The organism is Curtobacterium sp. A7_M15, assembly GCF_030705415.1.
Taxonomy (GTDB): domain Bacteria; phylum Actinomycetota; class Actinomycetes; order Actinomycetales; family Microbacteriaceae; genus Curtobacterium.
This window is the reverse complement of sequence record NZ_JAUZED010000020.1, coordinates 1-41905: the sequence shown is the minus strand read 5'-3', so window position 1 is coordinate 41905 and position 41905 is coordinate 1. Positions and strand designations below refer to the sequence as shown.

Sequence of the window (41905 nt, the reverse complement as noted above, 5' to 3'; positions counted from 1 at the left end):
ACCGTGCCTCCCGTCCGACAGTGGTGGCGACCACTGCGTCAGGCGGGACTGCCCGCCCGCTCGCCTTCCCCGGTCCACGAGCGGGTGCCGCCGTCGTGGACGGCGAGTCGCGTCCGGTGGCCGGCCGCCGTGCCGCGCGCACGCGCGATCGCGTCCGCGGCGGACACGAGCGTGAGGTGCGACAGCGCCTGCGGGGTGTTCCCGATGTGGTGCCCGGTGGCGACGTCGATCTCCTCGGAGAGCATCCCGACGTCGTTCGCGTAGCCGACGAGCACGTCCATCAGCCGCTCGGCGTCCTCGACGCGCCCGGATGCGGCGTACTGCTCGACGAGCCAGAACGAGCACGCGAGGAACGGGTGCTCGCTGCCGGAGAGGCCGTCGAAGCCCGACGAGGTGCGGTACCGGAGCACGAGCCCGTCGTCGCCGGTCCGGAGGTCCTGCTCGATCGCGGCGACGGTCCCCGTCATCCGCGGGTCATCGGGCTTCACGTACCCGATCTGCGGCAGGACGAGCAGGCTGGCGTCCACCTCGTCGGTGTCGTAGTGCTGGCGGTAGCTGCCCCGCTCCGCGTTCCATCCGTGCTCCTCGATCTCGGCGCGCACCTCGTCGCGGAGCCGCCGCCAGCGGTCGACGGGGCCCTCGAGACCGAACTCCTCGACGGCGGCGACACCCCGGTCGAAGGCTGCCCAGATCATGGCGCGTGAGTGCGTGAAGTGCCGCCGGGGGCCGCGCATCTCCCAGATGCCATTGTCCGGCTCCTGCCAGTGCTCCTCGACGTAGCCGAGCAGGGCGCGTTGGAGCGCCCAGGAGTCCGCGTTCTCCTCGACCCCGAGCTCCCGTGCGTCGTGGAGCGCCGCGAGGACCTCACCGAACACGTCCCCCTGGTACTGCGTGTAGGCGCCGTTGCCGACGCGCACCGGGGTCGAGTGCGCGTACCCCGGCAGGTTCTCGAGCGTGCGCTCCGGGAGCTCCCGCTCGCCGGCGACGCCGTACATGATCTGGACGTCCGCCGGGTCACCCGCGATCGCCCGCAGGAGCCAGCCGCGCCAGTGCGTCGCCTCGTCGCGGTACCCGTGGGCGATGAGCGATGCCAGCGCGAGCGAGGCGTCACGGAGCCAGACGTACCGGTAGTCCCAGTTCCGTTCCCCGCCCGGGTCCTCGGGCAGGCTCGTGGTCGCGGCGGCGACCACTCCGCCCGTCTCCGCGTGGGTCATCGCGCGGAGCAGGAGGAGCGAGCGTCGGGTGGCGTCGACGTACCGGCCGTGGGTGCGCACCGGCGCCATCCAGTCCTCCCACCACCGTGTCGTGCGGCGCAGGGCCTCGGTGACGTCCAACGGCGTCGGCGGTTCCCGGTGCGAGGGGTACCAGGTCAGGACGGTGTCGACCACCTCACCGTCGCGGACGGTCGTCGTCGCGGTGTGGCTGTGGCCGCGGGCGTGGAAGCGGGGTCCGCGGACGATCACCGAGCCGGGGCCCGCCGTGGCCAGCAGCGCCGGGTCCTCGTCACCACCGATCTGCCGGACCCAGGGGAGCGCGCGAGCGTAGTCGAACCGGACGGTGAGGACCTGCTCCACCTCGACGGAGCCACGGAGGCCCCGGACGCGCCGGACGATGGACGCCCGATGGGCACCGATCGGCATGAAGTCGGTGACCTCGACCACGCCCGTGCTCGTCGTCCAGACCGTCGAGAGCACGAGGGAGTCACCGACGTACCGACGGTGCGACGTCGCGTCGGGGTCGGACGGACGCAGTGACCAGCCGCCGTGCTCCGCCGACCCGAGCAGGGCGGCGAACGTGGACGGGCTGTCGAAGCGGGGCAGGCACGCCCAGTCGACGGTGCCGTCGCGCCCGACGAGCGCGGCGGTGTAGGTGTCGCCGATCAGCGCGTGGTCCTCGATGCGGTTGGTCGGTGTGTCAGCCGGGCTCATGGGCTGATCCAACCACCGCCTGCTCGGGAGCAGGGGGTGGTCGCTGAGGGATGGCTCAGGCCGGGTCGTCCGGGTCGGCACGGGTGATGCCGACCCGCGCCAGCTCGGACCACATGCCGGCGCCGTCCGGTGCGTAGACCCAGGGCGCGGAGGACTCGCGCGAGCGCTCCTGGGCACGGGAGCGTCCACCGGCGAGGACCGCCTCGCTGGTGGAGAGCTGTCGGATGGCGACGCCGGCGACGTTCTCGGGGTGGGCACGGGCGAACTCGCCGTAGAGCGACTCGTCGTGCTGCCCGTCGTCGCCGACGAGGAGCCACTGCACGTCCGGGAAGTCCTGGGCGAGCCGTTCGAGGTTCTGCTGCTTGTGCAGCTGGCCGCTCCGGAAGAACCGGTCGTGCGTGGGACCCCAGTCGGTGAGCAGCAGGGTGCCGGAGGGGTAGAGGTTCCGGCTGAGGAAGCGCTGCAGTGTCGGCGCGACGTTCCAGGCGCCCGTGGAGAGGTAGACCGTCGGGGCGCCGGGGTGCTGCGCGAGGACCCGCTCGTAGAGCACGGACATGCCCGGGACGGGCCGGCGTGCGTGCTCCGTGAGCACGAACGAGTTCCACGCGGCGAGCATCGGGCGGGGGAGCGAGGTCACCATCACGGTGTCGTCGATGTCCGACAGCAACCCGAACCGGGTGTCCGGGTGCACGATGAAGACGTCCGCCTCGACGTCACGCATGCCCCCGGCGGACAGCTTGATCGTCCGCCACCCGGGCTCGAGGTCGATCGGCACGATGGTGTCGACCACACCGCCCCGGTCGGACTGCACCACGTGTGAGGTGCCGCCCGCGGTGATCGTGACCTCGGCGTCGTCGACCGCGACGCTCGTGAAGCTCCGCCAGCCGCGGACTCCGTAGAAGGAGGCGTCGGAGGCGAGTCCGCGACGCGTGAGGAGGACCCGGCAGAGGACCCGGACCCATCCGGGCGCGCCGTAGCCGGTGTACGGGATGACGGTGGGCACCAGACCGCGGCGGCGCGCCCGCTGCTCACGGAACTCCTGGACGGCGTCCTCGATGCGGGCCGCCCGGTGCAGGATCGGCTCGGCCAACGACGGCTCGTGGGGCGTCGGGTCGGGCATCGTTCCATCATTCCACGTCGCACCCGGCACACGTACGCACTCACACGTGTCCTGGGAGAGTCGCAGCGATATTCCAGCCGGTCTCTGCGACAGTTGGTCCGTCACACCCACATGACCGCGCTGTCGGCGCAAGAGGAGAACACGTGCTCGTCACCGAGGTATCGAACGCACTGCCGGGGGGATCATCACTGCTCAGGAACGAGCCGGTCCAAGCCCGCAGTTCGGCGCGCCTCGCCGGCCTCCTCGACGCCGCCGCCGCGGTGATCGACGAGATCGGGTTCGAGCGCCTGACCACCGCGATGGTGGCCGAGCGGGCCGGGGCCTCCATCGGCACCGTCTACCGCTACTTCCCGGACCGGATAGCCGTGGTCGAGGCGCTGGCGATCCGCAGCACCCAGCGCCTGGCCGAGCGGTTCGTCACCGCGCTCGACACGAGCGGCGCGACGACCTGGCAGGCCGCCTGCGACGCGCTCATCGACGTCACCGCCGAGATGTACCGCACCGAGCCGGGCTTCCGGGCGATCCGCTTCGGCGACGCGGCGGACACCGGCACCGGGGACGCCGAAGACCGGATGGCCGCGCTGGGGAGCGCTGTGGCCCAGATCATGCACGAGCGGTACGGGGTGCCGACGGGGGAGCGCATCGAGCGCACGTGGGTCGTCCTCGCCGAGTCCGCGCACGCCGTCCTCGCCCGGGCGCACCGCGACCCCGCGAACCCCGACTCCGCGTTGATCGAGGAGTACCGGACGATGAGCCGGGCGCACCTCGAAGCGGTGATCGCCGCCTCCTGACACGCCGAGCGGCAATCCGACGACGCCCGTCCTCCGAACAGGAGAGACGGGCGTCGTGGCGTCCGGACGCTGCGCGCGCTGTCCGAGCCCGCGCTGTCCGGGACACGACACACGTCGTCACGGCCGAACGGGTGTCGTACCCGACGGGTACTCTCACTCGGAGTCGGGCTACCTCCGAACAGAAGGGCACCCATGATCGAGTTCCGCTCGGTGCGCAAGACCTACCCGGACGGCACCAACGCGGTCGACGACTTCAGCCTCGTCATCCCCTCGAGGACCACGACGGTCTTCGTCGGGTCGAGCGGCTGCGGCAAGACCACACTGCTCCGGATGATCAACCGCATGGTCGACCCCAGCGCCGGTGCCGTCGAGATCGACGGGGAGGACGTCGCGGGCGTCGACCCGGTCAAGCTCCGCCGGAGCATCGGCTACGTGATGCAGAACGCCGGGCTGCTGCCGCACCGCAGGGTCGCCGACAACATCGCGACCGTGCCGCTGCTGACGGGCGTCCCGAGGGCGGACGCACGCCGACGCGCCCTCGAACTCATGGACACGGTCGGCCTCGACCGTTCGCTCGCGAACCGGTACCCCTCGCAGCTCTCCGGTGGCCAGCAGCAGCGTGTCGGCGTCGCCCGCGGACTCGCGGTCGACCCGAACATCCTCCTCATGGACGAGCCCTTCGGTGCGGTCGACCCCCTCGTGCGGAACGACCTGCAGGACGAGCTCATCCGGCTGCAGCGCGAGCTCGGCAAGACCGTGGTGTTCGTCACGCACGACATCGACGAGGCCTTCAAGCTCGGCGACCAGGTCGTGATCCTCAAGAAGGGCGGCGAGATCGCCCAGCTCGGCACCCCGGCCGAGATCCTCGCCGAGCCGGCCGACGACTTCGTCGCGAACTTCATCGGCGCCGGCCGCGGCCGTCGTGCGCTCCGCGTCGAGCAGACCCCCACCGGGCCGATCGTCGTCGACGGCGAGGGACGGGCCGCCGGCGTGCTCACCGGCCCCGTGCAGGTCGTGGACGCGGCCGAGGCCGTTCCGCAGGAGCGACGGGGCGACGCGTGAACTGGGTCCTCGGCAACACGGACACGATCAGCGACAACCTGATCGCGCACGTCTGGCTGGCGATCCCGCCGATCGTGATCAGCTTCCTGTTGTCCGTCCCGATCGGCCTGCTCGTGTCGCGCCTGCGGAAGCGGAGCGGCGCGGCCCGGGGGACCGCCTCGACGATCGTCGTCGTCGCGAGCCTGCTGTACACGATCCCCGCCCTGCCCCTCTTCCTGGTGCTCCCCGCGATCATCGGCACGAGCACCCTCGACCCGGTGAACGTCGTGATCGCGATGACCATCTTCGGCGTGGCCCTGATGGCCCGGTCCGCCGCCGACGCCATCGACGCGGTCGACCAGGACGTGGTCGGCGCATCCGAGGCGCTCGGGTACTCACCCGCGCAACGGTTCTTCCGGGTCGAGCTGCCGCTCGCCGGCCCGGTCCTGCTCGCCGGCATCCGGGTGGTGTCGGTGTCCACGATCAGCCTGATCACGGTCGGTGCGCTCATCGGCGTGCCGAACCTCGGGTTCCTGCTCACCGACGGCCTCAAGCGCGGCATCAGCGCCGAGATCGTCACCGGCATCGTCCTGACCATCGTCCTCGCGCTCGTGTTCGACGCGCTGCTCGTCGCGGCCGGTCGTCTCGCGATGCCGTGGACACGGGGGAGCGGTCGGAACGCCCGCGCCGTCCGTCGCCGCGCCGCCGACGACGTCCGAGCGAACGAGGTGTCCGCATGAACCTCTTCGCCCAGGGCATCGCCTGGATCTTCGACCCGGCCAACAACACGGGGTCGAACGCCATCGGCATCCGGTTGTGGGAGCACGTCTGGATCACGCTGCTCGCCGTCGCGATCGCGGTCGCGATCGCCGTGCCGGTCGGGCTGCTGATCGGGCACACCGGCAAGGGGCGCTCGATCGCGGTGGGCGTCTCGGGCGGCATCCGAGCCCTGCCGACGCTCGGCGTCCTGACGCTGCTCGCGCTCTCGATCGGGCTGGGTCTCGGTGCGCCGCTCATCGCCCTCGTCATCCTCGCGATCCCGTCGGTCCTCGCCGGTGCCTACTCCGGCGTCGAGGCGATCGACCGCGTCGTGGTCGACGCCGCCAGGGCCCAGGGGATGACCGGGTGGCAGATCCTCGGCAAGGTCGAGATCCCGCTCGCCCTGCCGCTCATCGTCGGCGGCATCCGCGCCGCCGTCCTGCAGGTCGTCGCCACCGCGACCCTGGTCGGCTACATCAACGCCGGCGGGCTCGGCGGCTACGCCTTCTCCGGCATCGCCAACTCGGACTACGCGGAGGTGCTCGGCGGTTCCCTCCTGGTGATCGCCCTCGCCATCGCGTTCGAGATCGTCTTCGCCGCGCTGCAGCGGCTCGCCGTCCCCGCGGGTGTCTCCGCCGGGGCAGCGCGTCTGTCGCGTCGGAGCACCCGCAGCTCAGCACCACGAGCATCAACCCCTGTGGAAGGAACCCACCCGTGATCACAGCAACGACCCGGCGTCTCGCCGCGACCATCGCCGTCGCGTCCGCGGCCGCCATCGCCCTCGCGGGCTGCTCGTCGAGCGACCCGCTCTCGTCCGGCTCCGGCGGCGGGGACTCCAAGACCATCGTCGTCGGCTCGCAGGCGTACCCGTCGAACGAGATCATCGCGGAGCTCTACGCGCAGGAGCTCGAGCACGAGGGCTTCACCGTCACGAAGAAGCTCAACATCGGTCAGCGCAAGGCGTACTGGCCCGAGGTCGCGAAGGGGAGCATCAACGTCTTCCCGGAGTACAACGGCAACCTGCTGAACTTCCTCCTGCAGGAGGACGGCAAGTCCACCACGACCGAGACCACCACGGACGGCATCAACAACGCGCTGGACTCGGCGCTGCCGTCGGACGTCAAGGCGCTGCCGTCGGCCGACGCCTCGGACGCCGACACCTACACGGTGACGCAGGCGACCGCGGACAAGTACGGCCTGAAGTCGATCGCCGACCTCTCGAAGATCGGCGGGACGATCTCGATCGCCGCCAACCCCGAGTTCGCGACGGCCGCGTACGGTCCGAAGGGGCTCAAGGAGAAGTACGGCATCACCGGCGAGGTCAACCAGCAGAACGACTCCGGTGGCCCCCTGACGATCAAGGCCATCCAGGACGGTGACTCGCAGGTCGCGGACATCTACTCCGCCAGCGCCTCGATCAAGACCGAGAAGCTGGTCACGCTCGAGGACCCCAAGCACCTCGTGCCGGCGAACAACGTGACCCCGATCGTGTCGAAGGACCTCGACTCGAAGGCGGCCGACGCCATCGAGAAGGTGAACAAGCTCCTCACGACCGACGCGCTCATCGAGCTCAACCGTCAGAACTCGGTCGACCAGAAGTCGGCGGCCTCGGTCGCGAAGGCGTTCCTGCAGGACAACGACCTGCTGTAACGGCCGATCAGCACAAAACGACAGGTGTCGGGCAACAGCCCGGCACCTGTCGTCGTTTCCAGCGCTGCAGTCCGCGCTGCCGTGCGCACCGTTGTTCCGCACGGTTGTGCCGTGCAGTTCTCCTGCACATTCGTGCACTGAGGGTTCTACAACTTGTCGAACCGTGTGTCCGGGAGGTAACGTGATGGTGTCCCAACGGCCAGTGACAGCAGAAGTTCCCCTCCACAGGAAGCAACTGACGTGCACCAACAGCGCGCGGCGAACCGGCTCGGAAACGCCGCATGAACGACATCCTCGATCCGCTCCTCCTGTCGCGGTGGCAGTTCGGTCTGACGACGATCTACCACTTCCTCTTCGTCCCGTTGACGATCGGCATGGCCGTCGTCGTGGCCGTGTTCCAGACGACCTGGTACCGGACGGGGCGCGCGCACTACCTCCAGCTGACCCGGTTCTTCGGGCGCATCTTCCTCATCAACTTCGCGATGGGCGTCGTGACGGGGATCGTGCAGGAGTTCCAGTTCGGCATGAACTGGTCGAACTACTCCCGGTTCGTCGGTGACGTGTTCGGTGCCCCGCTCGCGCTCGAGGGCATCCTCGCGTTCTTCTTCGAGGCGGCGTTCATCGGCATCTGGATCTTCGGGTGGGACCGCCTGCCGAAGGGCCTGCACCTCGCGAGCATCTGGTGCGTCAGCGCCGGCACGATCATGTCGGCGTACTTCATCATCGCCGCGAACGCGTTCATGCAGCACCCGGTGGGCTTCTCCATGAACGAGGCCAAGGGGCGCGCGGAGCTCACGGACATCTGGGCCGTGCTCGGCAACAAGGTCGCGCTGGCCGCCTTCCCGCACACCCTCTTCGCGTGCTTCATGGTCGCCGCCGCGGTGATCATCTCGGTCGCCGCCTACCACCTGGCGCGCAACCAGAACCTCGAGACGATGATGCCGGCGCTCAAGTTCGGCATGTGGACGATGCTGGCCGCGGGGGCGCTCACGGTGCTCACCGGCGACCAGCTCGGCCTCACGATGGTCGATACCCAGCCGATGAAGATGGCCGCTGCCGAGGCGCTGTACAACACCGCCACGGGCAAGGACGCCTCGTTCTCGATCTTCACGCTCGGCACCCCGGACGGTGTGCACGAACTCTTCTCCATCCGCGTGCCCTACCTGCTCTCGTTCCTCTCCACGCACACCTTCAACGGCACGGTCGAGGGCATCAACGACCTGCAGGCCGAGTACTCGCAGGTCTACGGGCCCGGCGACTACAAGCCGATCATCTGGGTGACCTACTGGTCGTTCCGCTGGATGATCGCCCTCGGGGTCGGCGCGGTGATGGTCTCGCTCGCCGGGCTCTGGCTGACCCGCAAGGGCCGGTTCCCGACCAAGCGGTGGGTGTGGCGCATCGCCACCTGGACGGTCCCGCTGCCGATGGCCGCGATGATCGTCGGCTGGATCTTCACCGAGATGGGCCGCCAGCCGTGGCTCGTGTTCGGGCTGCTCAAGACGAGCGACGGCGTCTCGCCGAACGTCACCGGGGTCGAGGTCCTCATCTCGCTCATCGTGTTCACGCTCATCTACGGCTCCCTGGCGGTGGTCGAGTTCCGGCTCATCAAGAAGGTCGCGCAAGAGGGCCCCGCCGCCCCGGCGGAGGTCGACGAGGAGACCGGCGAGGTCAAGCACGAAGTGACGGTGTACTAGGAATGGACGCAGTCTGATGGATCTCCCCGTTCTCTGGTTCGCGATCGTCGGCGTCTTCTTCGTCGGCTACTTCGTCCTCGACGGATTCGACTTCGGCGTCGGCATGTCCCTGCCGTTCCTCGGCAAGGACGACACCGACCGTCGGGTCCTGATCAACACGATCGGCCCGGTGTGGGACCTCAACGAGACCTGGGTCATCGTGGCGGGCGCCTGCCTGTTCGCGGCGTTCCCGGAGTGGTACGCCACGATGTTCTCCGGCTTCTACCTGGCGCTGCTGCTCATCCTCGCGGCGCTCATCGCCCGCGGCGTCTCGTTCGAGTACCGGCACCAGAACAAGCACCTCGAGTGGAAGCGCCGTTTCGACCTCATGATCATCGTCGGCAGCGCCGTGCCGTCGTTCCTCTGGGGCGTCGCGTTCGGCAACGTGGTCCGGGGCATCCCCATGGACGCCGGCCACAACTACACCGGCACGCTGTTCGACCTGCTCAACCCCTTCGCGCTGCTCACCGGCGTGGCGACGCTCCTGGTCTTCTTCACGCACGGTGTCGTCTTCGTGGCGCTCAAGACCGAGGGTGAGATCCGAGCGAGGGCGAAGCGCCTCGCGACCCGGGCCGGCGTCCTGACGATCGTCGTCGGTGCCGCGTTCCTGGTCTGGATGGCGTTCGTGCGGTCGACCCCGACGTCGATCGTCCTGTCGGTGGTCGCCGCACTCGCCCTCGTCCTCGCGGTGCTCTGCAACGCGTGGGGCAAGGAGGGCCGGGCCTTCACGCTCATGGCGGTCACCATCGCGTCGATCGTCCTCGCGATGTTCACCGCGATCTTCCCGGACGTGATGCCGGCGACGAACGACCCGGCGAACAGCCTGAACGTGTACAACGCCTCGAGCGGCTCGTACACGCTGTCGGTGATGAGCTGGGTGGCGCTGATCTTCGTGCCCCTGGTGTTCGCCTACCAGGCGTGGACGTACTGGATCTTCCGCAAGCGCGTGTCCCGGGCCCACGTGACCCAGGCAGCGCACTAGGCGGTGCGACGGTGAAGCCGCTCGACCCGCGCCTGCTGCGGCTGTCGCGGACGGCTCGCGGCTTCATCGTCGCGGCCGCCGGCACCGGCCTCCTCCGCACGCTCGCCACCATCGCGATCGCGTGGGGGATCGCCGCCGCGGTCACCCTCGGCGTGGACGCCGTCCGTGACGGCAGCGTCCCGGACGCCCTCACCCCGACGCTCGCGCTCCTCGGTGCGGCGTTCGTCGTCCGGGCCGTGGCCGCCTGGGCCACCGACGACCTCGCCGCACGTGCGGCGGCGACGGTGAAGAGCGAGCTGCGGGCGACGGTCCTGGCCCGCGCTGCCGAACGCGGACCCTCGTGGCTCGCGGAGCGCTCGAGCGCGGCCTTCGCGACCACGCTCGGACCCGGGCTCGACGCCCTCGACGCCTACTTCGGCCGGTACCTGCCGCAACTCGCACTCACCGCCGTCGCGACGCCGGTGCTGCTCGTCGCGATCGGGCTCGGCGACCTGACCAGCGGCCTCATCGTGCTCTGCGCGCTGCCGGTGATCCCGGTGTTCATGATCCTGATCGGCCTCGCGACCCAGGCTCTCCAGCGGAAGCAGTCGGACGCCCTCGCGCGGCTCGGCGGTGCGTTCACCGAGGCCGTCGAGGGTCTCGCGACGCTCAAGGTCTTCGGCCGCGCACGGCGTCAGGTCGGTCGCATCGCCACGGTCACCGACGAGTACCGCCGGGGCACCGTCGGGGTGCTGCGCCTGTCGTTCGTGAGCGGGTTCGCGCTCGAGCTCGCCGCGAGCCTGTCCGTCGCGCTGGTCGCGGTGTCGATCGGCATCCGGCTGGTGGACGGCTCGCTCGGGCTCGGCGCCGCGATGTTCGTGCTCGTCCTCGCGCCCGAGGCCTTCGCCCCGATCCGCCAGGTCGGCGCCGACTTCCACGCGGCACAGGACGGCGTCGAGGCCTCGACCGCCGTGCTCGACGTCCTGGACGACACGACGGCACCGGTGCACGAGCCGGACGCCGTCCCCGCCGCCGACCACCTGGTGCTCGACGGGGTCACGGTCCGCCGCCCGGACGTCGTGATCGGACCGCTCGACCTCACCGCCGGACCGGGCACGGTCGTCGTCCTCGCCGGCCCCAGCGGCTCCGGCAAGTCCAGCCTCATCGCCGCGATCCGCGGCGAGCTGCCCCACGACGGTGCCGTGACCGTACCGGGCCACGCCAGCACGGTCGCCGAGCGCACGACCTGGGCCGACCAGCGCCCCCGTCTCGTCCGCGGCACGATCGCCGAGAACGTCGCGCTCAGCGCGACCCCCGACGAACCGGCGGTCCGCGCCGCCCTCGGCGAGGCGGGGCTGGGACTCGACCCGCGCCTCCAGGTCGGTTCCGGCGGCAGCGGCCTGTCCGGCGGCCAGGCGCAGCGCGTCGCGGTGGCGCGGGCGCTGTACCGGGCGCGGCGCTCCGGGTCGCGGCTCGTCCTGCTCGACGAACCGACGTCCGCGCTGGACGCCGACGCCGAGGCGCACGTCGTCTCGACGCTCCGCCGGCTCGCCGACGACGGCGCCGTCGTCGTCGTCGCGAGCCACCGACCAGCGGTCGTCCGGGAGGCGGACGTCCGCGTCGACGTCCACCCGGGCGGCACGGTCACGGTCACCCAGGTGGACGGGGTGCGGGCATGACCCGGGAGGCGCGACCCGCCTCCGTCCTCCGGCTCGCGATGCCGCACGGGGCCGGTTGGGCGAAGGCGGTCGCCGCCGGTGCGCTCAGTGCGGTCTGCGCCGTCGCGCTCCTCGCCGCGAGCGGCTACCTCATCACGCGCGCTGCCGAGCACCCGCCGATCCTGTACCTGACGCTCGTGATGGTGGGCGTGCGCGCGTTCGCCCTCGGTCGCGCGGCACTGCGCTACGTCGACCGCCTCGCCGGGCACGACGCCTCGTTCCGGCAGCTCGCGGTCGTGCGCACCGAGATGTACCGCCGGCTGTCGTCGGTCGCTCCCGCCGGACTGGGGTCAACGGGTCGAGGCGACCTCCTCACGCGGCTCGTGACGGACACCGACCGGCTGCAGGACCTGCCCATCCGGGTCGTCGGCCCGCTCGTCTCGGCCGGGGTGGCCGCGCTGCTCTCGGTCGTCGCCGTCGCCCTCGTGTCGGTGCCGGCGGCCCTCGTGCTGCTCGTCGCCCTCGCCGTCGCCGCGCTGCTCGGGTCCGTCGTGACGCTCTCGATCGCACGGCGGTCCGACGCGCAGACCGCGGCCGATCGCGGCCACGTCGCCGACCTCGTGCTCGACACGGTCCGGACCCTCGACGTCTTCGCGGCGTACGGCATGCTCGACGAACGGCTCGACCACATCGCCCGGCTCGACGCCGGTGTGACCGCGGCGGTGCGGCGCCGGGGGACGGTCGAGTCGCTCGTGGGTGCCCTGGTCGGTCTCGTCGGCGGGGGCGCGGTCGTCGGGATCCTGGCCGTCGGGGCGCCCGCGGTCGTCACCGGCGCGCTCGACGGACCGCTCTGGGCCCTCGCGGTGTTCGTGCCGCTCGCCCTGTTCGAGGTCGTCGGCGGGGTCCCGCTCGCGGTACTGACGCTGCGCCGGGTCCGCGCCGCGGCCGACCGGGTGGAGCGGGTCGTCCCGGCAGGAGTGCCGGCGGGCATCGTTGCCGAGCCGGAGGCGGACGCGGATCCCGCCACGCTCGTCGTCGACGGGCCCGTCGCAGTCTCGCTCCGGGACCTGTCGGTGCGCTGGCCCGGAGCCGAGGTCGCCGCGGTCGACCGCGTGTCGCTGGACCTCCACCCCGGCGAGGTCGTCGTCCTCGAGGGCCCGAGCGGCGCGGGCAAGTCGACGCTCGTGGACGCACTCGTGCGGTTCGTCGACCACGAGGGCTCGTACACCCTCGACGGCGTCGAGGCGAAGGACATGCACCCCGATGCCGTCCGTGCCCGCGTCGGGCTGATCGAGCAGGACCCGTTCGTGTTCGACCAGTCGGTGCGGCAGAACCTGCTGTTCGCCCGGGACACCGCGACCGACGCGGACCTGCTCGCGGTGCTCGACCGGGTCGGGCTCGCGGCGTGGGTGGACCGGCGCGGTGGGCTCGACGCCGGCGTGGGGGAGCGCGGCGCGCTCGTGTCGGGCGGGCAGGCGCATCGTCTCGCGCTCGCCCGGGCACTCCTGCACGCCTTCCCGGTGCTCGTGCTCGACGAGCCGACGGCCGACATCGACCCGGACCTGGGCGACGCCGTGCTGCGCGACCTGGTCGGGGCGGCGCGACAGGACGGCAGGACGGTCGTCATCGTGTCGCACGTGCCGGTGCCGGCGGACCTCGTCGACCGGACGCTGCGGATGCGCGACGGGCGGCTCGCGGCGGTCTGAGCCAACCACCTGTCGGCAGTGGGGCCACGTCGGTGCGGTGATCCGTGCCTCCAGGCCTTATATCCTTGATGACCGGAGCGCGTCCGACGGACGTGATCCGTGCCTCCAGACTGAATGAGAGTTCCGTGACCACCGAGCCGTACCCCGAGGACCCGAACGCCTACGACTTCCGTCGTCTGCAGGAGAAGTGGCAGCCGCGCTGGGAGGAACTCGGGCTCTTCACGACCGACCTCGACGACACGCGTCCGCGGAAGTACATCCTCGAGATGTTCCCGTACCCGTCCGGCGACCTGCACATGGGGCACGCCGAGAACTGGGCGCTCGGCGACTTCGTGGCGCGGTACTGGCGGCAGCAGGGCTTCAACGTGCTGCACCCGATCGGCTGGGACTCGTTCGGGCTGCCGGCCGAGAACGCGGCGATCAAGCGCGGGGTCGACCCCAAGGACTGGACCTACGCGAACATCGAGCAGCAGAAGGCGTCGTTCAAGCGCTACGCGCCGTCGTTCGACTGGACCACCGAGATCCACACCTCGGACCCCGAGTACTACAAGTGGAACCAGTGGCTGTTCCTCAAGATGTACGAGAAGGGCCTGGCGTACCGCAAGGACAGCTGGGTCAACTGGGACCCGGTGGACCAGACCGTGCTCGCGAACGAGCAGGTGCTGCCCGACGGCACCTCGGACCGATCCGGTGCCGTCGTCGTCAAGAAGAAGCTGACGCAGTGGTACTTCAAGATCACGGAGTACGCGGACCGGCTGCTCGACGACCTCAACCAGCTCGAGGGACGGTGGCCGGCGAAGGTCATCGCGCAGCAGCGGAACTGGATCGGCCGTTCCGTCGGCGCCGACGTCGACTTCGTGATCGAGGGGCGCGACGAGCCCGTCACGGTGTTCACCACCCGTCCGGACACGATCCACGGGGTGACGTTCCTGGTCGTGGCGCCGGACTCGGACCTGGCCGCTTCGCTGGTTTCCGCTGCTCCTGATGACGTTCGTGCGGCGTTCGACGAGTACCTGGTCGCCACGCAGAAGACGTCGGAGATCGACCGGCAGAACGCCGACCGCCCGAAGACCGGCGTGCCGCTCGGCCGCTTCGCGATCCACCCGCTGACGGGGGAGCGCCTGCCGATCTGGGCCGCCGACTACGTGCTGGCCGACTACGGCCACGGCGCGGTCATGGCTGTGCCCGCGCACGACCAGCGCGACCTCGACTTCGCGCGGGCGTTCGACCTGCCCGTCCGCGTGGTCGTCGACACGAACGCCGCGGTGACCGGGGCGATCCCGGTGATCACCGAGGACACGGAACTGCCGTCACTCGATCCGTTCGCGACCGGCGAGGCGCTCACCGGCCAGGGGCGGATGATCAACTCCGGGCCGCTCGACGGGATGTCGAAGCAGCACGCGATCAGCGCCGCCATCACGCTCCTCGAGGAACGCGGCACCGGTCGCGCCGCGAAGACCTACCGCCTGCGGGACTGGCTCATCTCGCGTCAGCGGTTCTGGGGCACCCCGATCCCGATCATCCACGGCGCCGACGGCTCCGAGCACCCGGTGCCGCTGGACCAGCTGCCGGTGCGCCTGCCCGACACCGAGGGACTCGACCTCAAGCCGAAGGGCACCTCGCCGCTCGGTGGTGCCACCGACTGGGTGAACGTGCCGAACCCCGTGGACGGCACTCCCGCGCTCCGCGACACCGACACGATGGACACGTTCGTCGACTCGTCGTGGTACTTCCTGCGCTTCCTGGCGGCGAACGACGACACGCAGGCGTTCGACCCCGCGGTCGCCCGCAAGTGGGCGCCGGTCGACCAGTACATCGGCGGCATCGAGCACGCGATCCTGCACCTGCTGTACGCGCGGTTCGTGACCAAGGTGCTGTTCGACCTCGGCTACCTCGACTTCACCGAGCCCTTCTCGGCGCTGCTCAACCAGGGCATGGTGCTGTCCGGCGGCTCGAAGATGTCGAAGTCGAAGGGCGGGGTCTCGCTCGGTGACGAGCTCGACGCGAACGGTGTCGACGCCATCCGCCTGGTGATGGGCTTCGCCGGCCCGCCGGAGGACGACATCAACTGGGAGGACGTCTCGCCGTCCGCCTCGGCCCGCTTCCTCGCTCGTGCCTACCGGCTGGCGCTCGACGTCACGTCGTCGCCCGACGTCGTCTGGGCGGACGGCGACCGGGCGCTGCGCCAGGTCACCCACCGGTTCCTGGCCGATGCGCCGGGGATGATGGAGTCGTTCAAGTTCAACGTCGTGATCGCGCGGCTCATGGACCTCGTGAACGTCACCCGCAAGGCGATCGACAACGGTCCGGGCGCGGGGGACCCCGCCGTCCGTGAGGCCGTCGAGACCATCGCGCTCGGCCTGAGCGTCTTCGCGCCGTACACCGGCGAGGAAATGTGGGAGAAGCTGGGCTACGAGGCGACCGTCGCCACGTACGGTTGGCGGAAGGCCGATCCGACGCTGCTCGTGCAGGAGTCGCTCACCGCGGTCGTGCAGGTCAACGGCAAGGTCCGGGACTCGTTCGAGGTGTCGAAGTCGATCGACCCCGCGGAGCTCGAGGCGCTCGCGCGGGCTTCGGCCAACGTGCAGCGGTACATCGGGGATCGCGAGATCGTGAAGGTGATCGTGCGGGCGCCGAAGCTCGTGAACATCGCGATCAAGGGGTAGCGTTCCTCGTCGGCCGCCGCTTCGTCCTCCACAGGTGGGGACGGCGGGTGGTCGTCCACTGATCGTCGCTGCGGGGCCCGGCCGGGTGGTCGGGTTCCGTAGCGTGCGGGTATGTCGTCTGGGTCGTCTGGGTCGTCTGGGTCGTCTGGGTCTGGGTCTGGGTCTGGGTCTGGGCCGTCTTCCGCGTCGGGGCCGGAGTCGGGCGGTGCGTCCGTTCGGTCGTGGGCGCCCGGGTTCGCGTTGTCGCCGAGGGCCGCGGTCGTGTTGGCGGCGCTCGTCGTCGTGGTCGCTGTGGTCGTCGTGGCGGTCGGGTCGTGGACGGGCTCTTCCTCGTCGTCGTCCTCGTCGTCGGGCGGTGGCGGTGACCTGTCGGTGGCGGGTGGGCCGTCCGCGCCGCCGTCCCCGTCGTCGTCCCCGTCAGCAGCCACGCTCGTGGTCGTGCACGTCGTCGGGGCGGTGGGACGGCCGGGGATCGTGACGCTGCCCGGGGGAAGCCGTGTGTCCGACGCTGTCGAGCGTGCCGGGGGTCCTCGTGGCGACGCCGACCTGGCGCGGCTGAACCTCGCGCGGGTTCTGGTGGACGGCGAGCGGTTGTACGTGCCCGCGGTGGGGGAGACGGACGTCCCGGAGCCGCTCGACGGTGGTGCCGGGGTGGCAGGAGCGGCCGGGGGTGGTGGCGGGTCTGTCAGCGGTGGAACCGGTGCCGGGGGCGCGGCCGGTGGGGCCGGGTCGGCCGGTGACGCCGTCGTCGACCTCAACACAGCAGACCAGCGCCTGCTCGAGACACTCCCCGGCATCGGGCCGTCACTCGCGGGCCGGATCCTCGCGTGGCGCGACGAGCACGGACGCTTCACTGCCGTCGAGGACCTGCTCGACGTCAGCGGCATCGGTGACGTCCGGTTCGCGGAACTGCGCGACCGGGTGCGGGTCTGAGCGGGGCGGCGATGGCCGTCGACCTCGCTCCCGGCATGCGGGACCTGCGGGTGGCCGGTCCGGCGACGGCCGCGTGGGCCTGTGCCGCGGTGCTGATCGGGGTTCCCGGGAGCGCCGGGTGGGTCGTCCTCGCCGGAGCGGCCGTCACCTGCGCCGGCATCGTGTGGCTCGCGGTCGGCCGCCCACGACCGGTCTCGGGCATCGCGGCGCTCGTCGTGGCGTCGAGTGCGTTCTGCACGGTGGTGGCGGTCGCGGTGGTGGTCGGTGACGCCCGGCGGAGTCCGGTCGTGCTCGACGGGGCCGGACCGGTCACCGTCGAGATCGTGCTCGACCGCGACCTCGCGCCGGGTGACCGGTCGGTCGTCGGGACCCTGGAGCGCGCAGCGGAGACCGGGGGACTGCGCGTGCCGGTGCGGCTCGTCCCCGGCGCGGACGGGCATGCGCCGCTCGCCGCGGGGAGCCGTCTCGTCGGGGTGGCCACGCTCGAAGCCGACGACACGGGGAGTGCGACGTCGTTCGTCGCGTTCGTACGCGGAGTCGTCCGGACCGAACCGCCGACGGGACTCCTCGCGACGACCGACCGGGCCCGGCAGGCGTTCGTGTCGGTGAGCGAGTCGCTGCCGGAGCCCGGCGCCTCGCTGCTGCGCGGTCTGGCGATCGGAGACCGGAGCGGGCTCGACCCGGCGACCGAGGCGGCGATGGAGACCTCGGCGCTCACCCACCTCACCGCGGTGTCCGGCGCGAACTGCGCCGTGATCGTGGGACTCGTGGTGGTGCTGGGACGCGTCGTCGGTCTGCCACGGGCAGCACGGGCGGTGGTGGCGATCGCGCTCCTGCTGGCGTTCGTCGTGCTGGTCCGGCCGGACCCCTCGATCGTGCGGGCGACGGTGATGGCGGTGGTGGTCCTCGTGGTCCACCTCGCCGGCCGTCCGGTGCGCGGCGTCCCGCTGATCGCCCTCGCCGTGGTCGGGATGCTGGTCGTCGACCCCTGGTACGCGCGGTCGTTCGCGTTCGCCCTGTCGGTGCTCGCGACGAGTGGGATCGTGGTCCTCGGTCCGCCGCTGACCGCGCTGTTCGCGCGCCGGTTGTGGACGCCGGTGGCGGCCGCGCTCGCGGTCCCGGTCGCAGCGCAGCTCGCGTGCTGGCCGGTCACGATCCCGTTGTCGGCGACGTTCCCGACGTACGCGATCCCCGCCAACCTGCTGACCGAACCGCTCGCGCCGATCGTCACCGTCGTGGGACTCGCAGCCTGCCTGACCGCACCGGTGTGGCCGTGGGGCAGCACGGTGCTCTCCGCCGTCGCATGGGTACCCGCCAGCGCCATCGGAGGCATCGCGCACGGTACGGCTGCACTGCCGTACGCCTCGGTGCCCTGGCCCGCCGGGATCGTCGGCGTCGGCGCCGCCGCCGTCGTGAGCGGCTTGGTCGCGGTCGCCGTCTTCACGCCTCCGACGGCACGCTCACGGCTGCTGCTCGCCGCCTGCACCGTCACGGCGATCGGGATCGTGTGCGTCGCCGTACCGCGATTCGTCGTGCGCGCCGGGCTGCCGGGCGACTGGGCCGTCGCCGCGTGCGACGTGGGACAGGGGGATGCCGTGGTCCTCCGCGGCGGGAACGGTGTCGCGTTGGTCGACGTCGGCGATGCTCCGGAGCGACTCAGCGCCTGTCTGGACCTCCTCGGCATCGGCAGGATCGACCTGCTCGTGCTGACCCACTTCGACCGGGACCACGTCGGTGCGGTCGCAGCGGTCGCGGACCGCGTGACGACCGCGCTCGTCGGTCCGACTGGACGACCCGAGGACGAGCGTGTCCTCGAAGAGCTCGTCGAGGCGGGCATCGAGGTGGGGACGGCCGACGACACGACGACGGGGACGCTCGGGCCGCTGCGCTGGCGGGTGCTGTGGCCGCGAGCGGGTGCGCGGGACGCAGGCAACGATGCGAGCCTCGTCTTCCGCACGGAGCCCGGCCCGGGGTGCACGTCCTGCGTGGCCGGACTGTTCTTGGGTGACCTGGGCGAGGCCGCGCAGCGCCGATTCCGGGGTGCCCTGGCCGGGCCCGAGGCCGCGACCGGCGTCGAGGTCGTCAAGGTCGCGCACCACGGCTCGGCGGACCAGGACCCGGTCCTCTACCGCGAGACCGCTGCGGCGGTGGGCCTCATCGGTGTCGGTGCGGACAACACGTACGGCCACCCGACGAGCTCCGCCCTGGACATGCTCGAGGCCGCGGGGACCCGGGCCTACCGGACGGACCGACAGGGGACGGTCGTCGTCGGACGGGACGGACCCGACGCACTGCGGGTGTGGACCGAGCGTTCGGCGTCACCGGTCGCCCGTAGGATCGAGGCATGGCCGCCAAGAAGCCCGTCCGCGCCGCAGCGAAGATCGACCAGGTGCCCTGGTCGGGGATCCGTCCTGCGCCGGTGGTGCTGATCACGGGGCCGGAGACCTTCCTCGCCGAACGAGCGAGCAGCGTCCTGCGCGACCTGCTCGTGGGTGAAGACCCTGCGCTCGAGGTGCACGACCTCGAGGCCGACCAGTACGCGCCGGGCCTGCTCGCGACGCTGGCGAGCCCCTCCCTGTTCGGCGAGCCCAGGCTGGTCCGGGTCACCAACGTCGAGAAGTGCACCGACGCGTTCATCACCGAGACGATCTCGTACCTCGGCGCTCCGGCGGACGACGTCACGCTCGTCCTGCGCCACGGTGGGGGAGTGCGCGGCAAGAAGCTGCTCGACACGATCCGAAGCGGTGTCGGCGGGGGCGTCGAGGTGCAGTGCGACGAGCTCAAGCGCGAGACCGACCGGATCGACTTCGTCAACGCGGAGTTCCGCGCCGCTCGACGCAAGATCGCACCCTCGGCGGTGCGCACCCTCGTCGCAGCGTTCGCAGACGACCTGGCGGAGCTCGCGGCCGCGTGTCGGCAGCTCCTCGTGGACGAGGCTGCGGAGATCACCGACAAGGTCGTCGACAAGTACTACGGCGGCCGTGTCGAGACGAACGCGTTCAAGGTCGCGGACATCGCGCTCGCCGGGCGATCGGCGCCGGCCATCGTCGAGCTGCGGCACGCGCTGTCCACCGGCGAGGCCCCGGTGCCGATCGTGGCGGCGTTCGCGTCGAAGATCCGCACGATGGCGAAGGTCAGCGCCTTCCGTGGGCCGAGCGGTCAGGCTGCCTCCGCGCTCGGGATGGCGCCGTGGCAGGTGCAGCGGGCGCAGCGCGACATCGCCGGGTGGAGCGAGTCCGGGCTCGCGAACGCGATCATCAGCATCGCCGAGGCCGACACCGCGGTGAAGGGCGGCTCCCGCGATGCGCACTACGCGCTCGAGGTCATGGTCCGGACGATCGCGCGGCGCGGCGAGGTGCGCTGACCCCTTCCGGCTGATGACTCCCGGCTGGCGAGGTCACGTCGGGTGAAGTCACATCGGTCGAGGTCGAGGTCGAGGTCGAGGTCGAGGTCGAGGTCGAGGTCGAGGTCGAGGTCGCACGACACTCCGCGCGCTGTCCGTCGAGGTCGCACGAACTGCCGCGCGAGCCACCTGCCAGCAGCACGTTGTGCGACCTCGAGGAACGGGCATCACGGACGGTCCGCTCGGGCCTCGTGTGCCCGGGCGTCGGTGAGCCGGGTTGCGCGTCGAAGGGGCAGGACACGCCGCTGGCTTTCGCCGAGGGGGCAGAACGTGTCGTTCCGAGGCGCCGAGCGGGACGTATTTCGCCCGCTCGCGAGCGCCCGCCGCCCACCCGCCCGCCGCCCACCCGCCGCCGCCCGCCCGCCCACGCAGAAGCCCCCGCCCACACAGAAGCCCCCGCACACGCAAAAGGCCCCGCACCGAACGGTGCGGGGCCTTCCGACCAGAAGGGTCAGTGCGTCAGAGCGCAGCGACCTTCTTCGCGATGGCCGACTTGCGGTTCGCGGCCTGGTTCTTGTGGATGACGCCCTTGCTCACGGCCTTGTCGAGCTTCTTCGACGCGAGGGTCAGGGCCGCGACGGCCTTGTCCTTGTCGCCCGCGACGACGGCCTCGTTCGTGTGACGGATGACCGTCTTGAGCTCCGACCGGTAGGCCTTGTTGCGCTCCTGGGCCTTGAGGTTGGTCTTGATGCGCTTCATCTGCGACTTGATGTTCGCCATGCGTGTTGCTCCTTGTTCGTCTCTACGGGTGGTCGCGACCGCTGGGTAGAGGGGCCCTTGGTCGCATCGCGTTCCACCCGTGGGCGGGGAACGCGGAAGCCAGCCACCAACATTACCAGGCCCGAGCGTCTGGACCAAAGCACCGAAACGCCGAAACCGTGCCGCAACAACGGTTCGCTACCGTGACGAGCATGCCATCGCTCGCGCCCCGCATCGAGACCGTCCCCGCCTCCGGCATCCGCCGGGTGTACGAGCAAGCAGCACGCATGCAGGCCGAGCAGGCAGCGGCCACGGACATCGCGATGCTCGTCATCGGCGAACCGGACGTCCCCGTGGCCGCGCACATCGGCGAAGCAGCCCGGCGCGCCTGGACCGAGGACCGCACCGACTACACGCCGAACGGCGGCGTCGCCCCGCTGCGCGAGGCCATCCGCGAGAAGCTCCGTCGCGAGAACCGGATCGAGGTCGACGTCGAGCAGATCTGGATGACGATCGGCGCGACCCAGGCGCTCTTCCAGGCGATGACCCTCGTGCTGAGCCCCGGCGACGAGGTCCTGGTGCCGGACCCCGGCTACACGACCTTCACGATGAACGCCCACATCATCGGTGCCACCCCGGTGCCGTACCGGCTCGAGCCGCAGCACGGGTTCGAGCCCGACCTGCAGGCCCTCGAGGCGAGCATCACCGAGCGGACCCGCGCCCTCGTCGTGAACTCCCCGTCGAACCCGCTCGGTTCGGTGTTCGGCGAGCAGACGCTCCGGGACCTGCTCGACCTGGCGAAACGGCACGACCTCTGGGTGATCAGCGACGAGGTCTACGAGTACTTCACCTACGGCACCCGGCACGTCAGCCTGGCGAGCCTCGACGAGGACGACCGTGTCTTCACCGCGTTCTCGTTGAGCAAGACCTACGCGATGACCGGAGTCCGTGTCGGGTACCTCGTCACGCCGAAGGGGCTCGGCCCGACCATGCGCACCACCCAGGAGGCGATGATCAGCTGCGTCGCCGAACCCGACCAGTGGGCGGCCCTCGCGGCGATCGTGGGCGACCACTCCGCCGTGCAGGACGCCCGCGAGCACTACCGTGCCAACCTCGGCGTCGCCAAGGAGGTGCTCGACGCCGCGGGCATCCGCTACCTCGACCCGCGCGGCGCCTTCTACCTGTGGATCGACATGTCCCACGCCACGCAGGGTGACGTCGCCGAGTGGGCGCTCGACTTCCTGCAGCGGGAGCGGGTCGCCGTGGCGCCGGGGAGCGCGTTCGGTCGGACCGGCGAGGGCTGGATCCGGGTTTGCCTCGCGGCGACGCCGGCGGACCTGCGCCGCGGCCTGGGTGCACTGCCAGCGCCGGTCGCGGCGACCGTCTGACGGACGGGAGGCGCGGTGCGGGCCCGACCCGCGCCTCCCGTCGTTCCTCCACAGCGTCCAGTGCGTCGCCCGCGTTCCACAGGTCGCCAGCGCTTGCGCGATGTCGGCCGGCGGACGTGGGACAATCGTTCGACCGTCCGACCCACCCCGAGGAACCGTGAGCCCACAAGCATCCGCGCCGCTCGAGCCCGCCTCGACCCCGGCCGACGCGATCCGCAACTTCTGCATCATCGCGCACATCGACCACGGCAAGTCCACGCTGGCCGACCGCATGCTGCAGATCACCGGCATCGTCGAGGACCGCGCCATGCGTGCGCAGTACCTCGACCGCATGGACATCGAGCGCGAGCGCGGCATCACGATCAAGTCCCAGGCGGTGCGCATGCCGTGGGAGCTCGACGGGCAGACGTACGCCCTGAACATGATCGACACGCCCGGTCACGTCGACTTCTCGTACGAGGTCTCGCGGTCCCTCGCGGCGTGCGAGGGCGCGATCCTCCTGGTCGACGCCGCGCAGGGCATCGAGGCGCAGACGCTCGCGAACCTCTACCTGGCGCTCGAGAACGACCTCGAGATCATCCCCGTGCTCAACAAGATCGACCTGCCGGCGGCCGACCCCGACAAGTACGCGGCCGAGCTCGCGCAGCTGATCGGTGGCAAGCCCGAGGACGTGCTCCGGGTGTCCGGCAAGACCGGAGTCGGCGTGCCGGAACTCCTCGACCGCGTGGTCGGGACGGTCCCTGCTCCCGTCGGCGACGTGGACGCTGCACCCCGTGCGATGATCTTCGACTCGGTCTACGACAGCTACCGCGGCGTCGTGACGTACGTCCGCATGGTGGACGGCACGATCCACCCGCGCGAGAAGATCCAGATGATGTCGACGAAGTCGACGCACGAGATCCTCGAGATCGGCGTGTCCAGCCCCGAGCCGAAACCGACCAAGGGGCTGAGCGTCGGCGAGGTCGGCTACCTCATCACCGGGGTGAAGGACGTCCGCCAGTCGAAGGTGGGCGACACGGTCACCACGGCGCAGAAGCCCGCGACCGAGCCGCTCGCCGGCTACACCGACCCGAAGCCGATGGTGTTCTCGGGCCTGTACCCGATCGACGGCTCCGACTACCCCGACCTGCGCGAGGCCCTCGACAAGCTCAAGCTGTCCGACGCCGCCCTCGTGTACGAACCCGAGACGTCGGTGGCGCTCGGCTTCGGCTTCCGCTGCGGCTTCCTCGGCCTGCTCCACCTCGAGATCATCACCGAGCGCCTGTCGCGCGAGTTCGGGCTCGACCTCATCACGACGGCCCCGAGCGTGATCTACGAGGTCACCAACGAGGACAACACCGTGACCGAGGTCACGAACCCGTCCGAGTTCCCCGGCGGTCGCATCGTCGAGGTCCGCGAGCCGATGGTCCGCGCGGCCATCCTCGCGCCGAAGGACTACGTCGGCGCGATCATGGAGCTGTGTCAGTCGCGCCGCGGATCGCTGCTCGGCATGGAGTACCTCGGCGAGGACCGCGTCGAGATCCGGTACGAGATGCCCCTCGGCGAGATCGTCTTCGACTTCTTCGACCAGCTCAAGAGCAAGACGCAGGGCTACGCCTCGCTCGACTACGAGCCCACGGGCGACCAGGCGGCCGACCTCGTGAAGGTCGACATCCTGCTGCAGGGCGAGCAGGTCGACGCGTTCAGCGCGATCGTCCACCGCGACAAGGCCTACGCGTACGGCACGCTCATGACCGAGCGGCTGCGCAAGCTCATCCCGCGCCAGCAGTTCGAGGTGCCGATCCAGGCCGCGATCGGCGCCCGCATCATCGCGCGCGAGAGCATCCGGGCGATGCGCAAGGACGTCCTCGCGAAGTGCTACGGCGGTGACATCACCCGGAAGCGCAAGCTGCTCGAGAAGCAGAAGGAGGGCAAGAAGCGCATGAAGATGGTGGGTCGCGTCGAGGTCCCGCAGGAAGCCTTCATCGCAGCGCTCTCCGGGGACGTCGAAGAGAAGAAGAAGTAGCGGCTCGGCTCAGGCGCGGCGGGCGCGGGCCCGCAGCGCGGCCAGGCCCAGTGCCGGGAGGCTCGCCGCGGCCAGTCCCGCCAGCGCGGTCCGCAGGATGACGAGTCCGGCGGCCGCGTCGTAGTCCACCTGTGTGCCCGCGGCGAACCCGGCCACCACCGACCCGACGACCATCGCCAGCGTGCAGAAGCCGAGCACGGAGGGCAGGCGGCGTGCCGAGTGTCGACGGACCGCGAGCACGAGCGTCACCCCGAACAGGAGCACCCCCGCTCCGGCGCTGCACGCCCCGAACGCCGCGATGGCGTTCGCGGTGTCGAACACGTCGACGTCTCCCGGGGACACCGCGGTGTACGGCGCGGGGGAGCCGAGGCCCGCCGTCGCCCACTCGACCGCCGCTCGCGCCGTCGCCGCCAACCCGAACGCCGCGAGCGTCAGGACGGCGAACGCGGCCGTCGTGCGGTCGACGGACCGCACACGGGCGAAGCGGGAGCGGGGCACGCACCCACGATAGGGGCGTGGCGGTCGGGTGTCGGGCCTCCAGTTCGGGGCGCGCGGGAAGCGGACGTGCGGCTGCGCGTGGGCGACCCGTCCGACAGCCGCAGCCGGCGGTGCCCGGTTCGGTCCGGGGCACGAGTCCCCAGTACAGTGGGCGGCATGAGTACCCGCGGGAGTTACCGGACCGCCCTGACGTACGGAGCGGTGGGTGCGACCCAGGCACCGGACCTCATGACGTACCCGCCCGAGGGGTTCGTGCCGTCCGAGTCCCGCTCCCGGATCGGTCACGGCGACCAGCGCTTCGAGACCGCGGTGACCCAGGCCCTGACGTGGCAGATCCAGGAGCGCAGCGGGATCCGCGTCCGCGTCGAGGACCAGCCCGACGACGACGAGGTCCGCTACAACCCGGTGACCTTCGACGAGGACGGCGTGCCGATCGCCCCGGCCTCGATCGGGACGCCCCGGGTGGAGAAGTTCGCTCCGGACGGCACGCCGCTCGTGACCGCGGGCACGAGCGCGACGCTGACCATGCACGCCTTCGGCCGGACGGTGCAGGCGCCGGTCCGGGTCGTCTCGATCATCGACGAGACCGATCGCAAGGGCTTCGCGTACGGCACGCTCGAGGGGCACCCGCTCTCGGGCGAGGAGTCCTTCGTCGTCGAGCGGACCCCGGACGGCTCCGTGTGGCTGCAGATCCGGCAGTTCTCGCAGCCGTCGAGTCGGAAGTGGCAGTTCGTGGCGCCGCTGCTCCGTCGGCAGCAGCGCGTGATGGCGCAGAAGTACCTCGAGGCCCTGCGCGGCGACTGACCTCGCGGGCGCGCCGCAGGGCGGGTCAGCGCAGCGGGGGGAGCGCCGCGATGGCGTCCTCGATGAGCGACGCGTCGTCGACGCAGTTCCGGGCGACCGTGACGGCACCGGTCCCGCGGAGCGCCTCGACGTCGAACACACCCGTCGCGACCGCGAGGAACGGGATCCCGACGGCCTCGGCAGCCTCGCCGTCCCGCGGGGTGTCCCCGACGATGACGGCCCGGGTCCCCGCGAGCGCCTCGGCAGCGCGTGCGGTCACCCCGCTGCGCTCGACCTCGGCATCCCCGAAGTACGAGTGCTCCCAGTCGAACGCGTCGACGTCGAACCCGGCGCCCTGGAGCTTCACGCGTGCGCGGTAGGGGGAGTTGCCCGTCAGCAGGCCGTTGCGCCAGCCGAGCCCGGCGAACCGTCGCACGAGGGCGATCGCACCCGGCGCCGGACTGCGGTGGTCCCCGGACACGTGCCGCTCCTCGGTCAGGTCGTGCAGGTGCCGACTCACGGTGGGGATGAGCGAGTCGTCCAGGTCGTGGGCCCGCACGTGCTCCGCGATGAGCCCGGCGTCGGTGCGGCCGTGCTGGTGCCCGACGCGGAGGACGAGGTCGCGGCCCACCGCCCGCTCGAGCGCGAGGTGGTAGAGGTTGCCCGGCGACGAGGCGTTCATCACGAGGGTGCCGTCGATGTCCCACAGCACCGTGGTGGGGACGGGGTGGTGCTCCATGCCTCCATCATGACGGACAATGGAGTCCATGCCGAGTGCTCTCCCGATCGCCGATCCCGCACCCGCGGACGGGCTGCTCTCGCCTGCGGCCGGAGCCGGTGACGTCCCCTTCGGTGTCTACGTGCACGTGCCGTTCTGCCGCGTCCGGTGCGGCTACTGCGACTTCAACACCTACACGGCCTCCGAGCTCCGCGGTGTCCGGCGGGACGACTACGCCGGGCACGCGGTACAGGAGATCCGCTTCGCGGCGGACGTCCTCGACCGGTCCGGCGTCCCGCGACGGCCGGTGTCGACTGTCTTCTTCGGCGGTGGGACGCCCACGATGCTGCCGGCGTCGGACCTCGTGATGATCCTGCGGGCGATCGACGAAACGTGGGGCATCCTGCCCGGGGCCGAGGTCACGACCGAGGCGAACCCGGACTCCGTCGACGAGTCCTCGCTGGCGACCCTGCGCGCCGGCGGGTTCACCCGCGTGAGCTACGGCATGCAGTCGGCGGTGCCGCACGTGCTCGCGACGCTCGACCGGACGCACGACCCCGAGCGCGTCCCGCTCGTGGTGGACGCCGCGAAGCAGCAGGGCCTCGACGTCTCGCTCGACCTCATCTACTCGACGCCCGGTGAGTCCCTCGACGACTGGCGCACCTCGCTCGACGCGGCCCTGGCGTGCGAGCCGGACCACGTCTCGGCCTACTCGCTCATCGTCGAGGACGGCACCGCGATGGGCCGGATGGTCGCACGCGGTGAGCTGCCGGCACCGGACGACGACCTCGCGGCGGACATGTACGAGCTGGCCGACCGGGTGCTCGGCGAGGCCGGGTACTCCTGGTACGAGGTCTCGAACTGGTCCCGCGGCGACCAGCACGCGAGCCGGCACAACCTGTCGTACTGGAAGGGACACGACTGGTGGGGCGTCGGTCCGGGCGCGCACTCCGCGGTCGCCGGCACCCGCTGGTGGAACGTGAAGCACCCGGCCGCGTACGCGAACCGGGTGCTGCAGGGGGAGTCGCCGGCGGCCGGCCGCGAGACCCTCGACGACGAGACCCGGTACGTCGAGCGCGTCCTGCTCGCGGCGCGGGTCCGCGGTGAGCTCGCGACGAGCGAGCTGGCCCAGGAGGCGCGGGGCCGCGTCGCCGGACTCATCGCACGTGGTCTCGTGGACGGCTCGGCCGCGGTGCGGGGACGGATCGAGTTGACCCTGCAGGGTCGCCTGCTCGCGGACGCGGTGGTCCGCGAGCTGCTCGACTGAGCTACTGCTTGATGAACTCGATCGACAGCGGGTATCGGTAGAACTGCCCACGGTTCGCAGCGACCGCGGCCATGATGCCGAAGATGATCGTCACGATGCCGATGACGGGGAGCAGGAGCGCCCCGATGAGCACCACGGTCAGGATGCCCGAGACGACGTAGGCGATCGCCATCGTGATGTGGAAGTTCAGTGCGACGCGGGTGTGCTCGCGGATGAAGCCACCGCGGTCGCGCAGGACGAGGTACGCGACGAGCGGCACGACGAAGTTGAAGAAGATGCCACCGATGTGCGTCAGCGTGGCCCAGAGGCGCTGGTCCTCGGGCGACATCGGCTGCGGCGGCTGGTACCCGCCGGGGAACTGGGGGCCACCGGGCTGCTGTCCGTAGGTCATGCCGGAAGCGTATCGGCAGGCGTGTGCAGAAGTCCCGCTCCGTCGGCGGTCGGGCGTAGGATCAGCAGTCGACACGTCCGAGTGCCAGATCGAGTGGAAGGGGTCCGGGTGGTCAGCGAACGCAGCCTCGAGGTCCTCAAGGCCATCGTGCGGGACTACGTCGCATCGCGCGAGCCGGTCGGTTCGAAGACGATCGTGGAGCGGCACGCCTTCGGGGTCAGCGCCGCCACGATCCGGAACGACATGGCCCAGCTCGAGGACGAGCAGCTCATCGCGGCGCCGCACACCTCGTCCGGTCGCGTCCCGACCGACAAGGGGTACCGGGTCTTCGTCGACCACCTCGCCGGTGCCCGGCCGCTGTCCAGCGCGCAGCGGCACGCGATCGAGACCTTCCTCGGCGCGCCGAACGACCTCGACGAGGTTCTCGGCCGGACGGTCCGCCTGCTCAGCCAGCTCACCAACCAGGTCGCCCTCGTGCAGTACCCCTCGATGGTCCGGGCGCGCGTGCAGCACGTCGAGCTCGTCCGCCTCGGCGACAACCGTCTGATGGTCGTGCTCATCACCGACACCGCGCGGGTCGAACAGCGCGTCGTCGAGACCGACGCTCCGCTCGACGAAGGCGCGCTCACCGAGCTCCGCACCGTGGTGAACGGCGCTACCGTCGGCCTCCTGCTGCAGGACGTCTCGACGGCCCTCCGCGCGGTGCCGCAGCAGATCCGTCCAGACGCCCAGCTGCTCGCCGGGATCGTCGTCGCGACCCTGATCGAGCAGGTGCAGTCGAACCGGCAGGACCGTCTGGTGATGGCCGGTGCGGCGAACCTCGCCAAGAGCGAGCAGGACTTCTCCGGCGGCCTCTTCCCCGTGCTCGAGGCGATCGAGGAACAGGTGACCCTGCTCCGGCTGTTCGGCGAGATGCAGATCGACGACGGCGTCGCGGCCCGGATCGGCGTCGAGAACGCCGAGTACGGGCTCGACGCGACGAGCATCGTCGCCGGTGGGTACCTGGCCGGCGGCGAGCTCGCGCGGCTCGGCGTGCTCGGGCCCACCCGGATGGACTACGGCACGAACATGGCCGCGGTGCGCGCCGTCGCACGGTACCTGTCCAAACTCCTGGGCGAACATTGACCAGGTGCCCACGCGGCTGAGCGAGCCGGTCCCGACCGGGCGACCCGCGCCTCCAGGCCCACCGACGACCACCAGACCCGCGGCGACCGCCGCACCCGACCGACCGAACCGAACCGACTGAGGGATACGTGGCAGACCACTACGACGTCCTCGGCGTCCAGAAGGACGCCTCCGATGCCGACATCAAGAAGGCGTACCGCCGTCTGGCGCGCGAACTGCACCCGGACGTGAACCCGAGCCCCGAAGCAGCCGAGCGCTTCAAGGACGTCACGCACGCGTACGACGTGCTGAGCGACCCCGAACAGCGGCGCCGGTACGACGCCGGCCCCCAGGCCGACGGCCCCTTCGGCGGCGGTGCCGGCGGCTTCAGCGACATCTTCGACGCGTTCTTCGGCGGCGGTGCCGGCGGTGGCAGGGGCAACGGTCCGCGCAGCCGGGCCGAGCGCGGGCAGGACGCCCTGCTCCGCATCGACGTCGACCTCGACGAGGTCGTGTTCGGCACCCACAAGGACGTCGAGGTGGACACCGCGGTGCTGTGCGAGACGTGCGGCGGTTCCTGCTGCGCTCCGGGCACGAGCCCGCAGACGTGTGACATCTGCGGCGGCACCGGGCACATCCAGCGCCAGGTCCGGTCGCTCCTCGGCAACGTCGTGACGAGTGCGCCCTGCGGCACCTGCCGCGGGTACGGCACCGTCATCCCGAACCCGTGCCCGACGTGCCAGGGTCAGGGACGCATCCGCGCCCGTCGCACCGTGCCGGTGGACGTCCCCGCCGGCGTCGACTCCGGTCTCCGCCTGCAGATGCCCGGCCAGGGCGAGGTCGGGCCGGCCGGTGGTCCCTCCGGTGACCTCTACCTCGAGATCCGGGTGCGGCACCACGACGTGTTCAGCCGCGACGGGGACGACCTGCTCGCCACGCTCGAGGTCGCGATGACCGACGCCGTGCTCGGGACGACCGCGACGATCGACGGGCTGGACGGTCCGGTCGAGCTCGAGGTCCGGCCGGGTGTGCAGAGCGCCGACGTCCTCGTCATCAAGGACCGCGGCATCACGAAGCTCCGGGGCAACGGTCGCGGCGACCTACGGGTCGGCGTGCAGGTGGTGACGCCGACGAAGCTCTCGCACAAGGAACGCCAGCTCGTCGAGCAGCTCGCGAAGTCGCACAAGGCCGCGAAGCCGCAGCTCGCCCGCTTCCAGCAGGGCATGTTCGGCAAGCTCCGCGACCGGTTCTTCAACTTCTGATGGCATCGCTCTACCTCGTCGGGTCGCTCGACGGCGTCACGGTCGGCGACACCGTCCCGCTCGACGGGGCGGAGGGCCGCCACGCCGTCGCGGTCGCCCGGGTCCGGACGGGGGAGACCCTGCGGCTGTCCGACGGCCGCGGCACGGTCGTGACCGGATCCGTCACCGCCCTCGGGCGCGACACCCTGTCGCTGGTGGTGTCCACGGTCACCGTCGACGACGCGCCGTCGCCGACGCTCACGCTCGTGCAGGCGCTCGCGAAGGGCGGCCGCGACGAGATGGCGGTGCAGGCGGCGACCGAGATCGGTGTCGACCGGATCGTGCCGTGGTCGGCGGCCCGAAGCGTCTCCCGCTGGGACGGCGCGAAGGTCGAGAAGGGCCGCGCACGCTGGACGGCGATCGCGCACGAGGCGTCGAAGCAGGCGATCCGCTCGCGGGTGCCCGTCGTCGACGCGCCGGTGACGTCGGGGCAGCTCGCGGGCTTCCCCGGCGCCGACCGGGCCGTGCTCGTGCTGGACCCCGTCGGCGACGTCCGGCTCTCCGCGTGGGAGCCGCCGGCCGACGTGTCCGAGATCGTCCTGGTCGTCGGTCCGGAGGGCGGCATCGACGGCTCGGAGTTCGACCGCCTCGTGGCCGCCGGCGCCGTCCGGGTCCGACTCGGGGACACGGTGCTCCGGACCTCCACCGCCGGCCCGGCCGCGCTGGCGGTCCTCCAGACGCGGCTCGGTCGCTGGTAGCGCGAGGATCGGGAAGGCGGGGCGTCGGTACCGCGTTCTACGATGGAGCCATGAGCACCAGCACGCCCAGCATCTTCTCGCGGATCATCGCGCGCGAGATCCCGGCGACCGTCGTGGCCGAGGACGACCGCGTGATCGCCATCGAGGACATCGCGCCGAAGGCTCCCGTCCACGTGCTCGTCATCCCCAAGACCGAGCAGTACCGGAACGTCACCGAGCTCGCGGCCGGCGACCCCGACCTCCTCGCCCACGTGGTCGCCACCGCCCAGCGCATCGCCGACGAGCGCGCCGGCGGCCAGTACCGTCTCGTCTTCAACACCGGCGAAGCCGCCGGTCAGACCGTGTTCCACGTGCACGCGCACGTACTCGCAGGTGAACTGCAGGAAGGCACCCTTGCCAGCTGACGAACCAGCCCACACTCCGGTCGACGCGTCGGACGTGTCGGCCTCGATCCAGGTCGACGGCATCGCCATGGTGCAGTTGCTCGGCCCCCAGGACCGACTCCTCAAGACCGTCGAACGCCAGTACCCCGGCGTCCGCGTGCTCGTGCGCGGCAACGAGGTCTCGTTGACCGGGCCGGAACGCGACGTCACGCGCGCGCACGCCCTCGTCGACGAGCTCGTCGGCATGGTGAAGCGCGGGCAGGACATCGGCCCCTCGGACATCCCCGTCTCGGCGAAGCTCCTCGACGAGGACCGCAAGCCGTCCGACACCTTCGGCACGCCGATCGTCTCGAGCCGTGGCAAGTCCGTCCGGCCGAAGACCGACGGGCAGCGGGCCTACGTCGACGCCATCGACGAGAACACCATCACGTTCGGCATCGGCCCGGCCGGCACCGGCAAGACCTACCTGGCGATGGCGAAGGCCGTCCAGGCGCTCCAGCGGCGCGAGGTCACCCGGATCATCCTGACGCGTCCCGCGGTCGAGGCCGGCGAGCGGCTCGGGTTCCTGCCCGGCACCCTCACCGACAAGATCGACCCGTACCTGCGCCCGCTGTACGACGCGCTCAACGAGATGATGGACCCCGAGCTGGTCCCGAAGCTCCTGGCGGCCGGCACGGTCGAGGTTGCGCCGCTGGCGTACATGCGCGGACGCACCCTGAACGACTCGTTCGTCGTTCTCGACGAAGCGCAGAACACCACGCCCGAGCAGATGAAGATGTTCCTGACGCGGCTCGGGTTCGGCTCGAAGATGGTCGTCACCGGTGACATCACCCAGGTGGACCTGCCCGGCAACCTCTCCGGGCTCCGGCTCGTGACGCGCATCCTCGGCGAGGTCGACGACATCCACTTCGCACGCCTCGGCAGCGAGGACGTCGTCCGCCACACGCTCGTCGGACGCATCGTCGACGCCTACACCGTCTACGACGAGGAACGCCTCGCCGAGCAGGCCGGGTACCGACCGGGTGGCCGCGGCACCGCCGCCACGCCGAACCCCGCCGGTGCGAACCGCGCCGAGCGACGGGGACGTCCGCCGCAGGACCGCCAGCGCTCCCCGTACCCCCAGAACGACTCCCGAGGAGGGAACCGGTGAGCATCGAGCTCAACAACGAGTCCGGCGTCGAGGTCGACGAGGCCGCCATCCAGCGCCTCGCCGCCTTCGCGCTCGACGCACTCCACGTCCACGCCGACGCGGAGCTCGCGATCGTGCTCGTCGACGAGGGCGCGATGGAGCAGCTGCACGTCCGCTGGATGGACGAGCCCGGACCCACCGACGTCCTGAGCTTCCCGATGGACGAGCTCCGTCCGGGCACCGAGGACGAGCCGACGCCGGCCGGGCTGCTCGGCGACATCGTGCTCTGCCCGCAGGTGGCCGAGGAGCAGGCGAAGACCGCGGGGCACTCGAGCACGGACGAGATGCTCCTGCTGACGTGCCACGGCATCCTGCACCTGCTCGGCTTCGACCACGCCGAGCCGGACGAGAAGGCCGAGATGTTCGGGCTGCAGGGCGAGATCCTCACGGCGTTCGCCGCCCAGCGCCGAGGACGGTGAGCTGATGCTGCTCGTCGTCGGCCTGCTGGCGGTGGCGTTCCTGCTGGTCGTCGTGGGCGGCCTGCTCGCCGCGTCCGACGCGGCGCTGTCCGTCCTGTCCCGTGCCGACCTCGACGAGATCGCGCGGGAGAGCAAGCACCGCCGTGCCATCGAGGCCGTGGGCGACGACGTGGGCGCGCACGTCAACGCGCTCAACTTCTTCCGCGTGCTCGCGGAGACGGCCGCCGCCGTGCTCGTCACGATCGCGCTCGTGATGGTCTTCGACACGTGGTGGGTCGCGCTCATCGTGGCCGCCGCGATCATGACGGCGGTCTCGTTCGTGCTCGTCGGGTCCAGCCCGCGCAGCGTCGGTCGCGCGCACGCCGAGCGGCTCATCGCGACGACGGGCGGCCTCGTCCGTGCCGTCCGCATCGTGCTCGGCCCGCTCGCCGGCCTGCTCGTGGCGATCGGCGACCGCGTCACACCCGGGCGCGGCGGCAGCGCGTCGACGGTGTCGAGCGAGGAACAGCTGCTGTCGCTCGTCGACGAGGCGACCGAGAGCAACGTCCTCGAGCAGGACGACCGCGAGCTCATCCACTCGGTCTTCGAGTTCAGCGACACCCTCGTGCGCGAGGTCATGGTCCCGCGCACCGACATGACCACCGTGGACGGAGCGGACACCCTCGCGAGCGGCATGCAGCAGTTCCTCGCCGCCGGCGTCTCGCGCATGCCCGTGACCGGCAAGGACAGCGACGACGTGCTCGGGGTCCTCTACCTGCGGGACGTGGCCCGCGCCCTCTACGAGCAGCCGGGGTCGGGCACCAGGCGTGTCACGACGCTCCTCCGTCCGGCGGAGTTCGTGCCGGAGTCGAAGGCCGCCGACGACACCCTGCGGCACATGCAGGTCGCCAAGAACCACCTCGTGCTCGTCGTCGACGAGTACGGCGGCGTGGCAGGGCTCGTCACGATGGAGGACCTCATCGAGGAGCTCGTCGGCGACATCTCGGACGAGTACGACCGCGCCGTGGTCGACCGGGTCGAGGTCGAGCCGGGGGTCTGGCGCATCTCCGCCCGACTGCCGATCGACGACCTCGGCGACCTGTTCGGGATCGAGCTCGAGGACGACGACGTGGACACCGCGGGCGGGCTCCTCACCAAGGAGCTCGGCCACCTGGCGATCCGCGGCGACACCGTGACCGTGTCCGGCGTCGTCCTGACCGCCGACCGGGTCGAGGGCAAGCGTCGGCACCTCATCACCGTGCTCGCCGAACGCACGCCGGAACTCGCGGACGTCGAGGACGCCTTCGGCGACGCCGCACCCACCACGACGGGAACCACGCACGCATGACCGACACCACGCCAGCCGCCGCCGGACCGACCGAGCCCTACCGTGCCGGGTTCGTCTCGTTCGTGGGCCGCCCGAACGTCGGGAAGTCGACGCTGACGAACGCGCTCGTCGGCGAGAAGGTCGCGATCACCTCGTCGAAGCCGCAGACCACGCGTCGCGCCATCCGCGGGATCGTGCACCGGCCGAACGGGCAGGTCATCATCGTCGACACCCCCGGCGTGCACCGTCCGCGCACCCTGCTCGGTGAGCGGCTGAACGACCTCGTCCAGTCGACCCTCGGGGACGTCGACGTCATCGGGCTCTGCGTCCCGGCGAACGAGCCGATCGGCCCCGGCGACCGGTTCATCAACGACACGCTGGACCAGTACCCGCGTGCGAAGAAGATCGCCATCGTCACGAAGATCGACCGCGCGGCCAAGGACAAGGTCGGCGAGCAGCTGCTCGCCGTGTCGCGGCTCCGCGAGTGGGACGCGATCGTGCCGACCTCGGGGACGACGGGCCTGCAGCTCGAGGACCTGCTCGGCGTCATCACGTCGCTGCTGCCCGAGTCGCCCCAGCTCTACGACGACGCCGCGGTGACCGAGGAGACCGACGAGGAACGCATCGCCGAGCTCATCCGCGAAGCCGCGCTCGAGGGCGTGCGCGACGAGCTGCCGCACTCGCTCGCCGTCGTGGTCGAGGACGTCGTCGAGCCCGACGAGGACGACGACCCGGACGGCCCGCTGCGCATCTTCGCGAACCTGTTCGTCGAGCGGGACAGCCAGAAGGCGATCGTCATCGGTCGCAAGGGGGAGCGCCTCAAGGACGTCGGGTCGCGGGCCCGCGCCGAGATCGAGGCGCTGCTCGGCGGTCGCCACGTCTACCTCAACGTGCGGGTGAAGGTCGCTAAGGAGTGGCAGCGCGACCCGAAGCAGCTCGGGCGACTGGGCTTCTGACGCGACCGTCTGCTGACGTCAACCTCGAGGCGGACGCGCGCCGCGCCTCCTGGACGTACCGTGGTGTGGTGTTCCGTCCCATGCTGCGCGCGCAGGTCATCACCGACGTCGTGATCGCGGTCGTCCTCGGCGGGCTCGTGCTCGTCGTGACCGCGCGCGGGATGGACTCGCCGTTCGCGTTCCTGACGGTCCTCGGCATGACGGCCGCACTGGCGCTCCGGCGCCTGTCGCCGGGGCTCGCGCTCGGTGTGGCGTGGGTGTTCGCCGTCCTCGAGATGGTCACGCAGCAGATGCCCGACCTGTCGAACGCGTTCATCGCCGGGGTGGTGTACTCGACCAGCCGGTACGGCAGCCGGCGCGTGCGCCTCGCGGGCCTGGTGTCGTCGATCGTCGGTCCGGTGACGGCGGCCCTCTACCTCGGTCTCGACGACTACCGGCAGCGACAGGGCATCGTGACGGCGACGACGCCCGAACAGGAGTCCTTCAAGGTCGCGATCGCGTACTTCGCGATCGTGCTGCTGCTCCTCCTCCTGCCGTGGCTCGCCGGTCTCGTGCTCCGGACCCGGCGCTCGGCGAGCATGAGCCGAGAGGCCCAGCTCCTCGCCGAGCGTGATGCCGCACGGGCCGACCGCGCTGTCGCGGTGGAGCAGGAACGGGTCCGGATCGCGCGGGACATGCACGACATCGTGGCGCACTCGCTCGCGGTCGTGATCGCGCAGGCGGACGGCGCGCGGTACGCGCTGAAGGCGGATCCGGCGATCGCCGACGAAGCGCTCGGGACGATCTCGAGCACCGCCCGTCGTGCCCTCGGCGACGTGCGCGAACTGCTCGGTGCGCTCCGGCACGAGCAGGGAACCGCCCCGACCCCCGAGATCGACGACATCGACCGGCTGATCGGCGAGATGCGCGGGGTCGGTCTCGACGTGCGGGTCGAGCGCGAGGGCGATCCGTCGGGCCTGCCGACGACGACGCAACTCGCGATCTACCGGATCGTGCAGGAGAGCCTGACGAACGCGTGGAAGCACGGGGAGCCGAACACGCCGGTGCGGGCCAGCCTCACGTACCGGCCGGACACCGTCGAGATCACGGTCGTCAACCGGCGCGCCGACGACGGCACGCGCGGTCCCGGCACCGGTCACGGGCTGGTCGGCATGCGCGAACGTGCCACCATGACCGGGGGGACGATGACCGCCGGTCCGCGCGGCGACGACTTCGCGGTCGCCGTCCGGATGCCGTCCGTCCCCGCGAGCGGCCAGATGCCCCGCGGGCTCGTCCCGACCACACCCTCGACCCTCCAGGAGCGCACCGGCCGATGAACGACACCCCGATCCGCGTCGCGCTCGTCGACGACCAGGCCCTCTTCCGCACGGGCATCCGGATGCTCATCGACTCCCAGGCCGACCTGCAGTTCGTCGGAGAGGCCGGCGACGGTGCCGAGGGCGTCGAGCTCGTGCGTCGCGGGCGGCCCGACGTCGTGCTGATGGACGTCCGCATGCCCGTGATGGACGGCATCACCGCCACCGCACGCATCGTCGAGGACAGCGGTACCGACGGCGCGAAGGTCCTCGTGCTCACCACCTTCGACTTCGACGAGGCAGCGGCGAAGGCGATCCGGGCCGGTGCGAGCGGGTTCGTGCTGAAGGACGCCGACCCGGAGTTCCTGCTCGCCGCGATCCGCACGGTGCACGCCGGGACCGCCGTGTTCGCGGCCTCGGCCACCCGTGAGCTCCTCCGTCGCTACGAGGACACGAGCGAGCAGGCGGCCTCGGTGCCGTCCGCGTTCGCCGACCTGACGCCGCGCGAGCGTGAGATCTTCGACCTGGCGGCGCGGGGCTTCAGCAACAGCGAGATCGCGCAGCACGAGTACGTCAGCGAGGCGACGGTGAAGACGCACATCTCGCGTGTCCTCACCAAGCTCGAGCTGCGGGACCGGGTGCGGCTCGTGGTCTTCGCGCACGAGCACGGGCTGGTCGCGAAGGCCGACTGACGGTCCGCGGTCCGGCAGCGTCGTGGTCGTGGTGGGTCGTCGTCCGGTCGCGTCCCGGGCGTGATGGTCCGTCGTCCTGATGGTCCGTCATCCGTCGGGATGACTCCTCCCCAGGCACTGGAGCCGAGAGGACGATCCACAGGAGCCGCCCGACCGACGCGGGGCGTGCCTCCTGGCCGTCATCGTGGAGGCATGACCACGAGCAGCACACCGATCATCCGTCTCGACCACGTCTCGAAGCACTACGGCGATGCCGTGCGGCGGGTGACCGCACTGGACGACGTGAGCGTCGACATCGGCGCGGGGGAGTTCACGGCGGTGATGGGGCCGTCGGGTTCGGGCAAGTCGACGTTGATGCACGTCGCCGCCGGACTCGACCAGGTCTCGTCCGGTCGTGTCCGGATCGACGGGGTCGAGATCACCGGGCTCGGCGACCGCGAGCTGACGGAGTTGCGGCGTCGTCGGTTGGGTTTCGTGTTCCAGTCGTTCAACCTGGTGCCGACGTTGGACGTGGCGGAGAACATCCGGTTGCCGTTCCTGCTGGGCGGCCAGAAGCTCTCGCGTGAGGAGTCCGCGTGGATCGATCGCCTGGTCGAGATGCTCGGGCTGGGGAACCGGTTGTCGCACCGCCCGCACCAGTTGTCGGGTGGGCAGCAGCAGCGCGTGGCGATCGCGCGGGCGTTGGCGTCGCGGCCCGCGGTGGTGGTCGCGGACGAACCGACGGGGGCGTTGGACTCGCGGACGGGTCGCGACGTGCTCCGGATCCTGCGGGGTGCGGTGTCGGAGTGGGGGCAGAGCGTGGTGATGGTGACGCACGACCCGGTGGCCGCGGCGAACGCGGACCGGATCCTGTTCCTGGCGGACGGTCGGGTGGTGGGGGACCGCCCGGCGATGGACGCCGCGGCGATCTCCACCACGATGCTCGGGATGGAGGCCGCAGCATGAACGGCGTCCGCGCGTTCGCCCCGACCGTGCTCGTCGCGGCGCTCGGCACCACCTTCGGGTCGGCGCTCGTCATCGCTCCGGGCATCGTCACCGAGGCCCTGGCGGCTGCCGGCCTCGCCGACCTCGGCCCGGTGCGTGCGATCCTGTCGGTGGTCGGGTGGCTCTTCCTCGGCATCGCCCTCTACGTCGGGGCGATCGTCACGGCGAACACCTGCGCCACGCTCATCGCCGGGCAGACCCGCATCATCGCGCTGCAGCGGCTCGTGGGTGCGACCGGCGCCTCGCTGCGCGCACGGATCACGCGGACCGGGCTCGTCGTGGGGGTCCTCGGTGGCGTGATCGGCGCGGTCGTCGGCACCGGGCTCAGCGCGCTCTTCGTCGTCGTGCTGCGGGGCAACGGGTTCCTGCCCGACACCACGTACACGCTCGTGCCGTGGGAGCTCGTGCTCCCCGTCGTCGCGGTCGTCCTCGCCACCTGGGGTGCGTTCGCCGCCGGCTCGCGGCGCGTCCTCACCGTGACCCCGCTCGAGGCCCTGTCGTCGAGCGTCGAACCGAGCCACGACGACGTCCGTTCGGGGACGGCCCGAAAGGTCTGGTCGATCGTGCTCATGGCCGCCGGAGGCCTGCTCCTGTTCGTCGGGCTGGCGGCGAGCGGGGTCACCCCCGCCGCGGTCCTGCCGGCGGCGCTCGGCGGCTTCGTGTCCTTCGCCGGGGTGGCCGTCGGTGCGACGATCGTGATGCCGCCCGTCCTGCAGCTCATCGGGCGCATCGGATCGCGGGATCCGGTCGTCCTGCTCGCCGGGCGCAACGCCATGCGGGCGCCCGGTCGGTCCGCGCGGGCGACCATCGGGCTCGTCATCGGCGTGACCCTGCTCGTCACGTTCGCCGTGGCGCTCGGCATCATGCAGCACGTGCTCAGTGCCCAGCTGCAGGCGATGGACCAGGGGCAGATGACGAAGGAGATGCTCGAGGGGCAGCGCGACTTCTTCGTCCAGCTGAACGCCGTGGTGAGCGTCATCGTCGGGTTCTCCGCGGTGATCGCCGCGGTGGGGGTCGTGAACGCGCTCGCCCTCGGGGTCCTGCAGCGCCGGCGGGAGCTCGGGCTGCTGCGCGTGCTCGGACTGACCGGGGCGCAGGTCCGCCGGATGATCGTCACCGAGGCCGTCCAGATGGTCGTCGCGGCCGTCGTCACCGGGCTCGTGCTCGGTGTCTTCTACGGGTGGGTCGGCGGGCAGACGCTGCTCGGGTCGCTCGGCTTCGCGACGACACCGGTGCTGCCGCCGCTGACGGTGGGGATCGTGGTGGTCGGGGCGCTGGTCCTCGCGGTGGTGGCGACGATCGCGCCGGTGCGGCGCGCGATGCGTGTTCCGCCGACGGAGGCGCTGGCGGTCGACTGACGCGCCGCTCGTGGTCGCCGAGGTCGCGACGCTCGGGTCGGCCGGGGTCGGCCCGGGTCGCACGAAGTGTCGTTCATAGCGCTGGCGGGCGACGGTTCGTGCGACCTCGGCGCCCGGGCCGCGGCATGTCGTGCGACCTCGGCACTCCGCGACGGTTCGGTCTGTCACACAGGGTGCAGCCGGTGCTACCGTGGTGTCGATGTACTCGGCGCTCCTCCTCCTTCGCTGCCGCGACGAGGCCTGACACAACGGCCCACCTCGTCGCGGAGTCCGTCGTGGCCTGAACCACACCTGACGACGAAAGCGACGAAACGATGCAGAACACCCAGCGCCCCTCCGGGATGCCGATCCACAAGTACGTCCCGTTCCACGAGCAGATCCGTGTCGACCTCCCGGACCGCACCTGGCCGACGAAGCGCATCGACAAGGCGCCCCGGTGGTGCGCCGTCGACCTGCGCGACGGCAACCAGGCCCTGATCGACCCGATGGACTCCGACCGCAAGCGCGCCATGTTCGACCTGCTCGTCCGCATGGGCTACAAGGAGATCGAGGTCGGTTTCCCGAGCGCCTCGCAGACGGACTTCGACTTCGTCCGCTCGCTCATCGACGAGGGCGCCATCCCCGACGACGTCACGATCCAGGTGCTGACCCAGGCGCGCGAGCACCTCATCAACCGCACGTACGAGGCGATCGACGGCGCGAAGCAGGCCATCGTGCACCTGTACAACTCGACGTCGATCGTCCAGCGCGAGGTCGTGTTCCGCACGGACGTCCAGGGCGTCGTCGACATCGCGGTGTCCGGGGCGAAGCTGTGCCGTGCGGCCGAGGCGAACCTGCAGCACGACACGAAGGTGTTCTACGAGTACTCGCCCGAGTCCTACACGGGCACCGAGCTCGAGGTCGCGGTCCAGATCTGCAACGCCGTGCTCGAGGTCTTCGAGCCGACCCCGGACCGCAAGGTGATCATCAACCTGCCGGCGACCGTCGAGATGGCGACGCCGAACGTCTACGCCGACTCGATCGAGTGGATGTCCCGCAACCTGGCCCACCGCGAGGACGTCATCCTCTCCCTGCACCCCCACAACGACCGCGGCACCGCCGTCGCTGCCGCGGAGCTCGGGTACATGGCCGGTGCCGACCGCATCGAGGGCTGCCTCTTCGGCAACGGAGAGCGCACTGGCAACGTCGACCTGGTCGCACTCGGCATGAACCTCTTCACCCAGGGGATCGACCCCGAGATCGACTTCTCGGACATCGACCAGATCAAGCGCACGGTCGAGTACTGCAACCAGCTGCCGGTGCCGGAGCGGCAGCCGTGGGCGGGTGACCTCGTGTACACGGCGTTCAGCGGGTCGCACCAGGACGCCATCAAGAAGGGCTTCGAGGCCATGAAGGCCAAGGCCGCGGCTGCCGGCAAGGACGTCGATGAGATCGCGTGGGCGGTGCCGTACCTGCCCGTCGACCCGAAGGACATCGGCCGCTCGTACGAGGCCGTGATCCGCGTCAACTCGCAGTCCGGCAAGGGCGGTGTCGCGTACCTGCTCAAGACAGACCACTCGATCGACCTGCCCCGCAAGCTGCAGATCGAGTTCTCCGGGGTCGTCCAGCAGCGCACCGACGCCGAGGGCGGCGAGTTCTCGTCCGAGCGCATCTGGGACCTGTTCCGCGACGAGTACCTGCCCGCGGCCGACGAGTCCGACAAGTGGGGCCGGTACGAGATCACGAAGACCGCGACGTCGAGTGACTTCGACGGCACGACGAAGCTCTCGGTCGCCATGCGCGTCGACGACGGTTCGGTCACGTCCGAGGCCGTGGGGACCGGTCCGATCGACGCGTTCCTCACGGTGATGCGGGAGCAGGGCGTCGACGTGACGCTGTACGACTACTCGGAGCACACGATGAGCGCCTCCGGTGACGCACAGGCCGCCTCCTACGTCGAGCTCGACGTCGACGGCGTCCGGCTGTGGGGCGTCGGGATCGACGCCGACATCGCCACCGCTTCACTCAAGGCGATCGTCTCGGCGGTCAACCGTGCGGTCCGCGCGGGGGCGGCGTCCGGCGCCTCCTCGCCGGAGCTGGTCTCGGCGTAGACGCGTTCCGTCCAGGAGGCGCGGTGCGGGAT

Annotated in this window: 36 protein-coding genes; 30 read left to right on the top strand and 6 right to left on the bottom strand. The window is 71.1% G+C overall.

Going from position 1 to position 41905, the window contains the following annotated elements:
* Nucleotides 1-38 precede the first annotated feature (38 nt).
* Nucleotides 39-1928, bottom strand: a complete 1890-nt coding sequence (locus Q7F20_RS06015) for a glycoside hydrolase family 15 protein (protein WP_305739207.1) — start codon at nucleotides 1926-1928, stop codon at nucleotides 39-41.
* A 55-nt stretch (nucleotides 1929-1983) separates the two neighbouring features.
* Nucleotides 1984-3048 carry an App1 family protein gene (locus tag Q7F20_RS06010; protein ID WP_305739206.1) on the bottom strand — a complete coding sequence of 355 codons (1065 nt, stop codon included), beginning with the start codon at nucleotides 3046-3048 and terminating at the stop codon, nucleotides 1984-1986.
* Nucleotides 3049-3191: 143 nt separating this feature from the next.
* On the opposite strand from Q7F20_RS06010, the gene Q7F20_RS06005 reads away from it, so the two are divergent.
* From Q7F20_RS06005 to holA, 13 genes are all read left to right on the top strand, one after another.
* The gene (locus tag Q7F20_RS06005) at nucleotides 3192-3839 is read left to right on the top strand and encodes a TetR/AcrR family transcriptional regulator (protein WP_305739205.1); all 648 of its coding nucleotides are present in this window, start codon (nucleotides 3192-3194) and stop codon (nucleotides 3837-3839) included.
* A gap of 192 nt (nucleotides 3840-4031) precedes the next feature.
* Nucleotides 4032-4901, top strand: coding sequence for an ABC transporter ATP-binding protein (locus Q7F20_RS06000; RefSeq protein WP_305739204.1), 870 nt, complete (start codon nucleotides 4032-4034; stop codon nucleotides 4899-4901).
* Nucleotides 4898-5620 carry an ABC transporter permease gene (locus Q7F20_RS05995; protein WP_305739203.1) on the top strand — a complete coding sequence of 241 codons (723 nt, stop codon included), beginning with the start codon at nucleotides 4898-4900 and terminating at the stop codon, nucleotides 5618-5620. Before Q7F20_RS06000 ends, Q7F20_RS05995 begins: the two co-directional genes overlap by 4 nt.
* Nucleotides 5617-6357 (top strand): ABC transporter permease, encoded by a 741-nt coding sequence (locus Q7F20_RS05990; protein WP_305739202.1) that lies wholly within the window; start codon nucleotides 5617-5619, stop codon nucleotides 6355-6357. The genes Q7F20_RS05995 and Q7F20_RS05990 overlap by 4 nt, the downstream gene beginning before the upstream one ends.
* Nucleotides 6354-7289 carry an ABC transporter substrate-binding protein gene (locus Q7F20_RS05985; RefSeq protein WP_305739201.1) on the top strand — a complete coding sequence of 312 codons (936 nt, stop codon included), beginning with the start codon at nucleotides 6354-6356 and terminating at the stop codon, nucleotides 7287-7289. Before Q7F20_RS05990 ends, Q7F20_RS05985 begins: the two co-directional genes overlap by 4 nt.
* Before the next feature lie 281 nt (nucleotides 7290-7570).
* A complete protein-coding gene (locus Q7F20_RS05980; protein WP_305739200.1) occupies nucleotides 7571-8983 on the top strand; it encodes a cytochrome ubiquinol oxidase subunit I in 1413 nt (470 codons plus the stop codon).
* 16 nt (nucleotides 8984-8999) lie between these two features.
* Entirely contained in the window at nucleotides 9000-10004 is a 1005-nt protein-coding gene (cydB, locus tag Q7F20_RS05975; protein WP_305739199.1) for a cytochrome d ubiquinol oxidase subunit II, read from the top strand.
* A gap of 11 nt (nucleotides 10005-10015) precedes the next feature.
* On the top strand, nucleotides 10016-11662 hold the full coding sequence (gene cydD / locus Q7F20_RS05970; protein WP_305739198.1) for a thiol reductant ABC exporter subunit CydD: 1647 nt from the start codon (nucleotides 10016-10018) through the stop codon (nucleotides 11660-11662).
* Nucleotides 11659-13347 (top strand): thiol reductant ABC exporter subunit CydC, encoded by a 1689-nt coding sequence (gene cydC / locus Q7F20_RS05965; RefSeq protein WP_305739197.1) that lies wholly within the window; start codon nucleotides 11659-11661, stop codon nucleotides 13345-13347. Before cydD ends, cydC begins: the two co-directional genes overlap by 4 nt.
* A gap of 68 nt (nucleotides 13348-13415) precedes the next feature.
* Nucleotides 13416-16013, top strand: a complete 2598-nt coding sequence (gene leuS, locus Q7F20_RS05960; RefSeq protein ID WP_370871628.1) for a leucine--tRNA ligase — start codon at nucleotides 13416-13418, stop codon at nucleotides 16011-16013.
* A 261-nt stretch (nucleotides 16014-16274) separates the two neighbouring features.
* Nucleotides 16275-16946, top strand: coding sequence for a helix-hairpin-helix domain-containing protein (locus tag Q7F20_RS05955; protein ID WP_305739195.1), 672 nt, complete (start codon nucleotides 16275-16277; stop codon nucleotides 16944-16946).
* Between the two features lie 11 nt (nucleotides 16947-16957).
* On the top strand, nucleotides 16958-19375 hold the full coding sequence (locus tag Q7F20_RS05950; RefSeq protein ID WP_305739194.1) for a ComEC/Rec2 family competence protein: 2418 nt from the start codon (nucleotides 16958-16960) through the stop codon (nucleotides 19373-19375).
* Entirely contained in the window at nucleotides 19291-20310 is a 1020-nt protein-coding gene (gene holA, locus Q7F20_RS05945; RefSeq protein ID WP_305739193.1) for a DNA polymerase III subunit delta, read from the top strand. Before Q7F20_RS05950 ends, holA begins: the two co-directional genes overlap by 85 nt.
* A 498-nt stretch (nucleotides 20311-20808) precedes the next feature.
* On the opposite strand, the gene rpsT is transcribed toward holA, so the two are convergent.
* Nucleotides 20809-21069, bottom strand: coding sequence for a 30S ribosomal protein S20 (gene rpsT / locus Q7F20_RS05940; protein WP_175350503.1), 261 nt, complete (start codon nucleotides 21067-21069; stop codon nucleotides 20809-20811).
* Between the two features lie 191 nt (nucleotides 21070-21260).
* Between rpsT and Q7F20_RS05935 the strand changes: the two genes are divergently transcribed.
* Nucleotides 21261-22436: a pyridoxal phosphate-dependent aminotransferase gene (locus tag Q7F20_RS05935; protein ID WP_305739192.1), complete on the top strand. Its 1176-nt coding sequence runs from the start codon at nucleotides 21261-21263 to the stop codon at nucleotides 22434-22436.
* A 157-nt stretch (nucleotides 22437-22593) separates the two neighbouring features.
* Nucleotides 22594-24441, top strand: coding sequence for a translation elongation factor 4 (gene lepA, locus Q7F20_RS05930; RefSeq protein ID WP_305739191.1), 1848 nt, complete (start codon nucleotides 22594-22596; stop codon nucleotides 24439-24441).
* Nucleotides 24442-24450: 9 nt separating this feature from the next.
* Here lepA and Q7F20_RS05925 read toward each other — a convergent pair whose 3' ends face one another.
* Nucleotides 24451-24939 carry a hypothetical protein gene (locus tag Q7F20_RS05925; protein ID WP_305739190.1) on the bottom strand — a complete coding sequence of 163 codons (489 nt, stop codon included), beginning with the start codon at nucleotides 24937-24939 and terminating at the stop codon, nucleotides 24451-24453.
* A gap of 156 nt (nucleotides 24940-25095) precedes the next feature.
* Between Q7F20_RS05925 and Q7F20_RS05920 the strand changes: the two genes are divergently transcribed.
* Nucleotides 25096-25743 (top strand): DUF1990 family protein, encoded by a 648-nt coding sequence (locus Q7F20_RS05920; RefSeq protein WP_305739189.1) that lies wholly within the window; start codon nucleotides 25096-25098, stop codon nucleotides 25741-25743.
* Nucleotides 25744-25768: 25 nt separating this feature from the next.
* On the opposite strand, the gene Q7F20_RS05915 is transcribed toward Q7F20_RS05920, so the two are convergent.
* Nucleotides 25769-26461 (bottom strand): HAD family hydrolase, encoded by a 693-nt coding sequence (locus Q7F20_RS05915; protein ID WP_305739188.1) that lies wholly within the window; start codon nucleotides 26459-26461, stop codon nucleotides 25769-25771.
* A gap of 28 nt (nucleotides 26462-26489) precedes the next feature.
* Between Q7F20_RS05915 and hemW the strand changes: the two genes are divergently transcribed.
* Nucleotides 26490-27707 (top strand): radical SAM family heme chaperone HemW, encoded by a 1218-nt coding sequence (gene hemW / locus Q7F20_RS05910; RefSeq protein WP_305739187.1) that lies wholly within the window; start codon nucleotides 26490-26492, stop codon nucleotides 27705-27707.
* A gap of 1 nt (nucleotide 27708) precedes the next feature.
* Here the strand turns inward: hemW and Q7F20_RS05905 are convergent, their stop codons facing one another.
* On the bottom strand, nucleotides 27709-28098 hold the full coding sequence (locus Q7F20_RS05905) for a DUF4870 domain-containing protein (RefSeq protein ID WP_305739186.1): 390 nt from the start codon (nucleotides 28096-28098) through the stop codon (nucleotides 27709-27711).
* A gap of 108 nt (nucleotides 28099-28206) precedes the next feature.
* On the opposite strand from Q7F20_RS05905, the gene hrcA reads away from it, so the two are divergent.
* The 13 genes from hrcA (at nucleotide 28207) to leuA (ending at nucleotide 41873) form a co-directional block, all read left to right on the top strand.
* Nucleotides 28207-29223 carry a heat-inducible transcriptional repressor HrcA gene (hrcA, locus tag Q7F20_RS05900; protein WP_305739185.1) on the top strand — a complete coding sequence of 339 codons (1017 nt, stop codon included), beginning with the start codon at nucleotides 28207-28209 and terminating at the stop codon, nucleotides 29221-29223.
* Nucleotides 29224-29351: 128 nt separating this feature from the next.
* Nucleotides 29352-30464: a molecular chaperone DnaJ gene (gene dnaJ, locus Q7F20_RS05895; protein ID WP_305739184.1), complete on the top strand. Its 1113-nt coding sequence runs from the start codon at nucleotides 29352-29354 to the stop codon at nucleotides 30462-30464.
* The gene (locus Q7F20_RS05890; RefSeq protein WP_305739183.1) at nucleotides 30464-31201 is read left to right on the top strand and encodes a 16S rRNA (uracil(1498)-N(3))-methyltransferase; all 738 of its coding nucleotides are present in this window, start codon (nucleotides 30464-30466) and stop codon (nucleotides 31199-31201) included. Before dnaJ ends, Q7F20_RS05890 begins: the two co-directional genes overlap by 1 nt.
* Before the next feature lie 50 nt (nucleotides 31202-31251).
* Nucleotides 31252-31605 carry a histidine triad nucleotide-binding protein gene (locus Q7F20_RS05885; protein ID WP_305739182.1) on the top strand — a complete coding sequence of 118 codons (354 nt, stop codon included), beginning with the start codon at nucleotides 31252-31254 and terminating at the stop codon, nucleotides 31603-31605.
* Nucleotides 31595-32734, top strand: a complete 1140-nt coding sequence (locus Q7F20_RS05880; RefSeq protein WP_370871627.1) for a PhoH family protein — start codon at nucleotides 31595-31597, stop codon at nucleotides 32732-32734. The genes Q7F20_RS05885 and Q7F20_RS05880 overlap by 11 nt, the downstream gene beginning before the upstream one ends.
* Complete coding sequence (ybeY, locus tag Q7F20_RS05875; RefSeq protein WP_079235757.1) at nucleotides 32731-33192, top strand: rRNA maturation RNase YbeY; 462 nt, start codon at nucleotides 32731-32733, stop codon at nucleotides 33190-33192. The genes Q7F20_RS05880 and ybeY overlap by 4 nt, the downstream gene beginning before the upstream one ends.
* A 4-nt stretch (nucleotides 33193-33196) precedes the next feature.
* Nucleotides 33197-34519 (top strand): hemolysin family protein, encoded by a 1323-nt coding sequence (locus tag Q7F20_RS05870; RefSeq protein WP_305739181.1) that lies wholly within the window; start codon nucleotides 33197-33199, stop codon nucleotides 34517-34519.
* A complete protein-coding gene (gene era / locus Q7F20_RS05865) occupies nucleotides 34516-35454 on the top strand; it encodes a GTPase Era (protein WP_305739180.1) in 939 nt (312 codons plus the stop codon). The genes Q7F20_RS05870 and era overlap by 4 nt, the downstream gene beginning before the upstream one ends.
* A 68-nt stretch (nucleotides 35455-35522) precedes the next feature.
* Entirely contained in the window at nucleotides 35523-36770 is a 1248-nt protein-coding gene (locus tag Q7F20_RS05860) for a sensor histidine kinase (RefSeq protein ID WP_305739179.1), read from the top strand.
* The gene (locus Q7F20_RS05855; RefSeq protein ID WP_305739178.1) at nucleotides 36767-37441 is read left to right on the top strand and encodes a response regulator transcription factor; all 675 of its coding nucleotides are present in this window, start codon (nucleotides 36767-36769) and stop codon (nucleotides 37439-37441) included. The genes Q7F20_RS05860 and Q7F20_RS05855 overlap by 4 nt, the downstream gene beginning before the upstream one ends.
* 192 nt (nucleotides 37442-37633) lie before the next feature.
* A complete protein-coding gene (locus Q7F20_RS05850; protein ID WP_305739177.1) occupies nucleotides 37634-38386 on the top strand; it encodes an ABC transporter ATP-binding protein in 753 nt (250 codons plus the stop codon).
* Nucleotides 38383-39783, top strand: coding sequence for an ABC transporter permease (locus tag Q7F20_RS05845; RefSeq protein WP_305739176.1), 1401 nt, complete (start codon nucleotides 38383-38385; stop codon nucleotides 39781-39783). Before Q7F20_RS05850 ends, Q7F20_RS05845 begins: the two co-directional genes overlap by 4 nt.
* Before the next feature lie 314 nt (nucleotides 39784-40097).
* A complete protein-coding gene (gene leuA / locus Q7F20_RS05840) occupies nucleotides 40098-41873 on the top strand; it encodes a 2-isopropylmalate synthase (RefSeq protein WP_305739175.1) in 1776 nt (591 codons plus the stop codon).
* Nucleotides 41874-41905: the final 32 nt, after the last annotated feature.

Coding starts and splice junctions, on each gene's coding strand:
- Q7F20_RS05905 (WP_305739186.1), bottom strand. CDS start 28,098: ATGACCTACGGACAGCAGCCCGGTGGCCCCCAGTTCCCCGGCGGGTAC.
- Q7F20_RS05990 (WP_305739202.1), top strand. CDS start 5,617: ATGAACCTCTTCGCCCAGGGCATCGCCTGGATCTTCGACCCGGCCAAC.
- Q7F20_RS05845 (WP_305739176.1), top strand. CDS start 38,383: ATGAACGGCGTCCGCGCGTTCGCCCCGACCGTGCTCGTCGCGGCGCTC.
- Q7F20_RS05950 (WP_305739194.1), top strand. CDS start 16,958: ATGGCCGTCGACCTCGCTCCCGGCATGCGGGACCTGCGGGTGGCCGGT.
- holA (WP_305739193.1), top strand. CDS start 19,291: ATGGCCGCCAAGAAGCCCGTCCGCGCCGCAGCGAAGATCGACCAGGTG.
- cydC (WP_305739197.1), top strand. CDS start 11,659: ATGACCCGGGAGGCGCGACCCGCCTCCGTCCTCCGGCTCGCGATGCCG.
- Q7F20_RS05935 (WP_305739192.1), top strand. CDS start 21,261: ATGCCATCGCTCGCGCCCCGCATCGAGACCGTCCCCGCCTCCGGCATC.
- rpsT (WP_175350503.1), bottom strand. CDS start 21,069: ATGGCGAACATCAAGTCGCAGATGAAGCGCATCAAGACCAACCTCAAG.
- cydB (WP_305739199.1), top strand. CDS start 9,000: ATGGATCTCCCCGTTCTCTGGTTCGCGATCGTCGGCGTCTTCTTCGTC.
- Q7F20_RS06000 (WP_305739204.1), top strand. CDS start 4,032: ATGATCGAGTTCCGCTCGGTGCGCAAGACCTACCCGGACGGCACCAAC.
- Q7F20_RS05890 (WP_305739183.1), top strand. CDS start 30,464: ATGGCATCGCTCTACCTCGTCGGGTCGCTCGACGGCGTCACGGTCGGC.
- Q7F20_RS05850 (WP_305739177.1), top strand. CDS start 37,634: ATGACCACGAGCAGCACACCGATCATCCGTCTCGACCACGTCTCGAAG.
- hemW (WP_305739187.1), top strand. CDS start 26,490: ATGCCGAGTGCTCTCCCGATCGCCGATCCCGCACCCGCGGACGGGCTG.
- leuS (WP_370871628.1), top strand. CDS start 13,416: ATGACCGGAGCGCGTCCGACGGACGTGATCCGTGCCTCCAGACTGAAT.
- Q7F20_RS05980 (WP_305739200.1), top strand. CDS start 7,571: ATGAACGACATCCTCGATCCGCTCCTCCTGTCGCGGTGGCAGTTCGGT.
- Q7F20_RS06010 (WP_305739206.1), bottom strand. CDS start 3,048: ATGCCCGACCCGACGCCCCACGAGCCGTCGTTGGCCGAGCCGATCCTG.
- leuA (WP_305739175.1), top strand. CDS start 40,098: ATGCAGAACACCCAGCGCCCCTCCGGGATGCCGATCCACAAGTACGTC.
- Q7F20_RS05885 (WP_305739182.1), top strand. CDS start 31,252: ATGAGCACCAGCACGCCCAGCATCTTCTCGCGGATCATCGCGCGCGAG.
- Q7F20_RS06015 (WP_305739207.1), bottom strand. CDS start 1,928: ATGAGCCCGGCTGACACACCGACCAACCGCATCGAGGACCACGCGCTG.
- Q7F20_RS05915 (WP_305739188.1), bottom strand. CDS start 26,461: ATGGAGCACCACCCCGTCCCCACCACGGTGCTGTGGGACATCGACGGC.
- Q7F20_RS05870 (WP_305739181.1), top strand. CDS start 33,197: ATGCTGCTCGTCGTCGGCCTGCTGGCGGTGGCGTTCCTGCTGGTCGTC.
- Q7F20_RS05920 (WP_305739189.1), top strand. CDS start 25,096: ATGAGTACCCGCGGGAGTTACCGGACCGCCCTGACGTACGGAGCGGTG.
- Q7F20_RS05855 (WP_305739178.1), top strand. CDS start 36,767: ATGAACGACACCCCGATCCGCGTCGCGCTCGTCGACGACCAGGCCCTC.
- era (WP_305739180.1), top strand. CDS start 34,516: ATGACCGACACCACGCCAGCCGCCGCCGGACCGACCGAGCCCTACCGT.